34 protein-coding genes and 1 pseudogene (1 of these 35 running past the window's edge) are annotated in these 57,671 nt (G+C 41.3%); 11 read left to right on the forward strand and 24 right to left on the reverse strand.

The features are described from left to right. Positions 1 to 246: 246 nt before the first annotated feature. Positions 247 to 888 carry a hypothetical protein gene (locus L8106_RS20345; protein WP_009786319.1) on the reverse strand — a complete coding sequence of 214 codons (642 nt, stop codon included), beginning with the start codon at positions 886 to 888 and terminating at the stop codon, positions 247 to 249. Between the two features lie 40 nt (positions 889 to 928). Here L8106_RS20345 and L8106_RS32445 point away from each other — a divergent pair, with 40 nt between their 5' ends. Continuing rightward, positions 929 to 1,072, forward strand: a complete 144-nt coding sequence (locus L8106_RS32445) for a hypothetical protein (RefSeq protein WP_156803769.1) — start codon at positions 929 to 931, stop codon at positions 1,070 to 1,072. Between the two features lie 2,355 nt (positions 1,073 to 3,427). Here L8106_RS32445 and L8106_RS32450 read toward each other — a convergent pair. The 17 genes and pseudogenes from L8106_RS32450 to L8106_RS20430 all read right to left on the reverse strand — a co-directional run bounded on the left by L8106_RS32450 (position 3,428) and on the right by L8106_RS20430 (position 28,626). Continuing rightward, complete coding sequence (locus tag L8106_RS32450) at positions 3,428 to 3,790, reverse strand: four helix bundle protein (RefSeq protein ID WP_009786322.1); 363 nt, start codon at positions 3,788 to 3,790, stop codon at positions 3,428 to 3,430. Positions 3,791 to 4,226: 436 nt separating this feature from the next. Then, positions 4,227 to 4,403, reverse strand: a pseudogene (locus tag L8106_RS33830) (DUF1156 domain-containing protein); the annotation flags it as partial. A gap of 78 nt (positions 4,404 to 4,481) precedes the next feature. Next, the gene (locus tag L8106_RS20355; RefSeq protein WP_009786323.1) at positions 4,482 to 7,904 is read right to left on the reverse strand and encodes a helicase-related protein; all 3,423 of its coding nucleotides are present in this window, start codon (positions 7,902 to 7,904) and stop codon (positions 4,482 to 4,484) included. Between the two features lie 693 nt (positions 7,905 to 8,597). Beyond that, positions 8,598 to 8,930, reverse strand: coding sequence for a hypothetical protein (locus tag L8106_RS20360; protein WP_009786324.1), 333 nt, complete (start codon positions 8,928 to 8,930; stop codon positions 8,598 to 8,600). 327 nt (positions 8,931 to 9,257) lie between these two features. Beyond that, entirely contained in the window at positions 9,258 to 10,322 is a 1,065-nt protein-coding gene (locus L8106_RS20365) for a hypothetical protein (RefSeq protein ID WP_232228539.1), read from the reverse strand. Positions 10,323 to 10,451: 129 nt separating this feature from the next. After that, complete coding sequence (locus L8106_RS20370) at positions 10,452 to 12,110, reverse strand: hypothetical protein (RefSeq protein ID WP_009786327.1); 1,659 nt, start codon at positions 12,108 to 12,110, stop codon at positions 10,452 to 10,454. A gap of 129 nt (positions 12,111 to 12,239) precedes the next feature. After that, on the reverse strand, positions 12,240 to 13,973 hold the full coding sequence (locus L8106_RS20375) for an Hsp70 family protein (protein WP_009786328.1): 1,734 nt from the start codon (positions 13,971 to 13,973) through the stop codon (positions 12,240 to 12,242). Positions 13,974 to 13,986: 13 nt separating this feature from the next. Continuing rightward, a complete protein-coding gene (locus L8106_RS20380; RefSeq protein WP_009786329.1) occupies positions 13,987 to 14,931 on the reverse strand; it encodes a hypothetical protein in 945 nt (314 codons plus the stop codon). Positions 14,932 to 15,434: 503 nt separating this feature from the next. Then, the gene (locus L8106_RS20385; RefSeq protein WP_009786331.1) at positions 15,435 to 16,037 is read right to left on the reverse strand and encodes a 4Fe-4S single cluster domain-containing protein; all 603 of its coding nucleotides are present in this window, start codon (positions 16,035 to 16,037) and stop codon (positions 15,435 to 15,437) included. Next, positions 16,034 to 17,050, reverse strand: a complete 1,017-nt coding sequence (locus L8106_RS20390) for a hypothetical protein (RefSeq protein WP_009786332.1) — start codon at positions 17,048 to 17,050, stop codon at positions 16,034 to 16,036. The genes L8106_RS20385 and L8106_RS20390 overlap by 4 nt, the downstream gene beginning before the upstream one ends. A gap of 128 nt (positions 17,051 to 17,178) precedes the next feature. Beyond that, on the reverse strand, positions 17,179 to 18,795 hold the full coding sequence (locus tag L8106_RS20395) for an Hsp70 family protein (RefSeq protein WP_009786333.1): 1,617 nt from the start codon (positions 18,793 to 18,795) through the stop codon (positions 17,179 to 17,181). A gap of 153 nt (positions 18,796 to 18,948) precedes the next feature. Further along, positions 18,949 to 20,070: a GUN4 domain-containing protein gene (locus tag L8106_RS29860; protein ID WP_009786334.1), complete on the reverse strand. Its 1,122-nt coding sequence runs from the start codon at positions 20,068 to 20,070 to the stop codon at positions 18,949 to 18,951. A gap of 115 nt (positions 20,071 to 20,185) precedes the next feature. Further along, positions 20,186 to 21,094, reverse strand: a complete 909-nt coding sequence (locus tag L8106_RS20410) for a GUN4 domain-containing protein (RefSeq protein ID WP_009786335.1) — start codon at positions 21,092 to 21,094, stop codon at positions 20,186 to 20,188. Positions 21,095 to 21,202: 108 nt separating this feature from the next. Continuing rightward, positions 21,203 to 21,910, reverse strand: a complete 708-nt coding sequence (locus L8106_RS20415) for a GUN4 domain-containing protein (protein WP_009786336.1) — start codon at positions 21,908 to 21,910, stop codon at positions 21,203 to 21,205. Positions 21,911 to 22,068: 158 nt separating this feature from the next. Continuing rightward, positions 22,069 to 24,621 (reverse strand): AAA family ATPase, encoded by a 2,553-nt coding sequence (locus L8106_RS20420; protein WP_009786337.1) that lies wholly within the window; start codon positions 24,619 to 24,621, stop codon positions 22,069 to 22,071. An 88-nt stretch (positions 24,622 to 24,709) separates the two neighbouring features. Then, positions 24,710 to 27,148, reverse strand: a complete 2,439-nt coding sequence (locus tag L8106_RS20425; protein WP_009786338.1) for a dynamin family protein — start codon at positions 27,146 to 27,148, stop codon at positions 24,710 to 24,712. Between the two features lie 149 nt (positions 27,149 to 27,297). Beyond that, the gene (locus L8106_RS20430; protein WP_009786339.1) at positions 27,298 to 28,626 is read right to left on the reverse strand and encodes a hypothetical protein; all 1,329 of its coding nucleotides are present in this window, start codon (positions 28,624 to 28,626) and stop codon (positions 27,298 to 27,300) included. 664 nt (positions 28,627 to 29,290) lie between these two features. Between L8106_RS20430 and L8106_RS20435 the strand changes: the two genes are divergently transcribed. From L8106_RS20435 to L8106_RS20450, 4 genes are all read left to right on the forward strand, one after another. Beyond that, a complete protein-coding gene (locus tag L8106_RS20435; RefSeq protein ID WP_009786340.1) occupies positions 29,291 to 29,782 on the forward strand; it encodes a hypothetical protein in 492 nt (163 codons plus the stop codon). 230 nt (positions 29,783 to 30,012) lie between these two features. Next, positions 30,013 to 31,212 carry a DNA cytosine methyltransferase gene (locus L8106_RS20440; RefSeq protein WP_009786341.1) on the forward strand — a complete coding sequence of 400 codons (1,200 nt, stop codon included), beginning with the start codon at positions 30,013 to 30,015 and terminating at the stop codon, positions 31,210 to 31,212. Between the two features lie 313 nt (positions 31,213 to 31,525). Further along, a complete protein-coding gene (locus L8106_RS20445; RefSeq protein WP_009786343.1) occupies positions 31,526 to 35,185 on the forward strand; it encodes a helicase-related protein in 3,660 nt (1,219 codons plus the stop codon). A 23-nt stretch (positions 35,186 to 35,208) separates the two neighbouring features. Then, entirely contained in the window at positions 35,209 to 37,254 is a 2,046-nt protein-coding gene (locus tag L8106_RS20450) for a hypothetical protein (RefSeq protein WP_009786344.1), read from the forward strand. Positions 37,255 to 37,400: 146 nt separating this feature from the next. On the opposite strand, the gene L8106_RS20455 is transcribed toward L8106_RS20450, so the two are convergent. Beyond that, complete coding sequence (locus L8106_RS20455; RefSeq protein WP_156803770.1) at positions 37,401 to 39,929, reverse strand: hypothetical protein; 2,529 nt, start codon at positions 39,927 to 39,929, stop codon at positions 37,401 to 37,403. A 406-nt stretch (positions 39,930 to 40,335) separates the two neighbouring features. Between L8106_RS20455 and L8106_RS30870 the strand changes: the two genes are divergently transcribed. The 3 genes from L8106_RS30870 (at position 40,336) to L8106_RS20465 (ending at position 49,030) form a co-directional block, all read left to right on the forward strand. Continuing rightward, positions 40,336 to 40,575, forward strand: a complete 240-nt coding sequence (locus L8106_RS30870) for a hypothetical protein (protein ID WP_071941429.1) — start codon at positions 40,336 to 40,338, stop codon at positions 40,573 to 40,575. Positions 40,576 to 41,111: 536 nt separating this feature from the next. After that, complete coding sequence (locus L8106_RS20460) at positions 41,112 to 43,358, forward strand: hypothetical protein (protein WP_009786347.1); 2,247 nt, start codon at positions 41,112 to 41,114, stop codon at positions 43,356 to 43,358. 350 nt (positions 43,359 to 43,708) lie between these two features. After that, complete coding sequence (locus L8106_RS20465; protein ID WP_009786348.1) at positions 43,709 to 49,030, forward strand: ATP-binding protein; 5,322 nt, start codon at positions 43,709 to 43,711, stop codon at positions 49,028 to 49,030. Between the two features lie 26 nt (positions 49,031 to 49,056). Here L8106_RS20465 and L8106_RS33840 read toward each other — a convergent pair whose 3' ends face one another. Beyond that, entirely contained in the window at positions 49,057 to 49,581 is a 525-nt protein-coding gene (locus L8106_RS33840; RefSeq protein WP_009786350.1) for an ATP-binding domain-containing protein, read from the reverse strand. Positions 49,582 to 49,809: 228 nt separating this feature from the next. On the opposite strand from L8106_RS33840, the gene L8106_RS20475 reads away from it, so the two are divergent. Then, on the forward strand, positions 49,810 to 51,111 hold the full coding sequence (locus L8106_RS20475; RefSeq protein ID WP_039896830.1) for an RNA-guided endonuclease TnpB family protein: 1,302 nt from the start codon (positions 49,810 to 49,812) through the stop codon (positions 51,109 to 51,111). 12 nt (positions 51,112 to 51,123) lie between these two features. Here L8106_RS20475 and L8106_RS20480 read toward each other — a convergent pair whose 3' ends face one another. Together L8106_RS20480 and tnpA are read right to left on the reverse strand one after the other, a co-directional pair. Beyond that, positions 51,124 to 51,495 (reverse strand): helix-hairpin-helix domain-containing protein, encoded by a 372-nt coding sequence (locus L8106_RS20480; RefSeq protein ID WP_009786352.1) that lies wholly within the window; start codon positions 51,493 to 51,495, stop codon positions 51,124 to 51,126. A gap of 165 nt (positions 51,496 to 51,660) precedes the next feature. Further along, complete coding sequence (tnpA, locus tag L8106_RS20485) at positions 51,661 to 52,101, reverse strand: IS200/IS605 family transposase (protein WP_009786353.1); 441 nt, start codon at positions 52,099 to 52,101, stop codon at positions 51,661 to 51,663. Positions 52,102 to 52,153: 52 nt separating this feature from the next. Between tnpA and L8106_RS20490 the strand changes: the two genes are divergently transcribed. Next, positions 52,154 to 53,545 carry an RNA-guided endonuclease TnpB family protein gene (locus L8106_RS20490; RefSeq protein WP_039896816.1) on the forward strand — a complete coding sequence of 464 codons (1,392 nt, stop codon included), beginning with the start codon at positions 52,154 to 52,156 and terminating at the stop codon, positions 53,543 to 53,545. Between the two features lie 227 nt (positions 53,546 to 53,772). Then, positions 53,773 to 55,311, forward strand: coding sequence for an FAD-binding domain-containing protein (locus L8106_RS20495; protein WP_009786355.1), 1,539 nt, complete (start codon positions 53,773 to 53,775; stop codon positions 55,309 to 55,311). A gap of 33 nt (positions 55,312 to 55,344) precedes the next feature. Here L8106_RS20495 and L8106_RS20500 read toward each other — a convergent pair whose 3' ends face one another. Continuing rightward, complete coding sequence (locus L8106_RS20500) at positions 55,345 to 56,205, reverse strand: formylglycine-generating enzyme family protein (protein WP_009786356.1); 861 nt, start codon at positions 56,203 to 56,205, stop codon at positions 55,345 to 55,347. Positions 56,206 to 56,226: 21 nt separating this feature from the next. Then, on the reverse strand, positions 56,227 to 57,671 hold the 3' portion of the coding sequence (locus tag L8106_RS33845; RefSeq protein ID WP_009786357.1) for a formylglycine-generating enzyme family protein. Its footprint extends 1,240 nt past the window's final position; only the last 1,445 of its 2,685 coding nucleotides appear in the window; its start codon lies off the right edge, out of view; the stop codon is at positions 56,227 to 56,229.

Consider the following 57,671-nt stretch of genomic DNA (forward strand, 5'->3'; position numbering starts at 1 on the left):
GTTGAGTAAATTAGCTAAACCCCTAACCCCTAAATCCTAACCCCTAAATCCTAACCCCTAAATCCTAACCCCTAACCCCTAAATCCTAACCCCTAAATCCTAACCCCTAAATCCTAACCCCTAACCCCTAAATCCTAACCCCTAAATCCTAACCCCTAAATCCTAACCCCTAACCCCTAAATCCTAACCCCTAACCCCTAAATCCTAAACCCTAACTCCTAACTCCTAACTCCTAACCCCTAATTCCTAACCCCCAAACCCTGCAATTTGACTAAGGCTTTTAAGAATCCGCAGCACATCATAAAGTTCATTATCGGGGTTGCGAGTTACAAACACTTTCGATGTTGCATATTGAGGAATATTTTCAACTTTCACCAGTTTGACAAATATAAAATCGCTCCCGGTAACAATTAAACCGTAATTCGGACGGTCTAAGTTCGGACTGGCTAACAAATAAGTTAACAGTTGACCAATACCCGCTTCTATGGAAAATTCTGCCCGTTTGGATTCGATGACCATTACCCATAATTTCTCTTTGAGAACTAAAGTATCAATTCGACCTTTAATTAAGTTCTCTCCCTCCGGTATCTCTAAGAGAACGGATTCTTCCGAACGAATGTAATAGGGATAAAGAAAGAATTTTCCGATAAATAAAATCGGGTCTAAAATTGCCATCCGAACAACATCTTCGAGAACCGGAGGATTTTGCAATAAATTAAAAAACCCTTCCTGAACTTGGTCTAACAATTGCTTTTCTAAATCGGTGATTTCCGGTAAATCTTCTTGCCATTCTCGAAAAAACTGCTCATCTCGTATCCATTGCAAGTTGAAGTTATCGATCAGATATCGGAGGTTTATATCTTGGGCTTGAATCGTTTTTTGAATCATAGGAAGTGGGAGTTGGGTGTTGAGTATTGGGTTTTAGGGATTGGGTTTTAGGGATTGGGTATTGGGTGTTGGGGATTGGGTATTGGGTGTTGGGTGTTGGGTGTTGGGGATTGGGGATTGGGTATTGGGTGTTGGGAATTGGGAATTGGGTAAATTAGCTAAACCCCTAAATCCTAAATCCTAACCCCTAACCCCTAAATCCTAACCCCTAACTCCTAACCCCTATGAGTAAATAAATTGTCCTCAATTATCCGTTTCCACGAAGCCAAAAGAGTATCAATTGTTTGCTGTTCCCGTGTGCGGCTGGTAATATTTTCTTGTTTGGTTTCGGGAGTGAGGGCGCGTCCGGCTAACGCTTGGGCGACTAACCGCAGTTGAGACGCATCGGGCATTGATAGGGCGAGAAAGTTGGTAATATCTTGAGGTTTGTGTTCGGATAACCACAACAACCGATGTAAAATATCGATTAATGTGGGGGCGCCGCCAATAGTTTGGGGTTTGACGTTAAAGGTTTGCTGTTTTTCGGTTTTTTGTATGCCCAAATCCTCGTTTTCGCCCCGTTCGCTGTAGTCGCGCAACTGAATTTTATTCTTGTTTTTTGTGACTAACGCCAGTTTACCATCGGTCAAACCGCCGGGGCCATCAAGTTCGATACCCACCCCACGCGCCAGGGTGTTGGCTTCGTCAAATTCTACAATGGCTTCCCCGTATTCATAGCGTCCCAAGATGTAATATTGGGTGGGTTTATCGACTGCGGAAACTCCCCGTTTATCGCACAGCAAAACGTCTGAAAGAACGGTTTCCAAGACTTCTTTTTGCACTTCATCAAGGAAGGTGTTGGCGTCGAGTTCGTCTCCGTTGGGAAGTTCCACCGAGTCGTATTGGGTATAAGCCCGCAGCCCCGCACCAATACAGGCGATAACCAAGTCCGCACCGCTAACGCCTTCTTCCATGAGGGTTTTTACACGGTCTTGAATAATTTCTCTCAGTTGCGGTTGTACGTCCATTGCGTAGTCGCCAATTTTGGGAGTTGGGAGTTGGGAGTTGGGAGTTAGTGGGGTTCTAGGGGTTCCGCGTTTTCGGGCGATTAAAAAGATGCTAGAAGCGAGGGCAGCAGAATTTTGACTCCGCAACCTCGAACTCATTTCTGTGTCTAAAGGCCATGCTTCTGTAATGGTAAATCCTGCGCGTCTGAGAGAATCAATTAAAGTTGACCAACCTGCGGTAGTTTTATGAGCATAAACAACGACCATAATTCCATCAGATTTTAAAACCCGATTGGCTTCTTTAAACGCTTGGTGCATCATGTCTTCATAAGCTTGGGATGCTTTTTTCTTATCTCCCCCATGTCGGGAAGGTTCCATGATGGCTTCGTTTTTCTTGGGAGTTAGTTTTCCTGAAAAATGTTCGGGATAAAGTTGTCCGACACTGCGTTTTAACCAGACATAAAAAAAGTCAGAAAGGTCTGCATAAGGAACCGAATCAAAATAAGGCGGGTCTGTAATAACAGCATCTAATGATTCTGATTCTAAAGAAATTGACATCGCTGAAGCCCGTTGGAGTTTGCCAAAAGAGTTACTACTGTTAAACTCTTTTTTTATAAAATTAGAAATCCAACCAAGTGCATTGTGAGAGCTTCCCGAAGCCGGAATCAACTGATGAGTTTCAACAAAATCCCAAACCATAGGTAATGCTTGTCTACCAAAAGTATGACCTGGCATTTGTCTACTACAATCCCATGATTGAACACTGCTATTGTAGTCAGACATTTTGTTAATCATTAATCCTAAATAAGTACAAACTGCCTTTGCAAACTCCTCTCGTTCCTCCTCTCCCCAACTCCCAACCCCTAACTCCGAACCCCTAATTTCCTCATGCGCTAACCTAACCCACTTCACAAACGTCATTAAAGAAAGTAGTTGTCGGGGAGTGAATAATTTTTCAAATTGATCTAAACCATAAAGATGTGTAAAAAATGCTCTACTATTACCGGAAAAAATTGGCTCATCTGGAATTGTTAAACCTGTTTCTGCACATAATTTTTCTAGTCTGTTGTTTAACTGAATTTCATCGGGAATATAATTTTTATAATCAGTTCCCGATAGATAGGTTTTACCTTTTTTCCCAGGAGTTGTACAAACAATAGCCATTAACTGCTGATTTATTCTGCCAGCTTTTCCTTCATTTTGAATATAAGGTTTAGTTTTAATTGTTGTTCCACAATGATGACAAACTGAATTTCCGCGTTTGCTTCCCACAGCCGGATTAAAACCCAAACCCTTTTCAGTCGTTGACTCCACCACTTCAAAATCAACCCGTTTGGTTTGGTAATTGGGAGTTACCTTTAACGCCACATACTTCTTATTTTTCCTGCACAACCACGTTTGTCTGACCAACGGAACATCCGCCCCACAAGCCGGGTTAGGACATTTAACGGTTCGCGTCCAAAGGTAAGCAACGGGGGTTAGGAGTTTGGATTTAGGGGTTAGGGGTTGGGGAGAAGTAGACGGAAATAGAGACAATTGTTGTCCTTCCGTTTCTAAATTCTTTTCTCTAAACTGATGATTAGTTTGTTTAACATTTTTCCGATCACTTCGATTTCTTGCTGAATCAGTTTCAGACTTTCCAAATTGAGGATGTATTGCAGGCGTTGAGCAACTATCAAATGAGTTTCCAATTCCATCAGTGAACCCCTCGATATTTTCAGATGATGAATGTATTCCTTCGTCGAACCTCGTCCCCATCCCTCCGCTATATTGGCTGGAATTGACGTTACCGCCCTCTGAATTTGAGATGTCAGTGCGTATCTCTCCTGTTGAGGAAATGTCTTGGTTATTTGATAGACTTTCACCACTAATTCTATCGCCTTTTGCCAAACCATCAGTTCCTTGTAACTCTCCATTTTCTTCCTCCCCTAACTCCGAACTCCCAACTCCTAACTCCCCAATCCCCGGATATAAGTCGCCAACTTCTTTCCGCACATTTTCAATCACCCAATTTCCCCACTTCTCAACCTCATCTGCAAGTTTTTTTCCGTATTTTTGGGGATAAACCAGAGTACAAAGTTCAATAATATGGGCGACGGGATTTAAGTCTATTGCATGAGTTTCGCACCCCAAACGCAACGCTTCCAAAGGAATAGCGCCCCCACCCGCAAACATATCCAAAACCGTCGGTGGCGGTACATCTTCCAGAGGTGTATTTTCCGGCAAACCCAGACGTTGACGTTGGGCTTCTAAAATCTGTTCTCTCGCTTTATTTAACGTCGTTTCTCCCGCTTTCCACTTACACAAATCTATCATTAATTCTTTCAATGCCGTCCGCTTTTGATAAGTTTCCGGCGCGGCTACCAACGAAGCATAAACAGCAGCACGCGCAGCCACCAAAGGTCGTCTCGCCCACCATAAATGTAAAGTTGAAATATGACCTTTTCTAATGGATTTTTCCCGTGCGGCTTCTACCGAAATCTCGCGGATGGGAATAAAATCTTCAATTAAGCGGCGATCTTCTGTCATGGTTTTATGAAAATAAATTGTAGGCGTTTCTTTATTTTAATTCAAATCAAAGTGTAAAAAATTAATCAATCTTTTGGGTCAACCGCTCATTGATTGAATGGCTTCAGCATTGATTAAATATCGTGTCACTTCCTTGACTTCTCTGACATTTGCTGCTAACTTTTGGGCGGGATTTTGAATCGTCAATAACTGCGGGTTCGGAGTATTGCACCCCCAAACCACATACAGCCAATAAGTGTCGCCCAACTGCTGCGCCCGACGCCATTCGTTCGCCGTTAGGGAAACATCCTGTTCAAACTGCGCCCGTCCCTTAACCTCGATGCGCCGCACCGGAACCAAACCCGTCGCGTTATCCCCCGGTTTGACGCTGCGAATATCGAACCCGCTACCATCCCGGTTTTGACTCACATCCTCCGGTTCCCAACCCCGTTGTCGTTCATAGTCCATAACGTACTCCATCGCAAACGCTTCCACGTCGGGGTCATTTCGCATCCCCCCGGTGGCCACCTCCGCCGGAGCCGGATAAACCAAAGCCGTTCCCAGGTAAGCGACCCGCCCCAACCGGACAATATTGAGCGCCTTCAGTTCATCCTGCTTGGCCTTGTAGCGTTCTTGCAGGGTTCGCACCTTGTTTTGGGCGCTATCTCGGGCGACGCGATAACTTTCCTCCCCAGATGCAACCTTAGCCGCCAGCTTCATCTGGGTACACTGCGCCTCCCTTATCGCCGCTTCCATCGCCCCCGCCAGGTAGTCCCGGCGAATATCCAACTCCCGTTGACGGTAGGCGCGAACCTCATCCATCATCCCCATTTGTACCTTCACCTTCAGCCAGCGTTCAACCTGCTGCTGTTCGGTGGGGGCCAGGGGTGTCAAAGCGTCGGTAGTTGGGGGGTCGGCCGGTGCGAAGTCATGCAAACAGTCCGTCGCCACCAAAACAAAATTTCCCGGCTGATATTCAGCCAGCGCACACAGCCTCGCCCTCAAAGTCTGTTCTCGCCCCTGGGTGGTTTGTCCTTGAATTTCCACACAGAAAAAATGAATGCGGTAGGGCGCTTGGGCATCCGCATCAACAAACGTGGCGCAGCGATACCCCACCCGTTCAGCGAGTTGGTAGTCCAAACGTTCGGCGATGGAGGCAAACAAACAGTGTCCAGGGGAAAGAAATTCCGCATCCTGGTGAACCGCAGCTTCCAACTGTTCTTTATAAAACGTCAGTTTGGGATAATATTTTTCCGGGGTTCCCAACCGCCGCACCGCTTCCAAAGTGTTGGAACGAAACTCCTCTTTCAGGTAGGGAATGCGCCACAACCCATCGGCCCGCACTTCCAAGTTTAGGTGCAGGTATTCACAAGCCCGCTTAAAAAATTCTTCCACATAGCGGGGCATCAGCCGCCGTTCTTCGGAACGAAAATCTTGAGTTTGGGTTTTCAGACGAATCTGAGAAAAATCAACGTGGGAGGTTGCCAAAGCCAGTCCTGTGGCTTGTTCAAGGTCTTTTAAACGTTCGGGGCTTAAACGGTCAATTTGGGCGATGGCTTCATCCTCGTCCGCCTGGGAATAGGTGGCTTGGCGTACCAACTCCTCAAAACGAATATCATTAAGTTGTAATAGCTGGCCGATAACATCAAATACTCGGTCGTTCATCGCCGCCCGAATTTCATCGAGTTTTTTCAACAATTTCTCCAAAACCCGACCCTCTACGGTGTTGACCGCCACAAAGTTAAAAATATAAACATCTCGCTTTTGACCGATGCGGTGAATGCGCCCCATGCGTTGTTCTAAACGGTTGGGGTTCCAGGGGATATCATAATTGACCATCAACCGACAAAATTGCAGGTTAATTCCTTCCCCTGCGGCTTCGGTGGCGATACAAATTTGCTTGTTAAATTGAAAGTTTTTTTGAGCGGTTTTGCGGTCAATTACGTTCATTCCGCCGTGAATTTCGCAGGTTGAATATCCCCACTGTTGCAGATTTTGTTTGAGATATTGCAAAGTATCCCGGTGTTCGGTGAAAATTAATAGCCGCCCTTCTCCCTCGCTCAATTCGTCAAATTCCGAGCGCTTGAGTAAATTTTGCAGTTCGTTGAGTTTGCGTTCGGTTCCCAGTTCAATAGTTTCTTGGGTGAGTTTAACCAGGCGTTTGAGTTCTTGCAATTCTTCGCGCAATTGTTCAATTTTTTCGGCAATGGTAGACTCTACTGCTACATTTTCCAATTCATCTTCAGAACGGTCTTCGTTGTCAGTTTCAGTATCAACTGAACAGCCAAAATTCATCAACCTCTGGCGCTGTTCTTGGGGTGAGAGTTGTTCTAATTCTTCTAAGAGGTTAGAAAATCGTTGATAACGTCTTTTGAGAGAATTCCAGATAGCGTTTAAACTGCTGGCGAGTCGGCGTTGTAGAACAGTTCTCGCCAAAGCAACAGTAGCCTGTCGCCGTCCGGTGGTTTGACCTAAATAGCGGTTGATGTAGGTTGTAATTTGGTTGTAGAGGTATTCTTCGGCTTGGGATAGGTTAAAAGGAACGGTGATGGCGTGGCGAGGTTTAAACAGTTTTTGTCCTTCAAAGTCGCGGAGTTCTTCTTTAATTCGCCGCAGAAACCAGGGGCTATTTTCCAAGCACAACATTTGGGTGTTGTGAGTGTTGGAAATAAATTGGTCGGGGTCGAGTAAGCGGAGAAAATTATGAAATTGGTCAACGTCTCCCTGATGGGGAGTTGCGGTTAATAATAGCAGTCTTTCGGTATTTTTTGAGAGTTCTTCCGCGAGTTTATAGCGTCCGGTGCGCCGCAAGTCTTCGCCTTGAGTTCGGGCTGAACATTTGTGGGCTTCATCGATAATTACTAAATCCCAATCTACCTGTAAAAGACCTGAAATGACTTCATCCCGTTTGGCAAAATCAATAGAAGCAATACATTGACGAAAGCGCTCCCAAGGATTTCCCGCCAGTTGATTTTTTGCTAAGGTTGAAGTGATCACCTCAAAGGTTTCAGCAAATTTGCTTTTGAGTTCGTCTTGCCATTGTATCGTGAGCGGGGCGGGAGCAAGAATTAAGATTCGTTCAATAGCGCTTCTAAGTTTCAATTCTTTGAGAAGCAAACCCGCCATAATGGTTTTTCCTGCACCTGGGTCATCTGCTAAAAGAAATCGCAGTCGAACTTGGGGTAAAATGCGTTCGTAGACGGCTTCAAGTTGGTGCGGTAGGGGTCGAACACCGCTTAAACTTACAGCAAAATGGGGGTCGTATTCAAAGGCGGTTTTGATGCGGGCTGACTCAATAAATAGAAAAAGCGAATCTCCATCAACCAGTGTGGAAGTATTTTGTTGTTGAGTGATAATTTCTTCAATTTCGCTGTAACTGACTCCGGCTTCGCGAAGTTCGCCCGTTGAGGTACGAACTTGTAGCAATACTGTGTCATCAATAATGTCTGCTGAGACAACCGTAACCGCCTCGGTAAACTGTGAGGAAATCAAAATTCGTTTGCTAATGAGTGAGTCAATCATTCTATTTATAGTTGTTTGGTTTTTTGAAAATTAAGCAAACAAAACTGTTTTGATATAGAACAAGCCGACCTCCAAAAAAATCCTAAAACCAGCCGCTTCTATCCCTATATTCAATAATAAGCATAAAAACCTTAGATCTCAATGTTGGAATTACGGAACTTTGAGAATTTTATGAGAATCAAAAAATGGATGGTTATCCGTAAAATTACTGAACCGATAGCCCAATCCACCAGAGATGATAAATTATGTACATCTGTTGAATAAATAATCCTCATCACAAATCAAAAAAAAATGAGATAATTAACAGAAATAATCGGCGATTGGCTTCGCCACTGCGCTCCGCGCAATCACCCATAACCCAAAATCCCTCAATCTGGGTTCGCTCCCTCCTCCTCAACATTAATTAATAACCCATAAATTCAACTTATTGGGGATCGTAAGTGTAATAATCTCCCACACATATTGTTGATAAAAAAAACAGCTTTCTGAACATTTCCTGGGGCGCTTTCCCGACGAGAGGATTTCAAAAATAACTTGAGGCGCGATATTGTTGTCCTTCCATTTTCGATTCTTGATTTCAAGGGTGTTCGGCGATAATTTGTAAATTGGGGCTAGAATTATCATCAATGTAAAAATTATCAATATTTATCGGTTGCACTAATGAGACCTAGTGTTTTTTACTTTTGCTTTTTTTTAATAGCGACATGAACTCCGAACTTTCTCTGTGAGTTCAGCAACTAATTTTTCTCGACCTACCCAACCTTTATTATAAGCAAACCATTCAGGTTGAAACTCTGACCACTCAGATGGACTGTCATCAATAATTTCTTTCCAGTTTTCAACTCCTACAGCTTGACAAATATCAACAAAGACATCTTGCTGAATCGGCTTTCCTTGCCAAAATCGTTTTAATGATGCTACTGAAGTTTTGACATTTTGACACCAAGTAGAAGCTTGCTTGTTCCACCCTTTTTTCTTTCTAGCATGATCAACTTTTTCTAAAATATTTTCGGGGAGTGATCGCAATCATAGTTGCTCCCCCTATTGTTAACAATTGTGGAGAATAGTTTATGTATACAATGAATGACGGAATGAATGTTGCCAAGCAAGCAACAAATGATATTGAACATTAGTGAAGGTTACAACCGGAAACAGTTAGTATTCAAAATGTAGAATCCGAATCAGCTTTTCAAAAGATTGATGTTGATTTGATTTGGACAACTACAAGAGGCAACTACCCTATCATAACCGGATTTGGTATAAAAATCATATTCTCGCTAAGTCCCTGTTCAAATAACTCTTAATAGCTTCACTCTTAGCTATAATTGATGATGTTCTAGCTTGATTCAATATTTAAAGTGGGTTTGTAAAAGTAATATATTGCTTTTTTTGCAGGTGTTCGTGGTGCGCGTGAGCGGTTTTTAGTTCGCGGTCAAGTTCGGCCAAATGTTCTCGGATAGTTTCTGTTAGGGCTTCGATCCGATGGCGCTCTACTGGCAAACGTTCTCCCAAATTGACATCAGCCTGATAATGGGCGTGGAGGGCGTTATTAATACTCTGGATTTCGGCTTGATAAAGATTAGATGCGGTAAGGGTTTGCTGTAGTTGTTCCCACTCTCGGTTGTATTCATTGCGTTTACTGTCGAGTTCTTCGAGGGCTGTTTTTAGAGTAATACTTAGTTCTGTTTTAGCAGAGTCCGTCAAATCAATCAACTGTTTTATTTGACTCATTTCCGCCGATTCTTGATGCCGTTTTTTTTCTTGTTGCCGTCGAATTTCTTCGCCCAGTATTTCCCCCTGTTGGTGCAGCGAGGTCATTTGTGTTTCAAGTTCGGCTTTTTGTTGGTGCAATTCCTCAATGGCTTGTTTTTGAGGGATTAATTCATTTCCCTTTTGAACAACTTCCGCCCGCAAGTTATCGATATCGGTGGAATTAATATCCAGTTCAATGGTTTTGAGTTCCTCGAATTTTTCTCGCAATTCTGACAGTTCGGTAAAGCGTTGATGCAACTCCGTTTCTTGTGCGAACAATGTAGATGCTGTTTGCAGTAATGCGGCTTTTTCGTCAACAATATTTTTTAATTCTGCGGTACGTTTTGCGGCTTTTTCCCGCAGTTTTGAGGGGAGAGATGAGGAACTTAATAAGGGTAGCCACCGGGATAATACTCCTAACTGAACTTGTAGGGTGGTATTGAAAGCGATCGCCCACGCTTCTAGCGTCTCAGAATCGTCATTCGCCAGGGTTTGCAGCATGGGTATGGAAAAGCAATCTGTTAAGAGTTGAATGCAGGCTTGTGTTAATTCAAAGGGAATTTTTACGGCTTCAAAATCTCGCAATCCCGCCTCGCTGTTGATGGCATTTTTCAGGTGTTCTAAAGTTTGTTCGATGTTCTGAATTGGGCTGTTAACTGTCATCATTTTTTCCGTGATTGTTGCCGTTTATCCTGAAAGTTACTCTCCCCGAAAGCAATGAATTTAATTAAGTTATCCTTTGATTGGGGGAGAAGTAACTAAGAATCAATATCGGGTTTAGGGTTGGCTAATAAACTAGCTTACTAAATTGTCTAGTTTTTCTTTAAAGCGATATACTAAAGGTTGTTCATGAAGTTCATTTTCCAACTGCTCAATAATCTCAACTCGATCAATTTTAGATAACTTTTCTATTATCTCATTTTCTAAACTTTTTTCCAGAATGTGCTGAGATTTAAACCATTTGTTTTGAACACTTTTTTCTAAAGATTCGCGTTTCGCATCCAAACGAATTTTCTCTTTTTCATCTGTCGTGGATGTCGATTGCATTTCCGTTGTAGATGAGGTGTTTTCAACGGTCATCAAAGACGAACTATCAAAATTATTTTCTGTTGAGGGTTCGGTTAAAACCACCGCTTTAACTTTAGCTTCTCCGTTGACGAGGTAGACGGGATAAATTGTTTTAATCACCGTTCCTTCATCATCCCAACCTTTTGCAGCTTCGTGGTAGTCGCTCCGAAAAGGAACGCCTTCTTTTTCTAGGCTGAATTTGGCTGGAGGTTCTGCGAGGGCGGCACGTTCTAGAAACTGCAAGGCATTTTTAATCGCTTCTTGTGCTTCGGTTTTTAACTCGGGAGTGAGGGATGTATCCAGTTCGGTATCGAGGGAATTGATCAGTTCTTCGCCAGCTTTAACGTAGTCTTTTTCTTGCCAATTACCGGGTTGTGGATATTCGACTTTACCCCGTGCAGAGTTGACGGCTTTTGTCAGCAATTCTGTGGTGTCTGGAGAAATATCATCGAGTTGCAATTTTTGACGAAGTAAACTTTGCATCTCGTTTAGTATTTCTGGCGGTAACTGTTCAGAACCAATACTTTCTCCTCGCATAATTGCCTGACCGTTGATTAAAACAGTAGCAGAAATAATCGCTTTGATGTCATTAGTTTTTTCTTTGCGTTGCTGTTTAAATTCGGGGTTGGTGGTCAGCATAACATTAAACAAGCGAGTTGCTAAGGGATCGAGATGCTGTTCTTTGAGGGTTTTATATTCACCTGTCAAAATATGATGGTGTGGGCGATCGCTTGTAGCGTTATAATGAGTACCAGTATCTCGTTTCAGGGATGCGGTTTCTGCCAAAAGCTTATTTCTGCTTGCTTCTAACTCTTCCAGTTTGTGTTCCGCCGCTTCTTTTTGATGTTTAAGTTCTGTAACCTGTTGAGAAATCTGATTAATTTCTATGCGACAATTTTTGAGTTGATGACTGTATTCCCGCTCAGTATTTTGAAAGCGATCTTTAAAGCTGTCCCTCTCTTCGGTGATTTTGCGATTAAATTTCTCTAATCGATCAATTTCATGTAATGCTTGCTCAATCGTAATACAGGCGTTCCGTATATCTTTGGAGAAAATTGGTTGATTAGACCGTTTTTGTAAGATATTATCTAACCACCGATAAACTTTCAGAAGTTGGTTATATATTATATCGTCGGCTTGAGACATACCTAGTTTACCAAAAACTTCAATTTGTGCCTTATATGGAAACCGCTCTTTTTGGAAGTTAGCAGATTCTATAACATTTTTTTCTACATCACTATCTTTGTCTGAATTAAGAGATAAACTTTCGTCAGCCTGTGATGATTCAGATCTTGCAGATGACCCTGCTGTATTTTTAACGTCATCTTGTACATCATTCTGGGTTTCTGTATCTGAAAAGAATTCGGAATTTTCTTCTGAGTTCACGGTCTGATCTACTCCTTGTATAGCTGGTGTTTGCTCGAAATAACTTACTGTATCAAATTGTTCAGAAGCTTGATTGGTTGCTTCTATGGACTTAGATTTTTCTTAAGATTCCATGATGAATATGCTCCTTTATTCGATTGAGTAAGTAGAAGAAAAACGTAAATTTGTGTTGTAGGTTTTTCCGGTTTTTATATCCTTAGCAGTAACAGCAATCTCGGTTTTGCCAAAGTTCATAGAAACCTCAACAGGGCGATCGCGTGTTCCAACTGTCGAGGAAATATCGACATCTAATTCCCCTATTTCTTCCACGTCTGGCTCATCTATATAGCGGGGATTCTTTTTGCGAGTTGCATAAAATTTCAACTGTAATCGATCTTGCTCGGAAGTCATTGGATAAAAGGTATGAGTAACCACTTCATCGATATCGACACTATCACCCGCCAACACAAACGCACTAAAGCGGTTGCAAATATACCAGTCTCCTTGTTCATCAAAATATTCGCGCTTGCTTTTTTGATGGCGATCGCGTTTTTCATCAAAAACTGCACAGGTTTGACAGCCATAGGTGAGGCGGGAACGACGGGAACGGATACTTTCTGGGTTTAAACCAAAGGAAGCCGCCCCTTCAAGAATAGCCGCACCGGGGTTAGCTGGCATCACAATTTTCTTAACGCGATCGCCAAATTCTTGCTGAATGCGTTGGCGTAAAATGGGCGATGTAGAAAACCCACCAACCAGATACATCACATCACATCCCCGGCTTCCCAACCGTGAAAATTGTTCTTTAACTTTCTTCACCAAACCATCTAATACAGGCTTAAACATTGACCGTATTATTTCTGGGCTGATGTGAACTTTTTCATCATCTCCATCCTGTTCGTCGGCGAGTTTTTCCAATACCTCCGAATAATCTTTTGATAAAATTTTGTAGAGGCGGTTGGGAATATCAAAGTAAGTTATAGTTGTTGTGGCGGGGTCAAAATCACACTTTTTGCGTTCCCAGTTTGCCATCAATTCCAACCAACCAATTGGATCTTCTTCTTCATAGCGGTTGAGCGCTTGAACGGTCAGCTTCTTGGCTAGATATTCTTTAAATTCTTTATCAACATAGGTAGAACCGTAAGCTCCCCCCGTTCCTTCTGCGACTTCTTCCAAACCCCCATGGGATGAAACTTCATGGCAGGTAATATCAACGGTACCGCCACCGCAGTCTACCACCATAAACCGTTGACCCGCTTTGAGTTGTTTTTTGTCTTTTTCTTGGCAATAAATAGCCGCAGCCTCCGGTTCCAAAACCAGCAACAGGCGATCGCGATCGTTTTCGTTATTAGTAATTAATCCGGCTTTGATAGCTGCGCGGCGCATAAACGACTTTTCGGCATCTTTCCAAATCGCAGGAATGGTTAAACACCAGAGAATTTCATTGTCTCTCAGTTCCCCGCTCGTCGCATTTTTTAACTCTGTACGCAGCAAGCCCCCAAGTGCGCGTAGATAATCGGCGATCAAGTCGATAACCGGAAACTCTTGTCCGTTATTTGCAATCTTCATAGGGCCTGATTCGGTGCGGTAACGGCTTTCGCGCAGAGCCATTTTAAAGGTAGGAAAAAAGCTATAGTCTTTGGCATTTTTTGCCTGCCGAAGTTCTGCCAATCGAGATAGGGCAGCATAGCCCCAAGCTTCTAATTTGCGATCGCGATTGTAGAGACTTTGCGTTAGGGTTTTGATGTATTGAAAGGGTTGTTTTTCCCAATCATAACGTCCGATAATGCGCTTATCGTCTTTGAAAGCGTAGGCGTAACCGGAACGGGATGTTCCGAAATCAATCGCCGCTATGACTTTAATTTGTTTGCTGTCAAATGTCATTTGTATTGCTCCTTTAGAACCCGTGAATATAGTCGCCCGCACTATCCCGTTGGATAATTCGGTGAAACTTGAATTCGGCGCGTATTGCTAGAATTGCGTCGGCGATTTCGATCACTTCAAAAGTCTCCAACTCAGGCTCTAAGTTTTCCCGAAATTGTTGGTGATTTTGTTCGAGCGAGTTGACGATCAATTGCAGAATATGGCGGTGAACCGGGAAATTCTGCCATTCTTCGTTCAACCGTTTTTGTTGAAGCCGTTGGATGTTTTCTAGCGCTTCCTGACGGTTAACAATGCTTTCGATTTCATTAACAAACTGTTCCAAAAGTTCCAACTGTAGCCACTGGGAAAGTGCCACTTTTGCCGTCCGTTGCTGTCGGGTGAGATGCTCGATTTGTTCATGGGCTGTTTTGAGTTGGGTTTGAAGGTTTTGTTGCTGCTGGCTGTGGGAAATTTGTTGTTTTTGGAGGCGGTTTTCTAGTTTTTCGTTGGCGGTTTCTAGAGTGGTCAGTCTGTCTTTTAATTGGTTAAGTTCAGACTGCAATTCCGGTAAACGCTGTTGTTCTAGCTGTTGGTTAAGTTTTTCAGCCTGTTCTTTCTCCCGAATTAATTGTTTTGATTGTTGCTGCAATTCCTCGATTTTAGCTTGACGTTCGTTGAGTTGGTTTTGGAGTTCTTCGAGGAGTTGGCGACTTGTTTTTTCTGCGGTTTTTAAACCCTGTTGGAGTTGGTTGATTGTATTTTCTAATTGATTAACCCGCTCCCGATGCTGTTCAATTGCATTTTTCAAAGTTTGCTCTTTTTCAAGGGTTAGTCTTTCCAAGCGTTTCCGCAACAAATTGATTTCATCTTGGCGATCGTCAATTTGATTTTTTTGGTCGGCGATTGTAGTTTGGGCTTGTTCCCATCTCAGTTCAGCCTTTTGGTTTCGCTCCCAAGTTTGTTTAGCCCAGTTCGTCATTAGACGCTCTTTTTCTAAACAATCTATAGAACTTTCCCCCCGGTCAAAATGAGAGGAAAATACCCAACCGCAAGCCGTGCAGAACCTTGATTGGCTGTCTTGAGATGGATTTTCACAAACCGGACAATTATATTTCATTTGGGGATGGGTTCAGAGCGCATATTTGGCTTGATGTTTTACGGATTTATAGATGGGATGAAATAACGAAGACTAACGGGAAAAATGATCGGATTGAAAAGTTATTCCCAGAAAAATTCCAAGATTGCACTTTCACAAAATGGCCGCCTCAATTTTTGGCAAAGTTGAACCGAATTGCTGAGAGAATCAACAACCTGTTAATTAACTTTTATATCTTTAGAATAAACCTAGACACCAGTTCGCCGCATCGGTGATAACACTGAAATATCTATGTTCTTATAATGTGGAAAATACTGACAATTTTTTTTGATATGTTACCTTGAGGATTTTGAGGTTCAAGTGTCGGCTGTTAAAAGTGGCAGATTTTAGGACAAATTTAAAGCTTGGTGAAAATCCCGTTTAAACTGTTGTGGCGGTACCCCAACCATTAACGCTGAATCATTGCGAAGATGCACTTCAACATCCCGTTTTCGTTCTAAAAATAACTCCGCTTCTTGTTGATGACGGGAAGTGAGAAAATGAACGACTTGATTTGACGACCCCCGCCAACCTTGATTATCATTCAATTCGGCAATATATTGACCGTCTATTAACACATCAATTTGACTTAGAATTTTATTAATGTTATCATTATTTTTGGTTCGCAATTCTTGCAGCTTAAACCCGCTGTAACAAATAATAGAAATATCCCGGTTTTGACGCAGTTCAACAAACAACTCGCTTAAGGCTTTGGCTTGCAACATCGGTTCGCCCCCGGACACGGTTAACCCGTCGAGTTCGGGAACAGAAAGAATAACTTCGGCGAGTTTTTTCACCTCAATTAATGCGGCTTGTTTTTGGGGTATCCAGTCGGGAGAAACGCAACCGGGACAGTTGAAACAGCAGCCTTGCACCCAAATCACGAACCGTTTTCCTGGGCCTAATGTTCGGGTATTTGCACAGATTTCGGCAACATTTAGTAAGGTCATTTTGAAAAGTCTAAAATTACTTTTTTCTGGGACTCAGCTTGATGCTGTTGGGCGATCGCGAGTTGTCGATCCAGTTCGGAAAGTTGCTGTTGAATGCTATTAATAATAGTATCAATTTTTTGGCGATCAACAGGTAAAACTTGACTAAGTTGGCGATCGCTTTGATAATGGGTGTTGAGATGGCGGCGAATGGCTTCAGTTTCTTCTTGATAGCGGTTAAAGTCGGCGATCGCTTTTTGCAGTTGTTGTTGGGTGTCTTGGTAGTCTTGCTGCTGCTGGGATAAGTCTTCTAAAACCCCCGTCAGCGACTCGCTGAGGCGTTCTTTTGTTGTTTGGGTGAGGGTAATGAGTTCTGTGGCTGTGTTGACGGTGGCGGCTTCTTGACGGGAGGAACGCGATCGCAACCGTTCAATTTCTGAGTCGAGGCGGGTTTGTTGCTGTTGAAGTTCGGCTTGCTGTTGTTTGAGAGTTTCTAATTCTTGATACTTAGGTTCTAAAATTTGCGATCGCCTTTGAATATCGTCTCGAAGTTCGTCTAAATTTGTGTTTTGCAGTTCTATTTCGATTTGATTTAATTCATCCCGGCGGCGTTTTAACGCTTCCAATTCTTCGCCTTCCCGCTTGAGTTGTTCCGACTGACTCAGCAACGTACTCGCCGACTCCAACAGTTGAGATTTTTGTTGGGAAATTTCCCCCAAATTTTGATAATTTTGTTTAATTTTTTGCTGCAAAGTTGGGGGAACCGGAAGACTCGAAAAGTGGGGTAGCCAAGTATTAAGCAAAGAAAGCTGAGTTTGTAGGGTTTGGGATAACGCGATCGCCCAAGCGTCGAGGGTTTCCGGATCGGCTTTCCCCAAACTTCCGAGAACTTCGGGAGAATACAAATTTTCCCAGATTTTGAGTCCGGCTTCTACCAATTGAAACGGCAGTTCAATGTTATCATAATCGAGGGGAGCGGAGGTATTTTGCAACCGTTGGGCTAGTTGAATTAAAGTTGTTAAATTTTGCTGCATTTTAAAGCTCAGATGGATTTATAGGGTGGGTTGTAAAGGCTATTCTATTATAATAGATCATCCTATAAATTCTCCCTTCTCCTCGCAGGAGAGCGGATGGGGGAGAGGTTTTTATTCGTTTTTTAGGGTTAATTAACATCATCTTCTTCAAACAAGATAAAACCCGGAAACATCTTGGCGATAACGTTCCCGAGTTCGTATTCAGTGCGTTTATCTTTTCCGACGGCTTCTATCACCAAATAGGCGACTTGAGAACGATTAACCCGCATTCCCACCCGCCATTGATCGTCCGTTGAAGGGAGGGGAAGTTTAACGGTATTGGGCAAATGTTCTTTGAAGATTTTACCCCTAGATTGAGGATCGACCCACAACGTAACGGTTAACGGTTCATCAGTTTTAAACGCAGTTAAAGGGGGAATATCCGCAAAACGAACCGATGCAAGATCGTCTAAGTTAGTTCCGCCTTCGATAATAGAAATGAGTTTGGGTTCGACTTCAGCATTATTGTTAATAGTATCAATCACAATCCCCAAAGAATGAACGAATATTTCGGTCGGATTCACCAAACCGTTAGCAATTAAACAGGCACCGTAGGAAATGGCAAAAGCACTATTAATTAAGTTAAAAGTGCGGTCAATTTCTGTAGAATTTTCTTCTAATTGTAACGCTTCAAGAATCATCTTTTGAACCAGATAAAACTGACAAAATCCGCCGACAAAAAATAAACGGTCACAGGTTTGATTATTGTTTTGCATCCAATGTTTTACCCGTTCTAAAACCCGGTTAATTCCCTCGCCTATAGAAGCGAAAGCTTGTTCAACTTCGGCGTTGGTGAGGGTATAGCCGCCCGAAAAAGTGTAGAGCGTTTGTTCGGCGAGGTCTGACGGGCTTTTAAAGTAGTTTTTGAGTTTTTTGGTATATTTGCTGTGTCCGGCGATTTTAACGCTTTCAAACTCCCGCAATAACCCCATAAATTCGGTGCTATTTTCGTCGGGGGGTTGACCGTGTTTTTTGGTGTAAGCAATGCGAACACAGTGGCGGTCGAACGCAACGCCTGCGGATTCGAGTCCTTTATCTCCCTGTCCGTCAAAATACAATACTTCTACTTTTTTGTCACCGTAAATCCGACACAGGCTGACGTCAAACGTTCCCCCACCCATATCGCAAACGAGGAGATTTCCGTTAAATATTTCGCCGTTTTCCTGTTGGTTGCGGCGTTGGGTTTCCCAAGCGTAATAAGCCGCAGCCGCGACGGGTTCGCTGACTAATTGAATCAGTTCTTTTTCTAATCCCAAATTATCGGCGATTAGGGTTTGCAATTGTTCCCGTCCGGTGTTATAAATGTCTCGCTGCCAAATTTCGGGAACCGATACAACCAAACCGGAAATTTCCCCCTGTTGGCGGGTGAAACTGTATTCATTTTCGCAAGAAAGCAGCAGTTCCCGCAGGTAGTCGGCGGTTACAGTTACGGGATTTTGAGGCGGTTGATAGGCGTTGGTGAAGTGGTTTTTTAGGGGTAAATCCATTTTAAAATTACCGTAGCTGGTAACTTCGGGATGGTTGGCTGCGGTTGTCCGGGCGCCGGAACCGATTTCGATGAAACCGTCTTCGTAGGTGATGAATGAGGGGATGTATTTGGTGCCGTTTTCTCCGCCATATTGGAAGGCTTCGAGTTGGTCTTTTTCCCAATAGGAAATTATGGAATTAGTGGTGCCGAAGTCCAGTCCGATTTTGTATTTTGGCATCGTTGGTTCGTTGGAGTTTATGAATAGGCTGAGGTGATGTGATTGGAAGTTTAACTTCTGGGTTTTCGGTTGTTAAAGCTCGTTTGTGATCGGGTTTTCTGCCCTATTTACGATTATACTCGATATAAAACTCACATATAAAACCATTATTAATTACAATTTACAAGCCTGTAATCGAGAGAAGAAGCTACTCCGAAAAGAATCAGACTGATAGCGAAGAAGGACAGGTAGAGTCCCTTTTTTACTTCTAGAATCTAAAATCAAATCGTTGTACCCGACCCACAACCCTTGGTCTATCCAACCCACAGTATTACCAAATTTTTCCCAGAGTTGCCTATAAGACGCTTTTGTGCCTGCAAGTTCTCGGTAAATATCACTTTGAACACTAAAACCAAAGTTTCCGTCACTGTATTTTATCCAAAGATGATCTATAATTTGTAAGTCCTCACAAGGAAAGTTAAGAATATCGCCATTATCCAAATATTTATCTTTTTCTTTTCCCGCAAGTGCTAACATAATATTAGAAGTTTGTGCATCTGCTTCTTTCCATTTTTGTTCTTCAAGAAACTTCTTTAATTTATTAAAATCTATGACTGAAGAAGATATTAATGGAATTGAATCTTTGGGAGGTTCTGATGATATTGTAGGCTTGGAAGTGATTGTTACTTCTTTAGTGTCTTCTACACTGGGAGATTTGCCTATTTTAGATTTGGTCACGTCTTGAACTTGAGTTTTATAATTTTTGAGTTGTGATAATAAAGTCTCATCTGTTTTTGTTAATTTTTCCAGATCTTGTTTTATGGATTCAGATTGAGATTCAATAACTTCTTGTAGTCCAGTTTTTTCTTGTGACAGCAGGTGAGAAATATTTTGAGTGATTAATTGTCCCGAAATAAAAATGAATAAAATCGTTATAAGACAATAACCAGCAAACAGGAAAACATTTTTAAACCGAGAGAAGATTGATTGATCGGCATTTGTTTCTTTTTGGGATATTACCTCAGAATTATTTTGAGATTTAGATTGTGATAACTGAGAGTTTAACTCGGCTTTCTCTGTTTCAAGTTTTTCAACTTTGGCTTCGGCTTCAGCAACTTTTGCTTGAGACTTTTGCCAAACTTGTTTCAAGGCTGCAATTCGTTTTTTCTCCTTGTCTAAAAAGTCGGGGGGAATTCCACCCAATACGGGGGGATAAGGAGTTAAATCGTAACCGCAAACCGAACAAGTTTCGATGTCGTTTTCTGTGTGTTGTGTTTCGCAAATTGGACATTTCATAACTTGAGTTGTAGATGATAATTTTGTGTAGGTAATCGCGTCGAAAAGAAGCTTATGTTGATGTGAAAAAGTTGCCTAAAAAAAGAGCTTTACAAGCGCCTGAAGTGGTTATATGCTACAGGTTACAAGCCTCTGCGCGAGAGAAGAAGACAAACGCCAAAAACCACCACACAGCACTCACATTCGGGAGATGCCCCCGGGAAGCACCAAAATCGTATTTGATCCCGTCAACATCTATAAACGACTCATTCACTCGCCATCCAACCTCATCGCAGAATTTGTACCATATTGTATCACCTGGATAGTTGCCATCGGGTTTTCCGCCACAGTTGATGTAGATTTGCTTCTGCACACTAAACCCGAAGCGTCCGTTACTATATTTTACCCAAAGATGATCGATAATTCGCAAGTCCTCACAGGGGAATTGATTGATATCATCAACATTCAACCATCCCGCTTTTGTTCTTCCCGCAACTGCTAACATTATCTTAGCGGTTTCTTCGTCTGCTGCTTTCCAGTTTCCCGACTCCAAGAAATCTTTTAACTTGCTATAATTCCAACCCGATGAAGATTTCAGAGGAATTTCTTCTCTCTTCGGCTGTTTTTTTTGTTCGTCTTGAATCGGCTTTAATGGAGATTCAATAGCTTCTTGAATTTTCGTCTCTTGTTGTGACAGAAGTTCGGAAATACTTGGCTGTGATTCTTCCCGAGTTAAACGGTCAATTTTTTGATTAATTTCGTCCAACTGGGATTGAAGATTAACCCATTGCTGCTGATTTTGTTCTTGAGTTAAACGGTCAATTTTTTCAACAATTCCGTCCAACTGGGTTTGAAACTGAGAGACAATCATTTGAGAACGTTCCCAAACCCGTTTTGCGGCTAATATTCGTTTTTTCTCCTTCTCCAAAAACTCGGGCGGAATTTGACCCAACACGGGCGGATAAGGAGTTAAATCGTAACCGCAAACCGAACAAATTTCGATGTCGTTTTCCGTGTGTTGTGTTTCGCAAACGGGACATTTCATAACTTGAGTTGTAGATGATAATTCTGTGCAGGTAATCCCGTCGAAAATAAGCTTATGTTGATGTAAAAAAGTTACCCAAAACAAGCACTTGACAAGCGCCTGAAGTGGTTATATGCTACAGTTTACAAGCCGCTGCGCGAGAGAAGAACGCACCCACACCCCCCAAAACCCAAACCAAAAACTAGGGAGATGCCCCCGGGAAGCACCAAAATCGTATTTGATCCCGTCAACATCTATAAACGACTCATTCACTCGCCATCCAACCTCATCGGTAAATTTGTACCATATTGTATCACTTGGAAAGTTGCTATCGGGTTTTCCTCCACAGTTGAGGTAAATTTGCTTCTGCACACTAAACCCGAAGCGTCCGTTACTATATTTTACCCAAAGATGATCGATAATTCGCAAGTCCTCACAGGGGAATTTTTCGATATCATCAGCATTCAAGTATCCCTCTAAAGTTCTTCCCGCAACTGCTAACATCATCCTAGCGGTTTCTTCGTCTGCTGCTTTCCAGTTTCCCGACTCCAAGAAATCAATTAACTTGGTATAATTCCAATCCGACGAAGATATCATAGAATTTTCTTCTCTCTTCGACTGAAACTTCGATGCGATCGCTTCAGCTTCAGCAACTTTTATTTGAGAACGTTCCCAAACCCGTTTTGCCGCTAATATTCGTTTTTTTTCCTTCTCCAAAAACTCCGGCGGAATTTGACCCAAGACGGGGGGATAAGGAGTCAAATCGTAGCCGCAAACCGAACAAGTTTCGATGTTGTTTTCCGTGTGTTGTGTTTCGCAAACCGGACATTTAGCCATGTTTTTTCACCTCAATTAAAACCATAAAAACCATCGAAAGTTTGGTGGTGTTGCGTTCCGCTTTGCTTAACCCAATCTACTAAAACTCACTAGAAATAGTATTGCATTTTCCGAATGGATTTGGCAAAGAAACCCTGTTTTTTCTTCTGGAGGGTTCCCTAACTCCAAAGCGGAATATCTTCTAACGCAAAGGTTCTCAAGCCGTCCCCCGTTAAATTCTCCCGCACAATTCGACTTTTTAACCCTGCAACCATTTTCTCATAAAACTTACGAACATCGCGACCATTCCCAAAATTTTTCCCCCGATTTTCATAGGCAAAAAGTAGAATATCTCGCACCCGTTGACCAACAGCTTCCGGACAAATTCTGTTGTCTCGGCGACACATTCCCAAAAAGATATTATAGAGGTCATCTCCGGTATAATCGGGGAAGTGAATTTGTTGGGCGATGCGAGACTCCAAACCGGGATTAGCGTCTAAAAATTCCGCCATTTCTTGGGAATATCCCGCCACAATCACAACCAAGCGATCGCGATAATTTTCCATCAAAGGATTCAAGGTATCAATCGCTTCCTGTCCAAAATCCTGGCTATTTCCCCCCCGAGATAAGGAGTAAGCTTCATCAATAAACAACACCCCATCTAACGCCGACTCGACAACTTGGGCGGTTTTTTCTGCGGTATGTCCGATATATTGTCCGACCAACTGACGGCGATCCGCTTCGACAAACTGACCTTTTTTTAGCAGTCCCAACGCCCGATAAATCCGCCCAATTAAACGGGCAACGGTGGTTTTTCCCGTTCCCGGATTTCCCGAAAATAATAAATGTCTGGTTTCGATTTCTGCGGTTTTTAACAGTCCCGCTTCTTGTAATTTTTGGTTGGCGATTTGAATCTCAATCAGTTGTTTAACCGCCCGTTTAACCGAATGCAATCCCGTCAAATTATCCAGATCTTCTAAAAGTTTTTCTAAGGTTTCTTTGTCCTGGGTTCCCCGTTGGGCGAGTTCCCGATATTGAGGGGGTAAATCCGCAATTTGAAAGGGTTCGTTCACCGCATCCAACCCCGATTCTATCACCCGATGGCTTCGCAATTCATCCATTTCATTAAACAAATTTTCCACCAATCCCGCATTGCCAAAATTTTGATCGCGGTTGTCGTAAAGTTGTTGAAAGAGGTTCGTGAGACTGGCTTCTAAATCGGGAGAAATGCGACATTTTACCCCCGCTATCCTTTGGCGAAATATCGTTAAAAGTTCTGCGGGGGTGTAATCTTCAAAGAAAATTTCTGTTGCAAACCGACGGGATAAACCGGGGTTAGAATTGATAAAATTATCCATCGGTTCGGGATATCCGGCCACAATTACCGCCAGACGTTCCCGTTCGTCTTCCGTCCGTTTTAATAGGGTATTAATCGCCTCTTGTCCAAAGTCATTTTCTCCCCCTTGAATGAGGGTATAAGCTTCATCAATAAATAACACCCCATCGAAAGAACTATCAAAGGTTTCATTGGTTAAAATAGCCGTTCCTCCGACGTGTTCCGCAACCAAATCTCGCCCCCCTCTTTCGACCAAATGACCCCGCTTTAACAGTCCCAAATCTCGATAAATTTCCCCGATTAATCTCGCTACCGTTGTCTTTCCGGTTCCGGGGTTTCCTTTGAATACTAAATGCAGTCTAGGGGGTTCGGTGGAAATGCCCTGTTTTGCCCGATTTTGAGCGACTTCTAACGCCCGCATTTTTCGCCGAATGGCATCTTTTACCCCCCGCAACCCGACCAATTCTTCCAGGCGTTCTAAGGCGGGTTTTGTGCTAAGATTTCCCGATAACCAATTTTGTTGTTTGGCGACGTTTATCGAGAGTTCGGGGGCGGCTGCAAAGCGATCGTACCAAGTGTTAAGGGGTTGATTTTCGGGGGTAATTGCAGTTATTAATTTATCGCGAGTTTCCCAGTCTGCGGGTTTTTGATGAACGAGTCGAAAATAATCCCAAAGATGCTGTAATTCGGTTGCGGTGGGTGCGGAAAGTTGTACAATATTAAAGGTGCGTTTATCTCGATTTTGTAGCCAATTGGCGAGAAAAGTAAAGGCGATATTGGTACAAAATTGTTGGAGTTGTTGTTGGTTGTGATGGTGAGAAATAAATAAACAAAGGTTGCGGTTTGTTGGCGGAAGTTTTGCCCAAATCCCCATCCGCCCAAACAGTTCTCGACGGTTATCAAACATCCGCAAATCTTCCACATCGGAAAATACGATGGCACTTTTGTAGCGGGTATCTTGCAGGAAGTGTTCAAAGTAGCTAATACATTGAATATCTGAAATAGGATTGCGGCGATTTGTTGGGGGTGTGGGTTGATTTGGGGTTGGGTTTGAGGTTGAATTTTCTGGGGCTGTTTGTCGCCCTAACAAGCGGCGCCGTTTTCCCAATGGCCCCCCTTTTACGCCCATTTCGTTGGTCGAGGATGGCGGAGGGGTTTGGGGTTGGAGTCGGGCGTTTTGGAGGGAGTTTTGATCGAGAAAATACAGTTTATTAATTCCCGAATAAAAGACGATCCGATTAAAGCCTTGATTTTGCAAGTAACGGTGCAATACTTGTTCGATATCTTGCAATAATAAATCGTCGGTACAAAAGCTGTCTGCTGTATTTGTTCCGTACAAAACGACAAAGCGATCGCCTGTTTGTAAGTTTAATTGATTTGTAACTCGTTCAACCATGATTTTACCTCTATTTTGTTTTGACCTCTACTCCTAACCTCTAAAACCCCCCTTTTTAAGCGGGGAAGGGGGGATCAACCCAGGTTAGTTATAAACTGTTAAGCTGTTTTTGAATTGTTGAAACATCCTCAAAGTAGGTTTTGAGTTGCTGTTTTTTTGCTTCCAATTCTTTGATAATTTCCGGGGCTTCTGCTTCTCGGGTTTCTCGTTGTTTCAGCAACCGATCAAACTCAGCTTGAAATCGGTTAATGTAGTCCTCTATTTGACGTTCGGCAATTTTAAAGTCATCTTTCACCTGTTGTTCAATTGCTCGTTTTAGCAGTCCTTTGGTTAGCTGTGATTGTGCGTCTATTTTTTTATGAATTAGATTTCGAGTTAACCGCAAATCTATTTCATAGTAAGAGACCGTTTCTTCATAGGGAACATCGACTTGATAAACTTTATGTGAGTTACAGCATTGTTTTTCGCTTCGTGTTTCTTTGCGGCTTCGCATAAAAACTTCCTGTTGGTGAGCCACTTGCGCGTCAATTCCAGCAAACTCAAATTTGGGAAACTGGATGTTATTGCAGTTGATTTTGATGTCCAAGCTTTCGCCCAAAAACTTCGATAGTTCATTAGAAATCGCTTGAACATCTTTTTGAATTTTACTCGCTGATTTTGTGCGGATGCTTTCCCCCTCCCGAACCAGTTTATCTTGAGTATCCAGCCACCAGCTTTGAATAACTGGCCCGCAGTAATCATTAATCAGTTTTTGAATTTTTTCGGCTTCCTGGCGAGTTTTACATCGCAATTTATAGGGGTCTGGACTGTTGGCTTCAAACAGTGATTCTACGCCTTTTTTCAATAAGTCAAGTAAAAAGATTCCGGTTGAGGAATCGTTACTTTTTTTTCCCGAACTCTTTTTTTCGGCAACTCGCTCAATTTCCTGACCGATCTTTTTTTTGGTATCCTCCGAGAAGCGATCAACTTCGGTGAGAAATTTTTGAACCAATTGTTCGGTATTGTTATTAACCGACTGTTTCACATTTGCAACTCGATTTCTTGCAGTTTGAGAACGAGTTTTATATTCTTCAACTTTTTTCTTTAAGTTTGCGAGTTCAGTTTGCCAACCTTGAATTTCAACGTTTAACGTGTCTTCAATTGCGTTTGCAGCTTTTTGAAGTTTTGCCAAAACATCCGTCAGCAAATTTAATCCCGAACTTTTCACCACTGTTTGAATAACAGATTGTTCAATCACGGGAATACAACTATCTTCTAAAGACAGTTTTGCCGCTTCAGAAAGTTTGGGATAATAATAGTCACCGTCTTCATCTTCTTTGGCATATCGCCCCAAAAAGAAGTTTTTAAAATCCTCTTTGTGTTCGGGTGTGGCTGCTTTTGCTATCAACAGTTTAGCCAGTAATCCCTGCAATGAACTCGCCGGATAAATCATAGGTTCGGGAATGCCAAAACCTTCTAAAGAGTGCCGCAAATCAGCAATGATATTGGATAACGGGCGATCGCCTGCTGCTCGCCGATCAGTTTTGTTGAGAATAAAGAAAACTTTATCTCGACTTTGGCGGAGAATTTCCTGCCGTTCTTTCAAAATATTCAGTAATTCTTCATTCGTATTATCCTTAAAACTGGAATAGTCAAGAACGAACAAAATAACATCACAATTTCGGAGGGCTTCCAAAGCGGTTCGTTTGAGAATTGTGGTGTCAAAACTTGCAGATTCCCATTCATTTGGCCCCGGAGTATCCACCAAATTAAACCCTTTCAAACAAGGAATATCTGCAATCGCTTCTATCGGATGTTCGAGTTCAAAGCGAATAACATCATCTGGGTTTTGTGTCTCGCGAATATTTCGGGTGCGTTCCAAAAACTTCTGTTTAATAACGGTCGCATCTCCCGAAGCCAGAACAATGGGCTGTTTAATTCCGTCGCGATATTCTAATAAGCGGGGCGTTTGTGAGGGTTCAACGGGGCGAATATCCGTCCGGCAAACGGTGCAAGCTTCCGACTCACTCGCCAACACATCCGCACCAATTATCGCATTGATAAATGTACTTTTTCCCGCTTTCATTGCGGCGATAACTGCTACTTGATATCGCTGTTCTTGCAGCGCGATTAAAGCTTTTTGTAACTCATTTTCTAGGCTTTGAAGTTCCGGGCGATCGCTTCCTTGGGTTTGTTCACCAGTTCGCAATTCTCGCAGATATTGTAACAGACGGTTTCCGGTATCATTCAAGCAGAAATATACTTCTTGAAAGGCTTGAGAGGTCATGGTTTTTTCTTGTTTGTTGTGGTTGGCTATGGAACGGGCGATCGCTATTTGATCTTCGAGGCGTTGTTGATGTTGATTTTGCTGTTGTTTTTCCGCCCATTTTTCCCTCGCCCATTTGAGTTTGGCTTGTTCCTTTTCTACGATTTCTTGGGGGATTCCTCCTAAGATTAAAGGATAGGCTTTTAAATCCCAACCGCAAGCGGTACAAAAGTTAACCGTTCCTTCGACATATTCTTTGCTACAAACCGGACAATTTACCATGTTTTTGTTCCTAATTCTGGAGGTGATTAGTTCACCTATTTTGACCTCTCCCCCAACCCCTCTCCACCTCTCCCTAACCCTCTCAAAAGGTGTCCCTGACGGAACTATTGATAAATGGAGAGGGGAGTAATAGGAGGTTGGTGGGGATCTTACGACTGAACCGAGCGCTTTTTGACTTCTTCTAAATTCTGATATTCAGCTTTTGGTTGTTCGTTGCATTCAACCTCGCCAACCCCTTGAACACCTGCATCATTTAATAGTTTGAAAATGGCTTCGGCGTTTTGGCGGGTGGCTTGTTCGTCTATTAAAGTATCGCTGAAACTATTAATAGAAATCGAATTCGCCCCAAATTCTGACTCGGGACTAACCACCGTAACAACTTCATCGCCGGCAATATTTTTCACCTTGACAACGTAGGCGTTTCGCTCGTCTTCTCCCTCGTAGGTATCATCAACGAGAGTGTAACCCAAACCCGTCAAAGTTTCGACAACTTGATCGGCAATTTCCGCCCGCATTTGTGACCCCAAAATCGATAATTTTGCCTGTTCGAGTATCTCGCCTAAAATCGGTTGCTGCTGCGTAATTTGTTCGCAAATCGCTTTCAGTTCTTCGGTAGTGAGGGTTGATTCTCCCTCTAAAAGTTGGGTTTCAAGCCGACTCAATTGACTTTCGTATTCGCTCAAACGTCCCTTCGTCCAATAGTCTACTTCCACTTGGAAGCGTTCGGCTTCGTTCCCTTCTCCGACTTCAATTTCACATTTTCGGTTGGCTTGAATTTCGACGATTAAACTCCGCAAATCTGTTAGGGCGGCTTGATAATAAAGTTCCCATTCCCGTTCTTTTTGTTCGAGTTCTAACCGCAAATCCGCCAATTTTAAATAGGTTTGCTGAGAAGTTGCGATCGCCGATTCAAAAACCCCAGCTTGAATATTGCCATTTGCAATATCTAAATCCCGGCGCAAATCCGCCAGCTTTCCGGGTGCAAACCGTTGATGTTGATAATCTCGAGCAATTTGTTGCCAAACCGTCTCGACATCCGCCCACAAATCTTTGGCTAACTGTTCTTTTTGTTGGCGTTCGTCTTGCAAATCTTTAACGACTTGTTCGATTTTTTCTTGAAGGATTTGTTGCCCTTTTTCTCTGGCTTGACGCTCCCGATCAACAAGCTCCGTAAATTTGCGATCCTGTTGTTCAAATAAGCTTAAATATTCCCGGCGTTGCTGTTGTAAACGCTGGCTGGTTTCCTGCTCCAAATTTTTGATTCCGGTTCGCAGTCCCTTGATTTCCTTTTCCTGGCGCTGGCTGCGCTGTTCTAGGGGGGCGAGGCGCTGCTGAAACTCCCGTCTGGCTTGCTCTCGAACCCCGTTTAACCGTTCCGGGAGATCCTGTTGAAGCGATCGCAAGCGCGAGTCTTGTTCCCGCAGACGTTGCAGTTCCCGTTCCTCGACTCGCGTGTATCGCCGCTTTTCACCGCTCATTTGTGACTCCTATTTTTGAGATGAGTTGACAACGAACAATTAATGTGATTATCTATTTGACAATGAAGCTCGAATAGTAGATTTCAATTCCTATTTATAGGATAATTTTTTTGGGGAGATTTAAACACCGTGAAATTACGGAACTTTCTCGTTTCTTGAAAGGGGGCAAACAAGAAATGTTTATGGGGACTACTCCGTAAATACCGATCCTAATGACAGGTAAGATTTGAGGAGCGGGATATTCTTTTTTAAAAGTTTTAAACTAAACGGATTTTACTCAAACTTAGTTTGGGGGTTAATTTAGGAAAATACCACAATTTTTAATCAAAAACTTAGAGATTTTCAGAAAGCTTTTAAATCAAAATAAATTGAAGTATCTAACGATTAACTTTCGATAAAATTGACCTAATCTCACTGATTGACTTCAAGGGATTTTAGGGATATTCTAGAAATAAGAATAAATTCTGAGTCGGGCTTGGTCAAAGCTGATGCCGAATCAACTAAAAACCGACTCGCCAATCAAACAACCCACAAAAACTCGCCCTGCAAAGCGATCGCGTAATTTTCTAAACGCTTGATAAGTCATCACACAAAGGAAGTTCAATCACAGGCTTCTGATGATGACTCGTTTGCCATACATTATCCTTTATTTTAACTGAGAACCATGAAAAGAAATACCAACTTTACAACACAAATTAACGGCATTCCCGGTAAAGTTGTAGGGCTGACTGTTGTGCCAATACAGGGAAGTTGCAGCCTCCAATTGGTTGATGATTTCTTAAAAAACAAAACTCAATCCTTTTTTGGGTTAGAAGAATCAGAAACCCTAACCCCCGTTCAAGATGTCCGAACGATTGAAACCGGAGAAGGTTGTACTTGGTGGTTATTTTGGATTGGAGTTTTGACGTTATGGATAATGATAGGAATTATTTTTATTGTGTTGGCTTTTGTGGTGAAGCAGCGATGGTTAATTGTCTATACCAGTCGGGCGAATTTAGTGGTTTTTAATCGAAATAAAGAAAAAATAGAGCAGTTTAAACGGGGAGTGGTAGAAGCAATGCTCTCTCAAAATAGCAGCAAATCTAAAGTTTCAGACAGTTCGTTAAAGCCGCCAACTCCACCCCGTCCGCCCGTTTTATCTAAAACTCAACTCTAAAACATTCAGTTAAACGCCTTACGGCATCAGAGGTCAGAACAGATTGGCTCGTAATATCTTGTATTAGAATCAATGTACAATTGGTACGGAAAATCAATTAATTCTCTGGTAAAATATCTTTTTAAGAAGTGCTATCTATTGTATGAAGATGATGCTATACTTGTGATTTGACAGAAAAAAATTGGGTATAGTATAAAATTGCTAGTAAAATTTTACAGGAGATCATATTGATGGGTCTGAAAGCTTTAGACCTGTTTTGCGGAATGGGTGGTTTATCTTGGGGACTAAAGTCTACGAGAAAAATTGAACCGATCTGGGCAGTAGATAATTGTCAAACCGCCCTTAACTTATATGAACTTAACTTACCTAAAACTAATTTGCTCAATCTAGATCTGTCCAGACAGTTAGATGTTACAAGTTTAATTGAAAAAATTAACTTTAATGGAGGAATAGATCTGATGGTAGGCGGCAGTCCTTGCCAAGGGTTTACTCAAATTCGTAATGGTCAAGATTTGACCTCAAATCCTAATAATAATTTCGCTATTACCTTTGCTAAAATTGTCAAAGCATTAAACCCTATTGCATTTATCTATGAAAATGTACCTCAAATAGAAACTTATAAAGTTTTCAAGGATTTTTTAGCCGAGTTTGAAAGAGACAAAAAATATAAAATTAGTTATCGGGTACTAGAAGCGGTGAATTTTGGTAATCCTTCTCGTCGAAGTAGATTGTTTGTAGTGGGATTCAGGTCAAATCTTGGGCGGATTCCAAATATTCCAACAGGTTTAGATATTTCTCCCCGTCAATTTTGGCTTAAAAGGAAAGAGCAAGATGGAAATATTTTTTATTTATCAGGACTATCGGAACCCTGGTATTCTCTATTACTTGAGCCGAATAACTGTCAGTTAGTTAATGTTGAGCAGGCTATTTCGGATTTACCCGTTTTAACAACTAAAACCATTGGTATTACACGTTCCTACGCAAGTTCACCTCGAAGTATTTATCAAAAGTGGAGCAGACAAGACATCATAGAAACAGATGGTCATGTTGTCCCCCAAATGCGACCTGAAACAAGAAAAAGGTTAAAAGAAATAGTTGAAGGTGGAAACTGGCGAGATTTACCTGAAGCCCTAACTTATAAAATTCCGTATAAGTTAAATAGTGGAAAGCTTAGGCGAAATCATTATAGTGCTTATCGTCGCTTACTATCTAAAGGACATAGCCCTACTGTACAAGGACATTCAGATTTTGCATATCATTATGCTTATGAAAGATCGCTTACACCTCGCGAGTTAGCTCGATTGATGAGTTTTACAGATGACTACAAACTAGGACATCAATATTACCCTGTTGTTAAAGCCATTGGAAATGCTGTTCCTCCCATAGTTTCTAAGGCGGTTGCATTATCGTTGGTGGAGCAGTTAGAATGAGCGCACAAACCAAACATCAAGCAATAAATATAACAAAAAAATTAGTTGAATTTCAAACTTTTGTTGTCGGACAATAATTGACATCAGATTGACTTATTAACGGCAATATTATTGTTGTGTAGAAGTGAAATATGGGGTATAATTCAGATCACCTCTACTGTATCAGGGAAATATTAATTCAGTGGCTATATCACTGCTTTCTTGGGCTTGAAATGATGCGCCTATCCAAGCATAAGGGGATTTTTTTGTAGATAGAGTTATTCTGATTTCAGAATGCTCGGGGACAGATCAACCTTTGGCAGGACAATAAATAATGACAAATTCTTCTGCTTTTTTTACACCAACGGAGCCAGAATCAATTCTGAGAGATGAGGGTTTAAATGTACAAGATCCTGACAGACAGGAAAAACATCTAAAATTTGTGGAAAGCTTTTACAAAAGAATTCACGATCATCTTACAGGAATTTCAGAGCATCGAAGCTGTATTAGAGGTTCAACTGAACCAAGACGTTTAATACCCACTGGCTACCTGTCTCCAACACCTGACGCCACCGTACCCTACAGCAGTCAACAACAGAATAATTTTCGCCCCAGTAATTGCGGCTTAGTAATTAATTTAGCACCGGACTGGGAGAACAGGTCATTACCGATTAAATTAAAAATTCATTTTAGTGTTTTCCTACCCAAGCTCGATTTAAGTAAAGTTGAAGATAGGTCACTGCGCCCGATGTGGCAACGTTTTGATATTAGTGCTGATATCAGTTCTAGTATTCAAGATTTAGTAATTTCTCATTCTCAAATGCTGGCAAAACTAGATGCAGAAATAGCACAACAGCTAAAAAGTGTAACTGAAGCACATCAAGCCGATCCAGCAGCTTGGTTATTTGGACTGAATTCAACCATTGATGATTTGAGTCCTTCAGAAGTTAACTGTGCAAAAGAAAACCTCAAAGGATTGCCAGCAGAATTACGGCGGCGCGCCAACAAAAAAAAGACCAAAAAGAACGCCGATTTATCTACCGAGATCGAGGTGAATCCCGGGGAGGTTTCACCCGTTCAATTCAAAGTAAAGGTGGAAGCTCAAAAGCGAAATCTAGGGCAACAAACTCGATTGCGCCTGTTTCTTAGAAATCAGAGTCAAAAAATAAATGGTGGTTTTACCGATCCCAGAGATACAGGTTTATTTGGGGCTTATTTAGAAGCAGAAATTCCCCCGGCGATGTGGAAACCTGTAGAACTCTCTCGCTTTCAAATCTCTTATCAAGTTGACTCAACTGTTCCTGCCCAAGGAATTAACTGTACACCAGGATGGAAGGAAAACCAGGATACAATTCGTATCTGGACTGAGTTTTTACCGATCCATTGGCAAAAGAGACTTTATACGGCGGGAATTCAAGCTCCTTTTCAGCGTTTATCTTCATCAGATCAAGATGATGATCTTCAGGTACTCCAAGCTATTTTACAAAAAATGCAGGAATACCAAACCCATTGGCAAGCGCTAATTAACCAAAAACATCCTCAGACAGGAGGAACAGAACATCATGCTGAAGCCCAGAAAGATTTAGATAATTTTCAACAAGAAATTGAAAGGTTTGAGTTAGGTATTCAAGTTTTATCAGAGTCTAAATACTCTTGGTTGCGACGTTCGTTTAATTTGATGAACGAGACATTTGCTGAGATTGATGATCAGCGCCAAAAGCGAGGAAAACCTGCTTATGAAAACTGGCGACCTTTCCAAATTGTTTATATTGTTTCTAATGTAGCTGCTTTAGCTGCACGACAATGGAAGGAAGATTTCAATAACAATCCCTTGGCACAGATTGACCATGCTGCTGTCGTTCATTTTCCCACTGGCGGAGGTAAATCTGAGGCCGTTATGGGATTGATTCTGACTCAATCCTTTTTTGATCGTCTGCGGAGTCGAGATTGGGGTGTAGTGGCGTGGTTGCGCTATCCTTTGCGTTTACTGACTTATCAACAGTTGCAGCGTTTTCTAGATACGCTAGTTGTTGCTGATGAGGTGAGAAAAAAGCAACCTGATTTGGTTAAAACTGCCGAATTTACAATCGGTTATTACGGGGGACGAGACAACAGCCCCAATTCTCTCAAGTCTGTTCCTAATGAGCTTGAAAAGTATATCAAACCAGCTAAAAATAAAATGCAGAATGCTCTGGGAAAGACTCCGAAGTATTTAACTTTAGCAGATGTTGGCTATTACGTTCCTGAATCAATTCAGCAGTATCGCATGGTCATGCGCTGTCCCTACTGTAACTCAGAAGAAGTTCACACTTTTATTGATGCACAAACTAAGGAACTCCGGCATCGTTGTGGTTTTGTAGAAAAAGATAAACCTTTACCGACAGGGGCTTGTGGTCGTGAAATTCCACTCTATATTGTCGATGAGGATATTTACAGCCAATTGCCCACTTTATTAGTTGGAACTCTTGACAAAATTGCCAACATTACTTTTCGCCCTGCCAGTCGGACTTTATTTGGTGCTGTATCGGATATTTGCTCTGTACATGGTTTTGCAGCAAACAATACTTGTCACAAGCAAGATTCAGTCGGTGGATGTACTCGCAGAGACTTAAAATCACTTTCTGCTCCCCCTGTTGATGCTGGTATTCCTTTGATTTTCCAGGATGAATTACACCTACTGCGAGAAGAATTAGGGACGTTTGATGGTCATTATGAAGCTCTCATTGATGCCATTCATCAAGAACGAGGTGCAAACCGTCCCAAAGTTTTAGCCGCAACCGCCACCATTGAAGGAGCAGAACAACAAACAAAACATCTTTACTGGCGAGATTTGTCTCAATTTCCGGTTACTGGGCCTGCGCGTGGACGCAGTTTTTATGCAAACGAGCATAGCCGTTATGTAACCAGGGGGTTTGTAGGATTGCGTCCAACCTCAGCGAATTCTCTAGATGCAACAATGGCGTTAATATTAGCGCTGCGAACTGAGTTGGAGATTATTCGCAGCGATCCGGGTAAGTCTAAGATTGAGTATTGCCTGGATTCTTTAACCGACGAAGAATTTTTGCAACTAATTGATGACCATGATTTGTGCTGTACCTATGTTAATTCTAAAAATGATGGTTCCGATATTCGACGGTCTATTAATGAACAGGTAAAGGGTGGACTGCGAGAGGAATTTGGAGAGAATAGAGCTAATGCAATGCTTCCAGAAGCAGTTACTCTCAGTGGAGATGATGGAATTGATGTGGTTAAGGAAGTTCTCAAACGGATGGAGACTTCCCAAAAGGAATTAAATTTTAATGATCCGCAACGACTTTCAGATGTGGTTGCAACCAGTTTAATCTCTCATGGGGTTGATATTGACCGACTCAACTTAATGCTGTTTTATGGGTGGCCGAATACAACGGCAGAATACATTCAAGCATCGAGCCGTGCGGGACGAACTTTTCCCGGCTTAGTATTTATTTTATTCCGGCCTCAACGCGCACGGGAACGGGCAATTTTCGACTATTTTGGCAAGACCCATGAGTATTTGGATCAAATGGTAGAAGCTGTTCCCATTGACCGCTTTGCTCACAATGCACTCTATCGCACAGCTTTTGGTTTGCTGTTGGGTCGGTTAATTCATATCGATGGGCCGGGGGCGCGACCAGGAAATCAACAGATTGACCTAGCCCAACTCGATAAATTGGATAAATTGCAGGAATTAATTAAAGGAATTGGTGGAGGGCGATCGCCTATTGATATCAAGGTTATAGTCGAAAAAATTTCAGCAACGGTTAATCCAGATCATTTACCCCAAGGAGAAGTTTTTCAAACTCCACTCAGTCAGCTAGAAGAAGCGTTTGTCTCTCAAATTGAGCGTATTGTACAAGACCCAAATGAAAAGAATTTGGTAACTTTTGGATTGACAAAAGATGATATTGCTCACGGCTTTCGGTTGTTGTTGTCCTTGCGTGACGTTGATGCTGGGATTAATATTCGAGGATACTAATTATTCTACTTTTAGGAAAATCTATGAATCAATCATCTTACACCCGTTCTAAAGGTCAAGTTCTACACCGTTTTGAACCCGGAAGTGTAGCCACTATTCCGGTTGGAACAATTGAAATTAAACGTCATTTTGCGCGTCGAGTTGATAACATTGGGAAAAAATTACAAGATGCTGTTCGCCAAGAAGTTTATCGTTGGGAACATAAAGATGCTCTGATGATGAGATTTGAAAATCATACGGCAGAATGTGTTTTTGTAACGACCCAATCAGTTGATGGAAAAAAATTAGAAGTTCGAGAATGTGCAAAGTGCGGAGCTATCCGTTATCTGAAAAAATGGAGAGACGATAAAGAAGCGCCTTGTCATCGCTGTCAACATCCTACTTTAAATGCAATCCCCTTCGTTTTTGCCCATGCTGATGGCACAATGATTCAATTAACCCCAGTTGAATGCTCGGAACACGGCTTAGATTACTTAGTTTTAGAAAGAGGAACTCAAAAACGTTGGCGATGTAAAATGAGTGGATGTAGTCATGCAGCGACAATTGTCCGTCCTTTGTCCAAAAATTCTCTTATGAAGCGGTCAGATGTGGTGGATTCTGTAGAAAGCAAAACGGGAAAGCCGCCCAATCAAATGATGACTTTAACAAATGTTTCTGATAATAAGCTTCAGGTGGTTCATTCTATTTCTCGAATTAATCCCACCTCAAATGTTGAGAAATTTCTCGGTTATCCAGAGTCACTTGAGACTCTTTTAGCCATTCATCTGGGCTACTTTAATGCTCAAAGTCAAAATCTCTCTGAATTTACAGAAATGATAGGGGTTGTTGGTCAAGGAACTCAGGAAAACCAAAAAGAATTAAAGCAACTCATTGAAACATTAAAACTAAGTGGCTTAGATGATGCAACAATCCAAACCATCTTAGACAACAATAAAAAAGTTAAAGAAAGTGATGCGGGAGGGGCGATTGTTGGCAAGTTAAGACAATCACTCGCGAAAGTTTCTTCAAATGCTAAGGATATGTTAGGAGATGTTGAGGCGGAAAAAGAGGCACGCGATCGCCGAGAAAGTTTGACAACGGCTCAAGATAATGCTATTAATCTGCGAGAACAACTCAGTGACTACGCCGTTATTTTGGATCTACAGCGTGAAAGTTTAGATGAGGCTGTCACTCGCCTGGGTAATATTAATTCTCTCTTTTGTAACAATCTTTCCGACGCAGGAAACTTGATGAGAAAGAGTCTGGGAATTAATCAGATCACGGTGATTCAAGACTTACCTGTTTTACATATTGCCTACGGCTATACTCGTCTTTCTCACCAACCAGAGGCGGCGGTTTTATGGGCATTTGACCGAAAAAACTTCGATTTGGCTGGTGATGAACCTGCTGAAAACTGGATACCTATGCCTATTTATAAGCTCAAAACCGAGGGACTGTTCTTTCAGTTTGATGCCCAACGCATTGTTAAATGGCTCCATGCGAATAATTTAGCCCCAGATCCAACTACTATCCCCGAACCGACACTTTGGCTTTTAGAACATCACAGTCGGGTTACAAGCCGTAGCGGTCCCGCTTTTGATGATAATCCTTCTCCAAATTTTTTAATTCCCTGGTTGGTGAGTTCGGCACTCCACAGCGCCAACCATCTTTTAATTAAAGCGATCGCCGATCAAAGTAGCTTCGGAGAAACGGCTTTGTCCGAGCATCTTTTGCTGAGTCTCAACCAAACTATCATCTTTGTTAACCGCCTGCAAGAGTTTTCATTAGGAGGCTTGAAAACTTTCTTCGAGCAACGTTTAGACCAAGCTTTCAAAAGTCTATTGGAAGAGCGTGGTGATTGTATGTTCGATCCCGACTGTGAAGAAAGATTGGGTGGGGCTTGCGCCGGATGCTTACAGTTGCCAGAGGTGGTTTGCCGTCTTTTCAATAATGCTCTCAGCCGTATTTTACTTTACGGTGGTCAAATTAGTGCGGACATGGAGGGAGTGGAAAAAACGCTTTGGCCCGCTCTATCTTCTATCGTGGGCAGAGAACAATTCATCGGTTTTTGGGATAGCAACCTGGATTAAAAGTTAAGCAAATCTAGCGGGATGACCAAGCCTCAATGGTTATTTTCTGAATTGGTCATCCACTTTCTATTCAGTCCGGTTTTAACACTCCTGAAAACCAGGTAAAAGCTGTATTTAACTCATTTAGTATCAACTCTTAAAAGCTCTCAATCCCAGGAATTAAAAAGACGATTAAAGGGAGATATCGGAGGATTATGAATAAGTTTAGGAGGAGACTGAACAATTAAAAACTGCATGGCTTCTCGCAGTTCTCCAACGGTGATAGACACTTGCTGATATTGAAATATAATTTCCTCCGGTTTTCGGTTTTTCCATCCTTCTTGAGCGCAAGTTGAAATAATTTGTCCCAATTGTCTTCGCTTATTTCTCAAGTCGTTTGCTTTTTCCCAAAATTCTTCAAAATTTGAACGAACAAGTGGAGGAATAAACCAAAAGAAATGCTCTTTTTTTCGGGGAAGGCTCAAAAGATCATTGCCGTTCATCCAGTTGTACTGAATTGTTTCTCTACCAATCGGAAATTCTGTTTCAGCAGTAATGTCTCGACAAATATTTTCCATACCTAATTTTTTTACCCGCTGTTTAACTAACTCTCGCCAAGCATTTAGCTGCACACGATAAACGTAGTTGACTGTAGTATCGTCAAGCAATCCGGCTTTCTGAGCAAATAACGCATCACGATTCATTCCATCAAACAAAACAACTCTTATGTCAGCACTGAGTTCATTAACAGCTACAATATGAACTTGTCCTCTGAGTAGTGTTAAAAATTCACTTTGAGGTGGAACTCTGATTTTCCAGCCCTCTTTAAATTTGACCTCATAATATTCTTCTAAGTTTTGATAATTATAACTGTCCAGTTCGGAATCATAACTCGTTTGACTTAAACTACAAAATCTTTCTTCAAGTTTGAAAAAATTAATTTGTTTATAGAGTTGAACTGTTCCTTGAGGGATAACTTTAACGTTAGAAGACTGAGGGCTAAAACCGTAGCATCCTACCGTCTTTTCTTCTGTTAATGCCATCCAGGTTTTTTTATTCCATTTTCTAGTATCTACTTCCAAATTTATCCACCAACGTTCTGCTTGTCCGGCGAAAACTGACCACAGCAAAACATCTATTTCAGAGAAAAATGTTTTTTGTAATATATCCCGATTAGATGCTTTCGGCTGTCCGAGTACAATCAACTTGTCTCCGCCCAAGTTTTCGCCTCTAATTTGACTGAGCGGTAAAACTTTAAAAGAGGAAAAATAATTTTTTCTTGATTTCAAGAAATATTCGAGAGCATTTGCTTGTGCCGCATGAGTTACACCTATCGTTGTATTTTGGTTGGCAGATTCAACAATTGAAATAAAGGGATTATGCTTAATTTTTCGCAGTCGGAGTGCTAGTGAAGATAGAACGCTATATAAACGTTGTGCTTCATCGATTTTAGATTGTTGAGTTGCGAGTTGCAATCGTTTCATGTCACCTTCTATAAATTTTTCCCAAAGCAAGTAAAAGGGCAAAACCGGAGCCGAAAGATGTCGCCAGATTTCCCACCCCGTTCCCCAAACCCGACGGAGTTCAGACTGTTTAGCGAGACTAACTAACAATTCTGATGATTCGCGAAAAAGGTCAGCAATTTTTTCTTCGTCTTCCGTTTCAAAATTAAAAGTTTTAATTATTACTTGAGCTTCTCTGAGAGACTGGTGTTTTCTTTCGATTTTAGAAAAACTTTCCTCTATTGGATGCTGATTTTGACTAGAAGGATTAAAAAGACGAGGTTCCTTTGGATAGGAACGTAAAGCAAAAAAATCCACAGGCCACAGTAAAATTCCCGAAGAGTTATTATTCTCTTGATAATCGAGATGTTTCATTGCCCAAGGAGGAACAATACCGATCAAAGGAATTTTCTTTTTCTGACAGAGTTGGGTTAGTTTAAAAGTTTCGTTTCCATATTGATAAGGAGAACGATGTGTACATCCAGATGGATCATCAATAACTACAAAGGAGCAATATTGAGACTGCTTCAATAATTCAGTTGCTTCCGAAAGCGATCGCACCATAACAGCCCTTAGAGTCTTGCTTTTGGATAACTCATCAAACTGATATGCGGGTAAACAAGTGAGTCGATCTCTTATATTGCAGTCAGTATACTCATTATTAAAATTAAATTCTTTAGTGGTAGTCAGTTTTAAGATTTGACCATTATTTTTAGGGCGAACCCAAATGATAAAACCTCGTTTGGCAAACAAGGATTGATTAATTTCAGGATACCTTGCTTCTGGTGGTAGGTGTGTATAGTAGAGGATTGATAAAATACCTAGAGCAACAGGTGATACTGGAAAACTAAATAAAAGCTGATTCCTTTTATGTAGTGCCAAACTTATTAAATACATCAAGTCTTTTTCCAATCTATGAATGTTAATAGACTTGTTCTTAGACTTTAAACATTCAAGCACATACACTAAATATTCTTTATTCTCGGATGTGTAAATTTTATCTCGAAAAATATATGTCCAATTTTCAATAAATTTATCCTTCTCGTTTTCACAAACATTTTCCGATAGGTTTGCCGAAGATAAATCATTATTAAACACGGTTTGAAATGAAGAGTCTTTGGCAACTAGAGTCTGATCATCAAGACCAAACATTATACGGTAGTATTCTTCGGGAGTTGGAAGCGATTTTGACATTTTACTGCTCCAATTCGTCGCTCATTGGTTAACTCTATATCTTTCTAATTTGAAATTAAAAATCGGGATACTGGCAGTACCAATAAACATAAGTTTATTTCAAGATCTACTCTCCATATTAAGCTGAAAAACCTTAGATATCAATGAGGCAATTACGGAAATTTGATAATTTTATGAGAATCAAAAAAAGGATTGTTATCCGTAAAATTACTGAACCGATAGCCCAATCCATGATAGGTTATGAATTACACAAAAATATTGAATAAATAATCATTAAATTAATCAAAAATAATTGGAATAATTAACATAAATAATCGGCGATCGCCCACGACTCCAAACCCCTCAATCTAAAGTTCTCCATTTCCGCTTCACAGCTTCCAGATTTGATCACTTCCAGGTCATCAGTATGCCAAAACAGCCCTATTTGTTGGCTGATAACTTAACCCATGAATTTCGACCAGACCGCAGGTTATTCAAAAATGTACAGTTAAGCCTTGCCAAATGCGATCGCGTGGCACCAGTCTGTGCCAATGGCGTGGGAAAATCGACACTGCCGCAAATTCTGGCCGGACAAATCTCGAATCAAGAGTTAATCTACACCTATCAAAATGTGAGGGAATTCATGTCAAATTCTACCCGAACTTAATCCCATATTCTACTTTTGAGGGTGCGATCGCCGTTTGGCTCATCCAGCTTCTTGTGAGAATTTTATTAATGCAGACAAGTTGAATAAAGTTTTGAAATAAAGACTGAACCCGAAGAAAACTCAACGATCACGAAACCGCCATAACAATAGATATATTCATCAAGTTCTCCGAGATATACATACAGCATCACTGGGTTTGAAGAATAGATTGAAAAAATGAGTGATTTTTTATTCAAGAATTGACGGGGAAGAATAGCCCATCTGGGTTTGATGCCGAATATACGTATTTATACGGAGAAAAATGCACCTGCATGATTCAAAAAAGATCTCAAAGATCAGTAATTTCCACATTGCTATCTGTAGCTTTTCAAGTTTAATCTTGAGAGTAGAGATGCACTCAACCCCGTCAGAGGTCAACAACTCAACCCCAAAACGAATTCTCGCGGTTTTTCAAGGTCAACCCCAATTCAGGTAAACATTAAATTGTTTTCGGTCAGTAATCCAATTCTCGGTAAACACGACTAGGTTTAAAACTCATGGTACTAGCCGCTCAACTCAACAACGGAGCCACCTTCAGAGCAAATCAAATCATCCAAATTCTTCAGAAACGTCGCCCACTTGCACAACGAATTGAACGTGTAGAAAGTAATCTAAAAACTTTATCAGTTGCGCTCAATCAACTTGAAAAGCAACGGGATCAATTACTAACTCGGGTTGATGACTCCAGTACCGTAGGTAGGCTCAGAGAAATTGATTGTACATCAATTCAAAGAAGCATCACCGATGAGTTATCTGTGCTGAATAATCTCAAAGCAAGATTTTCCCGCAATACCCTCAACATCGGAGTTGTCGGTCGAGCCAGACAGGGTAAAAGCCGCTTGCTGCAAAGCTTGACAGGGCTTTCGGCTGAGGAAATTCCTGACGGTGACGACCAACACTGCACAGGCGTTCGCAGCAACATTCATCATAATCCCGATGTAGAAACTTATGGTGAAGTTTTCTTCCATACCGAACGGACTTTTTTGGATGAAGTCATTACTCCCTATTATGAGCAGCTTCGTCTGGGTTCAAGACCCAACTCTATTCAAGAATTTGCAGATTCTCCATTACCAGAACTCCCTCAAGAGCTTAAAAACCAAGCTTTAGCATTTGCTAAATATGAGCATCTTCTCAAATATCATCTTTATCTTCCTAAATACTTTAGTTGTCTATCGGAACCTTCTCCGCGTCGGATTTCGCAACATGAAATTCGAGAATATGTTGCTCAAGATACAATAGACAGGCGGCGAATTTATTTTAAATATCTGGCCGTTCGAGAAGTTAAAATTGTTTGTCCGTTTCCCAACCCAGATATCGGACAAATTGCGTTAGTAGATATGCCCGGTTTGGGAGATACGGGCATTGGTGACACCGAACGCATGATTAAAACTTTAGGACAGGATATTGATGCGGTTTTGTTCGTGCGAATGCCCAAATCTACGGGGGATTTTTGGGCGAAAGAAGATGTAGAACTTTATGATATGGCGAATACGGCTTTAACTGATTTGCCGATTCGTGAATGGTCTTTCATGGTGCTAAATCATGTTAAGAGTTCAGGAATTACTGATAATTACAAGAATTGTCAAAGTTTGGCGGAAGCCATTCAGGATAAACACATCAATGTTCAGGATGTGATTATTGCTGATTGTGCGGATGCTCAAGAATCAAAAACTGCAATTTTAGACCGATTTTTAAGTTATTTAACCCAAAGAATCGAAGTTTTAGATCGTCAATATGCTTCGGCTTGTCAAGAGCGAATCGCTCAAATTCAAAGAAGTCTCAATATCGAACTCAACAAAGCTCAACAGGCTTGGAAAGTCAGTTCAAGTAATGACTGGTTTCCCGAGTTCTTAAAACTGTTTGGAAGTTTGTGGAAAAATTTAACTCAAGAACTAGAAAAACTGCTCTCATCAATGATTTCTGAGCGGGATACTGATGATGCCAATTTTAAAACTGCGGTTGATGCGGCGATTAAAAATTGTCGTTCTAAGCCGGGGATTCCAAGTTTGGCAGAGATTGAGCAAAAAAATTATGCTGCGGGTGCTTACCAAAGTGCTTATGCAGAATGTTTACATGAAGTTCGGACTCATTTATCAAAGCAATTCTTGGATTTAGATGATGCTTTGAAGCACTCTCTCGAAACGGCTAAATCTCGTGTGGTTCAGATTTTAATTAGCAAAGGTAAGTTAGGAAAATTAGCTGAGGATTGTCAAGGAAGCGAGTTTTTGAAAGTGATCGCTGTAAAGATTCCAGACAATTTAGAGGGACTGCGGTTAGGATTTGAAACTCTAGCCACTTTTGATTTACAGTATCGCGGATTAATTCAACATCGAATTCGCAAGTATTTAGATGTGTTAACGCCCAATCGAACTAAATATAAATTGGATGATTTTTGGACGCAAGCAATTCCTATCGGGGTAATGAGTTCTACTGAGAAAATCCGAGATAATTTGCAGAAAGCACAAGCGGAGGCGGTGAATAACTGTGAAAAAGAGCTAAAAACTCTTTTGAAAGAGCCAAGCCAAGCGGGTTTTGCAATTGTTGAGGAGTTTGTAGATCGGGTGTTACGGGCTGAAGGTGTTAAAGATGAATGGCAAATTTTCTTACAAGAAGTTGCTTCTGATATCTGGCCTGATGAATTTGGTTCGGTGTTAGAATTAACTCAATTCAGACGAGATTGGATGCAGGTTGTTGAACAAGTAGAACGCAGCAATCAAACGGAAGCTTTGAGTTTATTGCGGTAATTTTAACAGTTGATACTCCCGAAAATCTACACACCTAATTGAAGACTTTAACTCGATTGGCGATACAAAATAGTATCGCTATTTTTTTCTTTTTGAGGCGGAAGCTTGGCGTGGTTGAGCCGGATCGATTTATTTTTATCCCCCTAATTTCTCTTGAATTTATAGAAAAAATTAGAGGTAACGTTGCAGCATCTCTATGCAAGAGATAAAATTATAAAAATTTTCTTTTAAAAGCGGTATTGAACACCTTGATTTTTAGATCAAAGCCCTTTTGTTGACTTTTTAATCTTTCCGTATTATAATGAATACTCTTAACAAAAAATGCCAGTATTTTTGAGGAAGAGTTGGGCATGGTTAATAGAGGAACAACAAGCCAAACTATCGCAGCCTCCTCACTTCATCTGTTTTCTCAACTTCAGGAACTAAGAAGTGCTTGGGAAGAATGCCAACCTAAACGAGCCATGGGAGGGAAGTGGGCTTTAAGCGGATTTGATTACCAATTCCATTTAACACTGCTGAAAATTGTTCGTCGATGGAAAAAAGCATCTCAAGCAGAGCGTCAAGATGTAAATACAGCCCATGAAATTCTTGCCGAAGCTCTTTCAGATATTACTGAATCGGGAACAGTTGTGACTTTAACACAAGTCAAACGAACTCTTTCAGGCGACACAATTAGTCAAGCAATGGAAGAATTTTGGGAAATTTTTAACCTGGCATTTGAGCATACACCTACCTTAGTAGAACACCTAAATTTTATCATCTCAGGTAAGTCTTCAAATCACAATAACCCTGAAAAAGTTATCAGTGAATGGAACCCCAAATCAAAAAAAGATCAAGTACACAATCTTAATTTATTCAAAAACCGTGTCAGTTATGAGCTTGTTTCTGATCCCAGAACCGAGTTAATGACAGAATTAGAGAATCTTTCACGAGATGAAGATACAGAAACAACTATTGGACTATGGTTGGGCTATCTTCTTCAACTAGGTTCAGGCTTATCTTCTGAGCGTATAAGCACTCTTATATGGCGGGAACTCATAAATGATAAAAGCTTGAAAGCGTTTCGAGCAACACTAGCAAGATTATTCAGCCAATCACGCTATCAACTTCGTTGCGTTCGACATACACTCGGTGGTAGTTTATCTCTACCCAGAACCGATCAACTTGAAAAGCTACAAAAATCTGTACTCAACAAACAGATAACCCTCCTTATCGGTTCGTCGGGAGCGGGAAAATCGGCACTTTGCAAGCAAGCGATGCAAACCAGGTTTCAAGACTATACAAGTTTGTTTTTCCATCCGTCCGATATTCTTTCGTTTACAGAAACCCCAGACTCTACATCTAGGCGAGATACAAGACGTATTGATGAACTCTTGAACGCTCAAATTCTTGAGAAACCGCTCATTATCATAGATGACTTGAGTGATGTTGATAAGCAAAGTTTTGATTGTGTCTTTAATTTGTTGCAAAATGGGTTAACAAGTCATACATCTGATGTGCGGTTTGTCCTGGTTGCCCATTTAGATGCCGAACGCCGAATTCGTGAAGAAATTGATGCTCGACTTGATGCCGAAATTTCGGTTAATGTTGTTAGACTTCCCCAATTACCTATAAACGATCTTCAGTCATGTAATGAGCTACCAGGCACAATTGCGGAGTTGATCGAGCGTGCTGATGAGTTTGGACCCGCTTTAAACCTGAAGCTTCTTGACAGGCTAATTAGTAGCGTTCAACGGGATAATATCGATATTTCATCCTTCAAAAATGACTTAGATCTACTCGCTTGGTTTTGGCATCATCATGTAGAGAATTGGAGGAAAGGCAGTGAAGAAAGCCGCGTCCTAATTAAAACAGCGATTTTATTAGCCAATAAATTTACTCCCGATTTATCTCTCTATGATTCTGAGATTGATCCCAAAGTCCTAAATACTCTGGTACGGCGAGATTGTCTTCGAGTTGTAGAAGAAAGAGTAGCTGTCACACACCGTTTTGTAGGAGATTGTGCAAGGTTTCGCTATCTTCTAGGGAAACGTCGTGAAGTAGAAGTTAGTGAATTTGCAGACAAGTTGAAAAATCCTCTTTGGTCGCAGCCAGTACGCTGGTTTGCTTTGGATCTTGCGATGGAATCAGAAAAAACTGAAACATGGCAGGAATTGCTTCAAGAAGCAAAAGAAAGCAATCACCTACAACTGATTGACTTACTTCTCGACGGTGCGATCTTAAGTCGAAAAGGCAACTGTATTTTTCAACACTGTTGCGGCGAACACCTCCCCTTTTTCATTGACCGTCTCCTCTGTCGTTTGTTAGCGATCGCAACTAAGCCAACTGATGATTACTTTGGAGTTTTCCAATCAATGTCCGCAAGCGAAAGGCTTATGTCACAGGAACGTATAACCGGAATTCCAAAAGCACATTTGTGGGAACCCGTGTGGCAATGGCTCTTATCTCAAAATCCACAAACTGTAATTGAGGAATCTTGTTTAGTTTTCAAAGCGGCTGAGGCTTGGCTAAATTGGAGTGAACACGCTCAAAAGTTTTCACTTCGATGTGAGGTTGCAGAGTTTGTCCTCAACTTGCTACAAATAATATTATTACCCGAGCCTGATCCCCCTGCTCCTGAACCCGAAGCACAAATTGATAGTTGGGAAGAACTAAGCCAGATAATCGAATTAGGACATGAAAGAACGTTATCTTTTCCCGCCTATAAAAAACAATACTATTTAGGTGATTTTTCATCCAATGCTTTCGCCTGTATAGTTTTTGCACTCCGGATTATTCCAGAACGTTCAGCCTGGTTTTTGAGAGTTCTAGCGGGGCGAGAAATTATTCCAGCAAATAGATTAGAACCGACTGAAACTGTTCTTTTTTCCAGTGGATCTCATGTAGGTGTACTTGAGCCACCACATCCAAAAGGGCCATCAGGAAAAGTAAATAAGTGCTTTCGCAAATTTATGCTCAAGCAAGAAGGTCTATATCTTAATTTTGTAGTTCGCGTTAATCCAAAAATCGGTGCTGAATTACTTCTTGCACTGACCATTTCCCAACCAACTTATCGTTATGAATTCAATAATGAATCCGATCCAATTGATTCCCTTAGAACAGAAGGAAAGTACGATATTGATGTCTGTACATTCAAGTTTATTCCGCTCCTCTCTCTCCTCGAAATTAATGAAGTTCTTGCCATTGATGTTATTGTAACCCTTTGTAATGTTGCCACAGATTATTGGCATGAACATCGCTGGAAAAAAAATAGACTGGAAGGAAATCCCAAAACTGATACTGATGGGGTAATTTTACTGATTGGCGACCAGAGAAAACACTTCAAAGGCGGTCGTCATGCTTTATATTGGCATCGCAAGTATCCTTCGTCATCACATACTGTCGCTTGTTTTTTAATGACCCTAGAGGGATGGCTCTACAGTCGTCCGACTAAAGCAGAACTCGAACGTTCTATATCAATTATCTTTGAGCGTGCTGATACTGTTGCAATGCTTGGGGTACTCATTTCGCTGGCTAAATGCGATCCCAATCTTTTAAAAGATTCCTTACTACCTCTACTTTCGTCACTACAACTTCTTGTATGGTTGGAGTTTGAAGAGATAGATAAAGGACAAGATTTTGCATTACAATTAAGCCGAATGTCGGGGAAGGAATCTCAAGATTTAGTTGAATTTCATCAGCTATATCACCGAAAAATTCCCCTTTTAGACATCATACTCCGAATGTGGTTAAAGGGAGACATTCCTTCTAATGCAAAATCTGAAATTTTAGAAGACTGGGATAATAATCAGCTTAATTTGATTCCAGAGGTTAGTCAGGATCGTGCATTAAAAATCCGAGCTTACTTCGATCTGAAAAATTGGTTGTTAGAAGAGAATGAGTATGGAGAACAGAATTTTCGCTTCATTGGTACTCAGGCTCAAAATCCTGAAGTTGATACTCAGTCTGAATCTGCACTTTGGAATCTTCCGTATTTCAACATTATAATGATGTGCCGACAAATTCTAGATGGTGAATTGCAAAAGACACGGGAATTACATATGGACTTTGTTACTCTGCTAACAAGTGAAGAACAGCTTACGTCTCTACGAGAACATTTTCAAGAGAAAAATTTTATAGATGTAATCTGGGCAACAATTGCTGTTATTCTAGAACCTCCAATCGATGATTTAAACGAAGAATTGGATAGCTATATTACTGACTATGCTAGTGACTTTTCCCAATTAAAAATCAGTTTAGATGACGGCAATCGTTGTCAGGATTACCATATAGATGCCCAAGCTTTTTTGGCTCATGCTGCTCCTAAGCTTCTGCGAAGATGCTCATCTGAAACATTACTTCGAGCATCTGCTTTCCGTTGCCTTATTGGGGTTCGTAATTGTGATACATCTGCTTTTATGCGATCGTGGATAAGAGAATATGGGCTAGAGCATAAGCTCACCCAAGAACTGATTAATATTGCCCCCAGAATCGCTCGTCTCATTTCTCTGACTTCTGTAGTATCCTATACTAAGGTCATCCAAAGTTCTGCTAACCCAGATGGATCTTATCTAGTTCCGCGTCCCGAATTTATTGATGAAGAAATAAGCCAACGAAAAGATCCTGAAATTGAAGAAGCCTGGTCTAGTTTGCAAAATGAGTTTGAGGAGAAAACTTTTTCTGCAATTTCTTTAACTGATGCTTTTAAATGGACTCCAGAAATACTTGTCCAATCTCTGCAACAAAAACCTGACTGGTTACACAATGACTTGAACTGGGATTTCTTAGCAGCAGCATTGATTCCAGTCCTACAAGTAAAACCAAAGAACGAGAGAGAACGGGATTTCATTGATTTATTACTCAAACAAGTGCTTTCTGCTTTGCTTCACGAAAGGGCAACTTTTTATATAGACAATAAAATTGCTCAAGAAGACAATGGAGATAATTCCGTAGACACAGAATTATCCCCGTCTCAATCTCAATTAATAGATGCAATAGTGATTGGGTCAAGTTCTTCTGACTTAACCGCTCGAATTGATGTAATTCTCCAAGTTCTAAATGCTGTAAATCTAACGGATTGCATTCTTTTAGATTATTTTGTCGATGTTTTGAATAACTGCATTGATCGGAACAGTTATTCAGAGAGAATTGACCAATCATTTAGAAAATATACAGCCTTTGCAATTGGAGAATATCTTTTTGACCTTAAAAATCAAGAAAAGTCAAATCTGCGGTTTTTGGGTAGAGCCAGGGATGTATGGGAAAAATTGATCGATCTACTATGGAAGTGGTCACAAAATAATCTTGAGAAAGCCACTCAAGCAGAACAATGGCTTCTGGAGTTTTTAAAACAATTTAAAGAAGTATTATTGACCGAGCGAGAGTTGAGAATAAAATTGTATCGTGTTAGCCAATCAATGAATTACAGACAGTTCCGCCGCTTGCTATTCAAAATACTCATTGAAAAGCCGGAACTTTTACCTAATATTAGGAAGGAAGAAAGTGAACTTTTAGTTAAACTTATTGCTGAACTGTGGAATTTAGATCGTGCTTGGATAATAGAGAGACAACCTCGACTTAACGGTTTGAAAACTTTGTTGAGCCATTTACAGGAGATTGATGCAGTAGGAGCAAGAACACTAGCCAATCAGATAGCTAGTTCTTTAGCAAATTCATTCGATTTCAACCAGTAGTCTAGTCAATCGTTATGCACCGAAGTTCAACAAGTTTGTCTTGCAGTTTCGTATAACGTCGCTGACCTTCGTTGCGAACGGCAATGGATATGGCTTTCTTGCTTCCAACCACAATTGCCAATTTCTTCGCCCTGGTCAATCCGGTATAGAGTAGGTTTCGATTCAGCATTGCTATAGTGCTGCATAAACAGAGGAAGAATTACCACCGGATATTCGCTACCCTGACTTTTGTGGATGGAAATACTCCAAGCCAAAGCAATTTCATTTAAGTCGGCGTAGTCGTAGGTGACAAGGCGTTCGCCAATACCAACCACCATTTCTTGTTCGGTGGTATCAATACTTTGAATAATCCCCAAGTCCCCGTTAAAGACTTCCCGTTTATAATCATTGGTTAATTGGATAACGCGTTCGCGGAGCGTGCCGTCAGGCGTATCGCCTTCACGAAAAATACTCGCGCCCCGAACCACCTCATTTTTATGGGGTGAGGGAGGGTTGATCAGTTCTTGCAAGACTCTATTGAGGTTGCGGGTTCCCAACAATCCTCTCGTCATCGGACAAAGCACTTGCAAGTCCGAAGTCGGGATCAAGCCCAGACCGGGGATAAACTGTTCGACCAGTTCGCTTAAGGGCAGAAAACCTTAAATAACACGGGAGGAAGTTAGCCAGTTCGTTTTAACGACTGGTTGAATAACGACACGCTACTGTTTTAACCTGCCATTATTTTCCCCTCTGATTTTCAATACTGTTTATTGGTATTATATCTACAGGAGGTGATGAGATTGTACGGATGTCAACAACACTTAATTAATAGCAACCAAGAAGTAGCAGCGATACTTGAGTATATCTGCTCAGAATCCAACAAGCTAATAAATTGCGGAATTTATTTATGTCGCCAGATGTTTTTCAAGGCGAATCACTTCTTATCGAAGTATGACCTTGATAAAAGGTTAAAAAATAACCCGCATTTTAAAGCTTTAAGGTCAGCTTGCGCTCAACAAACTTTGCATGGCGTGGTTGAATCGTTCAACTCTTACAAGAAACTAATTAGAATGTACAAGCGAGGGGAATTAACCAATAAGCCTAAGCTTCCAAAATACAGAAAGAAAGGGGGTCTAGCAGTTGTAAGCTATCCAAAACGATGGGTAAAGTTAACCGATGGTCATTTACAATTTTCATTGGGTAAGCAAGTAAAAGCCTGGTTTGGGATTGATAGCTTTACGTTGCCTATGCCCACTAATTTGAGCTTTAATGCTATCAAAGAGTTTCGGTTTATTCCGCGCAACAATAGTTTTTACCTAGAGTTTGTCTACGAACAGTCAGAAGTCAAACAAGTTGAACAATCTGAACACATACTTGGGATCGATCCGGGATTGAATAACTGGCTAACTTGCGTTAGTACGACAGGTAAATCGTTCATCATTGATGGCAAAAAGGTGAAATCCCAAAATCAATGGTATAACAAGCAGGTTGCTCAGTTAAAGACTGGGAAGGAGCAAGGTTACTGGGATGAACATCTTGCATCTATTACCGAAAAGCGCAATCGTCAGATGCGTGACAATGTTAATAAAGCCGCAAGGTTTATCATTAACTGGTGTCTCAAGAATAAGGTTTCAACCATTGTATTTGGATGGAATCAGCGCCATAAAGACAGTATCAATATGGGCAAGAAGAATAACCAGTCTTTTGTACAGATTCCCACTGCAAAACTAAAATCCACGGCTCAACTTTGTGAACAACACGGGATAGAGTTTATCGAGACTGAAGAATCTTATACCTCAAAAGCCAGTTTCTTAGATAGTGATATTCTACCTACATTTGGTGAGAAACCCATAGGGTGGACTTCATCAGGAAAGCGAGTTCAAAGAGGTTTGTTTAGAGGTTCTAGAGGTCAATTAATTAATGCGGACTGTAATGGTGCTGCCAATATAATCCGAAAATCAAAAGTATCAACACAGCACTTAGCTAAGGTTGTTAGGGGAGTGTTGAGTCTCCCACATCGATATTTTCTAGGTAGTCTTTCTAGATCGTATCGTAAGCAGTATTGCGAAGCAGATTTTAATCTGAGTAGCAATTCCGCTTAGAATCCAGGTTTTTTAAAGCCTGGAGAACTCAAAATGTCCATCGGCGGTCGCTTGAGTTAAAGTATGGAGAATTCCAGCTTTGTAGCGAAATTTTGACCAAGGGGAAATACCGACATTTCTAGCAATTGTATCGGCAGAGATAAAACCGATGCCATAAATATCCTCGGCTAATTTGTAGGGGTTATTCGTAACGGTTTCAATTGCTTCGTGACCGTAACATTTATAAATTTTGGTTGCGTAAACGGTGGAAACCCCATGACCTTGGAGAAATACCATTACTTCTTTAATCGCCTTTTGCTGTTCCCAAGCCTGACTAATCTGCTTAATTCGCTTTTTGCCGATGCCTTTAATTTCGGTTAGACGTTCGAGGTGGTTTTCAATCACATCTAAGGTTTATAATCCAAAGTGATTGACGATTCGTTTAGCTGTAACCGGGCCAACCCCTCTAATTAAACCGCTTCCCAAATATTTCTCCATTCCGGTGAGGGTGGCGGGTTTAGCTTCCGGCAAAAGAAGCCCCACGTCTTAAAGCGAAGCGTGAGCGTGGGATTAATTTTGCACCACACCTTGTTCCTCACAGCCAGGAGTGTTCTGCTGGTCAATATATTTTTTAAGAGTAGAAATAGTAACACCACCACAACTCGCTATGAAATAAGAACTGTTCCACAGTACGGGTTTTTTATAGTAGGTTTTGGCTAAGTGTTCACCAAATTCTACTCTTATTTTTCGGCTCGAAACGCTTTTTAAGGAGTTAATAAGCTTACTCAAATGGATGTCTGGGTGATATTGAAACAACAGATGAACATGGTCTTTTTCCCCATCAAAGCTGACAAGCTTACATTCTTGCTGTTCAAGCAGACTCTCAAAAACATCATGTAAACGTTCAATTATCTTGCCAGTAAAGACTTTGCGCCGATATTTCGTTGTCAAGACAAGATGAGCCTTAAGGTCAGAGACAGACCGACCTTTTGAGAAAAAATCATTCTTCATGAGCTACCTGCTATTGCCTGCTATAATCAGTGTAGCTTAAAACCTGACACTGATGAAGTACACCTACCAATATCGACTATATCCAGAAACCGAACAAACCAATACGCTAAATGATTGGTTAAGAGTCTGTCGATACTGGTACAACCGGATGTTGGGTGAGCGTTTTAACTGGTGGGAACAAAACAAATGTGCTGTTAATGCCTGTCCGTTGATTTGTCATTTACCCGAACTTAAAGACCAACCTAATTTCTACAATCAAAAGAAACAACTTCCTGTTATCAAAGAAGACTTGGTTAAGGTTGGTTGGTCAGGAAAATTACTGGATTTTACGGGGGTTTATTCAACTGTTTTGCAAGATGTTTGTGCAAGAGTTAAAAATGCTTTTAACAGATTTCTAGTAGGCAACAAAAACGGCAAAAGAAGTGGGAAACCTCGATTCAAAAATGCTGCTAGATATCGGACATTAAGTTTCCCTAATGCTGACAATTCTTGGTTGAAGTTCTGTACTGTTAACGGCAAATGGTTGTTTGTTAACGTTCCAAAAATTGGCTTAATTAGATTGAGAACACATAGACCATTGCCGAACGGTACAAATTTAAAGCAGTTATCAATTACCAAGAAGGCTGATGGTTGGTATTGCAACCTAAGTCTAGAAGATAAGTCTGTGCCCGAATTTATCCCAGATAGTATTACTTCTACCTGGGATAATTCAATAGGGCTGGATGCCGTTCTAGATAGAGACTTTTATTTGGCGACATCCGAAGGTGAGAAACTTCCATCACTCAAGCCACTTCGTCGAAATCAAGACAGATTAACCAAAACTTCTCAACGGAAGAACAAGCGGAAAAAAGGAAGTAAAGCCAGACGTAAACTAGCAAAAAGAGAAGCCCGTATTCATCAACAAATAGCTCGAAGTCGTAAAGACTTTCAGTATAAAACTGCTCATAAACTTGTGAATACAGGCAAAAAAGTCTTTTTCCACGAGGAACTGAATCTCAGAGGCTTGACTCGCCGTAACGCTCCTCTATCAGATGGGGATGGCGGGTTTTTACCGAATGGTCAATCATCGAAGTCGGGACTTAATAAGTCTTGGCTAGATGCTGCTTTTGGTCAGTTCTTTAAATTACTGGGACAGGTAGCCGCAAAAGCTAACGCCAGTGTTATTGAAGTCAAACCAAATTACACATCTCAAATCCTTTCTTATCGAGATGATTTTGTGTTTACTGACCGGAATATGCGATTTGATTTTGATGAGGGATTAAAGCTTTATATTGATAGAGACGTAAATGCTTCAATCAATATAAAGCGAGTTGGGCTGGATGTGTTCCCGACTATAAAACGCCGTAAAGGGAATCCTGTGGTAGTTTCATCTACCACTAATAGTACCTCGAAGGAAGTTTTGAACGCTCTATTTGAGCATCAGAAGCCCACACTGAAAGCATAGCGTCAGTGTGTGGTACATCACCATAAACTCTCAATAATTTTGGGAATTTTATCGGCTGACTGCGAGTTTTATTTCTCCGTTCAAGCCCTTCTTCTTTTGAGGAGGGGAGAGGAATAATTTAAGAGATTGCCGGGGTGAATTACCGCCCCTAATTTTCTCAAAACTTCAACAGTTTTCGCGCCTCTTGCGCTACAGTAGATTAAAACGTCAACTCCCACGATTTTTTTATGCAGATTCTTTGGTTCCGTCGTGATCTACGATTAATAGATAATGATATTGTCGCACAAGCTGCCGCAACCGATGAAGAAATTCTCCCCTGCTTTATTATTGACCCTTGGTTTTACCAACAACCGGATATCGGTGGGATGCGGGTTCAATTTTTATTTGAGTCTTTAGCCTGTTTGGATGGCTCTTTAAGAGACTTAGGAAGTCGGCTTTATTTATTTGAAGGAAATTCTGTTGAGGTGATTCAAACTCTGACGGGTGAACTCTTAGAATTGGGCTATCATCCCCGACTTGTATTTAATCGTGATATTCAAGTTGATTATGGCAGAAAACGCGATCATCAAGTGATTGAATTTTATCAACGGTTGGGTTTAAACTGTTATTTAGGTTTGAATAACTTTCTGCAAATTGAGGGGGAAAATCGCGAACAATGGATGAATGAATATTATGCTGATTTACGACAACCTCAACATCCGATACCAACCAAACTAAAAACTCCCGAAATTCCCCTGAATTTGACTCAACTCACCTTCGATGAACTTCAACAAAAATACAACTTCAATTCACAAAACAGCGCCTTATTTACCGGGGGAGAAGTCGAGGCTCAAAAGACCCTAAATTCTTGGTTGAAATCCAGATACAACGGTTATCATTGGAAGCTATCCCGTCCTCAAATCGCAACGCTTGGGGGAACTTCTCATTTATCGGCTCATTTGGCGTTTGGTACAATATCAACCCGACAAGTTTACCAACAAACAAAAGCCAGGGCTAATGAATTGAAAGAGAATGCAAAAGCTCAATTTGCACTTAAATCTTTTCGCAATTGTTTACGCTGGCGAGATAGTGCGATTCAACGATTATACTATTTCCCAGAACTTGCTTATCAAAATTGTTACCCGGAGTTTGACAAATGGTATTCCGACGGGGAATTAGAAGGCGAAAAATTGGAATATTTTCAAGCGTGGCAACAAGGAAAAACGGGTTTTCCGCTAGTAGATGCGAGTATGAAACAACTCCAATCGATGGGATGGATGAACTTTAGAATGAGGGCGATGTGCGCCAATTTTCTGACGGTGATTTGTGGGGTATCCTGGCATCACGGGGCGCGACATTATATGAATTATTTGGTCGATGGAGATATTGCAATTAATCATTGGCAGTGGCAAGCCCAAGCCGGAGTAACTAATCCCCTATCTTCGACTTTTCGGATTTATAACCCGACTAAAAATTTAACCGAAAAAGACCCCAAATTTGAGTTTGTGCGAGATTGGATACCGGAGTTGAGAGACTGCACCGATGAGCAAATTTTATCAGGGGAAATTGGGGAATTGAGCGGTTATCCTGAACCGATGTTAGATTGGTATGAGATGCGAAAGATTAATGGTAAAGTGGTGTCAGAGTTACGCAAACAAGTTAAAAAACGTCTGGAACAAGAACAAGGGATAGAGTACGAACGGGCAATGGGATTGAGCGAAGCAATTGGCAAATATTGGAGCGCTCAAGAACAACGATATCAACAGTATAAACAGATTGCTGAGTAACTCAAAATGGCGAACAAAACTATGCGCGAATGGTTAATTTTGTAGAGGTTGAACCAATGGCATCACGCAGGACACCCGAAAACCATTGTAGTAGTTGATTTGGTCGCGCTTTGCACTATAGTTATCGTCGCGGTCAGCAGAGTGGCAGTCTTTAGCATGGTCAGCCCAGGAGCCACCCCGCACAACAGTCCTACTCTGTTTTTCCGCCAGGTTCATATTGTCATCAAACCATGCACTACCATCATCTGGCGCACCTTCATAGTTATCATGCCAATCATCTTCGCACCATTCCCAAACATTGCCGTGCATATCGTGCAACCCAAAGTTATTAGGTGGAAAACTGCCAACATCGGTTGTTTGTTCTCGATATTTTCCTTTAGGACTTTTATTATATGTGTAGTTTCCGTTATAGTTGACGAGTTCGGTTGTGATAGTTTCACCAAAATGAAATGGGGTTTTTGTTCCCGCACGACAAGCATATTCCCATTGCGCTTCGCTAGGTAATTTATATTCTCGTCCGGTTTTTACTGATAATCTTTTACAGAACTCTATTGCATCGTACCAACTAACGTTTTCAACCGGACGATTATCTCCTTTAAATCTAGATGAATTTGGGTTTAATTCTCGCTCAATTTGCGGGTAGTTTGCTACAATTTGCCATTGGGCTTGTGTAACAGTATATCGCCCTAAAAAAAACGGTTGAATTGTAACTTCGTGTTGGGGTCGTTCGTTATCTCGGCTTTCGAGTTCGTCTTCTGGCGACCCCATTAAAAACGTGCCACCGGGAATGAGTACCATATCCAAACCAACACCATCTCCCAAATTTTCGGTGAAATACTGACCCGTGCGTTTGTAACGGGTAATAATAATACGTTTTTCTGTTTCGTTAGACATAGTAGAAACTTTCACCAAACGCTACATCGATGGCATCACGCACACCACACGAAAACCAACATCATCGTTGATGAGGTCGCGTGGAATATAGCTGCTGCGATAGGCAGAACGACAGTTTCTTGGACAACGAGTCCAGGAACCGCCCCGCATTACCCGATTTGTATTTGTACGGTCTTCATCTATCCAAGCACTACCATCATCGGGCGCTCCTTGGTAATTTGAGTGATAGTAATCCTCGCACCATTCAAATACGTTACCGTGCATATCGTAGAGTCCCCAAACATTTGCGGGAAAATAGCCTACATCTGTTGTTTGTTCTCGATTCAATTTTGCTTTAGGGCCTGACCGATAAGAACCACTATAGGTTCCGTCTTTAGTAATTTTGTCTATTCCTCTATAGTTAGCTAAATCTGGAGCGATCGTTTCTCCAAACTGAAATGGGGTTTGAGTCCCGGCACGAGTTGCATACTCCCACTGGGCTTCACTGGGCAGTTTATATTCCAATCCAGTATGGGCTGAAAGTCGCTTACAAAACTCTATCAGATCGTTCCAACTGACTCTTTCAACTGGGTGGTTATCTCCTTTAAATACAGATGGATTTGGGTTTAAATAGCGTTCAATTTGTGGATACCTCGCTACAACTCGCCACTGCGCCTGAGTAATGACATATCGCCCCATGTAAAACGGTTTGAGGGTAACTTCATGTTGGGGTCGTTCATTTTCTTGACTTTCAGGTTCATCTTCTGGAGAACCCATTACAAACGTTCCGCCCGGTATTAAAACCATCTCCAAACCAATTTCATTATTTAGATGTTCAGTATAACCCCAAGCAGAAGAACGACGACGATGAATAACCCATTCTTCATTTTCCCGGCTAATGGTTGCGGTTTCAAATTCAAAACGTTCGAGAATATTGGTAATAATAGCAGGTTCGTACTCGAAGGTTTGCAAAGGGGGAAAATTAACAACTTTGGCAACTTCATACTCCCGTTCTTCCAACAGAAAATCAACCGTTTGAGTCTCCGTTTCCCCAACAGAAGACAATTCCCGACGCCCATAACGTTCGGCCAATTCTTGATAATCTCCCCCCAAACGCCGCAACACATCCAACCCAACGGTTGCAAAGGGTAACGCAGACTCGCCCAAAGCATTTTCAGACTCTTCTAAAACCGTCAACAAAGCTTCAAAACAGTTAATCGTTCGTCCGGCTTTTTGTGCTATAATTTCAGAAAGACGGTTTAAAATCGCCGTTGTCTTGGTAATCGGAACCCCATCAATTAACAAATCTCGCACCCCGTCAAAAAACTCGTACTGACAAACCTCGCTTTCATCCGCATCGCAACGCCGCAACAAACCACTCAGCAACACTTCTGCCACATGATCCTGTTGTGCATCCGGTAAAAATTCATCCCGCAATAAATCAATAACAGGTAAACTCACAGGTATCGCCGCCATCAACCCCGCCA

The sequence above is a fragment of the Lyngbya sp. PCC 8106 genome (assembly GCF_000169095.1).
Classification (GTDB): Bacteria; Cyanobacteriota; Cyanobacteriia; order Cyanobacteriales; family Microcoleaceae; genus Capilliphycus.

What these genes read in the sequence shown, in the direction of transcription:
- L8106_RS20460 (WP_009786347.1), top strand. Translation starts at nt 41,112, where the DNA reads ATGGTACTAGCCGCTCAACTCAACAACGGAGCCACCTTCAGAGCAAAT.
- tnpA (WP_009786353.1), bottom strand. Translation starts at nt 52,101, where the DNA reads ATGAAGAATGATTTTTTCTCAAAAGGTCGGTCTGTCTCTGACCTTAAG.
- L8106_RS20390 (WP_009786332.1), bottom strand. Translation starts at nt 17,050, where the DNA reads ATGCAGCAAAATTTAACAACTTTAATTCAACTAGCCCAACGGTTGCAA.
- L8106_RS20420 (WP_009786337.1), bottom strand. Translation starts at nt 24,621, where the DNA reads ATGGTTGAACGAGTTACAAATCAATTAAACTTACAAACAGGCGATCGC.
- L8106_RS20445 (WP_009786343.1), top strand. Translation starts at nt 31,526, where the DNA reads ATGACAAATTCTTCTGCTTTTTTTACACCAACGGAGCCAGAATCAATT.
- L8106_RS20380 (WP_009786329.1), bottom strand. Translation starts at nt 14,931, where the DNA reads ATGACGAACTGGGCTAAACAAACTTGGGAGCGAAACCAAAAGGCTGAA.
- L8106_RS20365 (WP_232228539.1), bottom strand. Translation starts at nt 10,322, where the DNA reads ATGATGACAGTTAACAGCCCAATTCAGAACATCGAACAAACTTTAGAA.
- L8106_RS20430 (WP_009786339.1), bottom strand. Translation starts at nt 28,626, where the DNA reads ATGAGCGGTGAAAAGCGGCGATACACGCGAGTCGAGGAACGGGAACTG.
- L8106_RS20495 (WP_009786355.1), top strand. Translation starts at nt 53,773, where the DNA reads ATGCAGATTCTTTGGTTCCGTCGTGATCTACGATTAATAGATAATGAT.
- L8106_RS20425 (WP_009786338.1), bottom strand. Translation starts at nt 27,148, where the DNA reads ATGGTAAATTGTCCGGTTTGTAGCAAAGAATATGTCGAAGGAACGGTT.
- L8106_RS29860 (WP_009786334.1), bottom strand. Translation starts at nt 20,070, where the DNA reads ATGAAATGTCCAATTTGCGAAACACAACACACAGAAAACGACATCGAA.
- L8106_RS32450 (WP_009786322.1), bottom strand. Translation starts at nt 3,790, where the DNA reads ATGGAGAGTTACAAGGAACTGATGGTTTGGCAAAAGGCGATAGAATTA.
- L8106_RS20345 (WP_009786319.1), bottom strand. Translation starts at nt 888, where the DNA reads ATGATTCAAAAAACGATTCAAGCCCAAGATATAAACCTCCGATATCTG.
- L8106_RS20500 (WP_009786356.1), bottom strand. Translation starts at nt 56,205, where the DNA reads ATGTCTAACGAAACAGAAAAACGTATTATTATTACCCGTTACAAACGC.
- L8106_RS33840 (WP_009786350.1), bottom strand. Translation starts at nt 49,581, where the DNA reads ATGACGAGAGGATTGTTGGGAACCCGCAACCTCAATAGAGTCTTGCAA.
- L8106_RS20455 (WP_156803770.1), bottom strand. Translation starts at nt 39,929, where the DNA reads ATGTCAAAATCGCTTCCAACTCCCGAAGAATACTACCGTATAATGTTT.
- L8106_RS20410 (WP_009786335.1), bottom strand. Translation starts at nt 21,094, where the DNA reads ATGAAATGTCCCGTTTGCGAAACACAACACACGGAAAACGACATCGAA.
- L8106_RS20490 (WP_039896816.1), top strand. Translation starts at nt 52,154, where the DNA reads ATGAAGTACACCTACCAATATCGACTATATCCAGAAACCGAACAAACC.
- L8106_RS20440 (WP_009786341.1), top strand. Translation starts at nt 30,013, where the DNA reads ATGGGTCTGAAAGCTTTAGACCTGTTTTGCGGAATGGGTGGTTTATCT.
- L8106_RS20395 (WP_009786333.1), bottom strand. Translation starts at nt 18,795, where the DNA reads ATGCCAAAATACAAAATCGGACTGGACTTCGGCACCACTAATTCCATA.
- L8106_RS20450 (WP_009786344.1), top strand. Translation starts at nt 35,209, where the DNA reads ATGAATCAATCATCTTACACCCGTTCTAAAGGTCAAGTTCTACACCGT.
- L8106_RS20355 (WP_009786323.1), bottom strand. Translation starts at nt 7,904, where the DNA reads ATGATTGACTCACTCATTAGCAAACGAATTTTGATTTCCTCACAGTTT.
- L8106_RS30870 (WP_071941429.1), top strand. Translation starts at nt 40,336, where the DNA reads ATGCCAAAACAGCCCTATTTGTTGGCTGATAACTTAACCCATGAATTT.
- L8106_RS20385 (WP_009786331.1), bottom strand. Translation starts at nt 16,037, where the DNA reads ATGACCTTACTAAATGTTGCCGAAATCTGTGCAAATACCCGAACATTA.
- L8106_RS20375 (WP_009786328.1), bottom strand. Translation starts at nt 13,973, where the DNA reads ATGACATTTGACAGCAAACAAATTAAAGTCATAGCGGCGATTGATTTC.
- L8106_RS20435 (WP_009786340.1), top strand. Translation starts at nt 29,291, where the DNA reads ATGAAAAGAAATACCAACTTTACAACACAAATTAACGGCATTCCCGGT.
- L8106_RS20415 (WP_009786336.1), bottom strand. Translation starts at nt 21,910, where the DNA reads ATGGCTAAATGTCCGGTTTGCGAAACACAACACACGGAAAACAACATC.
- L8106_RS20465 (WP_009786348.1), top strand. Translation starts at nt 43,709, where the DNA reads ATGGTTAATAGAGGAACAACAAGCCAAACTATCGCAGCCTCCTCACTT.